The following is a 56,234-nucleotide window of genomic DNA, read 5'->3' as shown; positions in this document are numbered from 1 at the left end:
GGTTCGAGCACCGTGCCGCGCACGCCGACCGCCGCCCCGTTCTCGACGACCAGCCCGTCGACGCGGTGACGGTGGCGGAACGTGACCAGCCCGCGCGCGGCCGCCGCGAGCACGGGCTCGCGGAACACCCGGACCACCTCGGGGCCGGTGCCCCAGGTGATGTGGAACCGCGGCACCGAGTTGCCGTGCCCGGTCGCCGCGCCGGCGCCGCGCTCGGCCCAGCCGACCGTCGGCATCACATGCAGCCCCAGGCGCTGCAGATAGTCCCGCTTCTCACCGGCGGCGAAGTTCACGTACGCCTCGGCCCACCGGCGCGGCCAGTGGTCCTCGCGCTCCCGGTCGAAACCGGCCGAGCCCAGCCAGTCGGACAGGGCCAGTTCGACGGAGTCCTCGATGCCCATCCGCCGCTGCTCGGGGCTGTCGACGAGGAACAGCCCGCCGAGCGACCAGAACGCCTGGCCGCCGAGATTGGCCTCGTTCTCCTGGTCGACGACCACCACCCGCCGCCCGGCGCGGGTGAGTTCGTACGTCGCGACGAGACCGGCCAGTCCCGCGCCCACGACGATGACGTCGGCGTCCTCGCTCACGCTGCCTCCTCGGTGGCAGGCGTGCTGTACGCCTGCAGAACGACTCTGAACAGCTCCTCGCGGCGCCGGTGCGGCACCTCGCTGCCCGGTTCGAGCAGCACCTGTACGGCGGTGCCGTCGTGCACGGCGACCAGGGCCTGCCCGAGGGCCACCACATCGGGGACCCGCCGCCCGGTCCGCCCGAGCGCGTCGACGACGACCGGCAGGATCGTGTCGAGGATTGCCTGCTCGCGGGCCGCCATCACCCGCCGCAGCGGCGGATTGCGCAGCGCGTGCGCCGTGAACTCGGCCGTCACCCTGTACCAGGCGTCGTCCACGGGAATCGCGCGGAGCGCGGCCCGCAGCGCCTCGTCGGGCGCCGCGCCGGAGACCTCGGTCAGGGCCTCGCGCAGGTCGGCGAGCATGCGCTGCGAGCGCTCCTCCCACATGGCCAGGAACAGCTCGTCGAGGGAGGAGAAGTTCGAGTAGAAGGCGCCGCGCGTGTAGCCGGCCCGCTCGCAGATGCGCTCCACGGTCGAGCGGCCGAAGCCCTCGTCCGCGAACACCTGGAGGGCGGCGTCGAGCATGCGCCGCCGCGTCCGCGCGCGGCGGGCGGTGACACGTCTGGGTGCGGATGCGGTGGTGGTCGTCATGGCCGGTCCCCTTGTTCGATGCGCGAACGTATCGGATGCGTTCGTGTATCGACAAGGGTGCGGACGCGGCGGGGCGGGTGTCCAGGACGGCCGGGTCCGGCGGATGGGGGCCGCCAGGCAGTCGGACGGGCGGCTGGCAGGCGGGCGCGTGCCTGGGGAGGCGGGGCCTGGCAGGCGGGCGGGCCTGGGGAGGCGGGGCCTGGCAGGCGGATGCCTGGCGCTTATGACCTGGTCGGTTCGACGGCGTACCGGACGAGCACGAGCCCCGAGCCGTCCCAGGTGCGGGTGCCGAGGAGCCGCAGGGAGACCGGCGGCCGGCTCTCGAAGGCCCGGGTGCCCTCTCCCAGCACGCCGGCGCCGATCATCAGATGCAGCTCGTCGACGAGGCCGTGGGCCAGCAGGTCGTTCCACAGGGTGTGGCTGCCGAAACGACGATGTCGCGCCCCGGGCCGTTCTTGAGCTCGGCGATCCGGTCGTGCGCCTCGGCACGGCCGATGATGCGGGTGTTCTGCCACGGGGCCGCGGGGTCCGGCTCCAGGGTGTCAGAGACGACCACTTTGTCGATGTCGTTGTTGCGGCGGGAGATCTCCCGCTCCAGCGGTGGGGCGTCGGGATCGTCGGCGATCGCCGGCCAGTAGCGCCGGAACCCTTCGTACGACGTGCGGCCGAGCAGCAGGGTGTCGGCGGCCCGCAGCCGCTCGGCGTTGTACTCGGAGAACCCGTGGTCGAACGGCATGGCCATGACGTCTCCGCCCGGGCCCTCGAAGTAGCCGTCGAGCGAGACGATGTTGCAGACGATCAGCTTGCGCATCGGGCACCTCTTCCGGGCGGGCGTGGTGGTGTTCGGTCCTGTAAAGGCAGACGGCATCCGCGCCCTGAATTCATCGGACACGGCACTTTTGCATCACCTGTGCCCCGAACCGGCGAAGAAACAGACATCTGGCGACATTCGCCCCCGCTTTCCCCCTGGTCTGGTTCGTCACGAATAGGCGGACAGACGTGCAGGTCAGTTGTCGTAGTCGTGAAGAAGTATTCACCGTCAAAACCGGAACGTTAGTTGCTAGTTGGTCTCCACGCGTGATCTCATCCTGGGGTGCGGGAGTCGTGATCATTGACGCCCGTTCCGGGCGTCGGGCGAGAATTTCCGCCGGCCTGTTTCCATTGATGCCCATTCCATCGGCATCGGTTCCGGAATTCCCCCCAGCATGGAAAGGGAGAGAAAGTGCGTAACGACTTCACCCCTGTTGAGACCGCCGAGATTTCCGACAGCGAGCTGGACAACATCTCCGGCGGTATCGCCAGCGCCCACGCCGGTGTCAACGGCTACGGCGCTGCCGTGAACGTCGGTGACGTCGTCGGGACCGCCCAGTCCCTCGCGTCCGTCGTGCCGGCCTCCACGGTCACGGGCCTCGTGTCGGTGCACACCACCGGCGTCTGAGAACGCCCTGCCGCACGGCCTTCCCGGCCACGCGCACTCCCGGCCCCGCCCCGCGCATCGTCATGCCGCGAGGGCCGGTCAGGACCCCGGAATTTCCAGTTCCGGGGTCCTGCGCATGTGCGGAGCCTGAAGGGACGCGCCCCTTTTCCCACGCCGCTCGACGGCGACGAAGGTGACCTCGGCGGGCGCCCGGTGTGGCGAGTGACCCGGTGACCCCGGCGTGCGCGTGACCCCAGTGTGCGTGGCGCGCTCCAGGCCGAGGACGAGCAGCACGATGGCGGCGGTCACGGTGAGGGCACCGGTGACTGAACGGTCCGCGCCTTCGTCCGCACGGCACACGAAGCAGCGGGAGCCGCGGTCTGAGCGGTGCTCAGCCCGGAAGCTCCGTGCGCTCCCACCACTCGTAGACGGGCAGCGCCCCCTCGGCGGTCTCCTGCTGCCGTGAGGTGGCCTTGAAGTGCTCGTAGCCGCCCCGGAACGGAATCTTGAGATCGCCCCCGGGCGTGGACAGGTCGACGATCCGCTCCGGGAGATCGTCGGGTCCGCCTTCGAGGACTGCTTTCGTGTTGTCGTTCATGGCGGAAGTCTCCCCAAAGCCCGTTATCCACTCCCCGATGACGCGCCGGTGGCCCGCCGCCACATGAGAGGCAGCCGGCGTCCGGTTACGTCGAAGGGCCCCACCGCGAACGGTGGGGCCTTTCGGTTGATCCCGACTCGCGCGGTCGTGCGCTTTCGGTTGTGCTCAAATACCGAAGGGTGCCGGGGTAGGCATTGCCGAACCAGGCGAGACAACGGGTGAGTTCGTCGGCGATGCCGGCGAGTGTGCGACTCACGTCGTCGTGCTGATCGAGGGCGGCCATGCGGGCCTCTGGTGGTCGGGTGTTGTGGGCGGCGTGCGCCGCTACGGGTCGCTGCCCTGCGTGGTCCGTTGAGCGGAGTGCTGCTCGCGGCGCCTGCGCAGAAGTAACTGTGGTGTGGGCGCGCACCGGTGCCGATGCGCGCCCACACCACGGTGCAGGTGACCCGCCGTCAGAAGGACGTGAGTCCGAGCAGACGCTCCTTGGTGCTGTCGCCGTCCTCGGAGGGCCAGGTCCAGTCGACGCCTCCGGCGTCCTGCAGGGCCGTCTTGACGTTCTGGGGCAGTGCGTCGGGGTGGGTGGCCCGGTACAGCGCTGCGCCGCCTGCGACGTGGGGCGCGGCCATCGAGGTGCCGGACAGCGTGGTGTAGCCGCCACTGCCGGAGGTGGAGCGGATGCACACGCCGGGCGCGATGAGGTCAATATCCGCGCCGTAGTTGGAGAAGTCGGCGAAGGTGTCGTCCTTGTCGCTGCGGCACGTCGGTTGGCCGAGACCCCCCGGCTTGCCGTCGAAGTCGGCCAGGGCGCTGACCGTGATCACTTCGTCGTACGCGGCGGGGATCATGTTCTTGGCGTCGCCGTGGTCGTTGCCGGCCGCCACGGTGTAGGTGACGCCCTTCGCGACGGAGTTGCAGATCGCCCGGTGCATGGCGTCGTTGTTGCTCTTGCCGCAGTTGCCGTCGTCGGTGCCCGAGCCGCCCAGACTCATGTTGGCGACCTCGATCTCGTCGGCGTGCTGGGTGACGTGGTCGATGCCGCAGATGACCGCCGCGGTGGTGCCGCTGCCCAAGGGGTCGAGCACCTGCACCGGCCAGAGCCGGGCACCCGGTGCCGTACCGACCACACCGGTGTCGTTGTCCAGGGCGCCGATGGTTCCGGCGACGTGCGTGCCGTGACCGTGCCAGTCGGTGGGGGGCAGGAAGGGCAGCCAGCAGTTCTTGCCGCCGGCCCGGTACACATTGAGGTCGCGGTGGCTCGCGTTGATCCCGGTGTCGATGACGGCGACATCGGCGTCCACGCGGGTGTCGGTGCCGTCGATGGCCGCTGTGGGGCTCTTGTCGGCCTCTACCCGGTCCACACCGGTCGGGACCGACTGAGCGGTGGCCTGTACACGCCGGTTGGGCTCCACCGAACGCACCCGCGGGTCGTCGGCGAGCTCGGCCGCGACGCTCGGGCTCATGGACGCGGCGTAGCCGTGGACGGCGTAGCGGTACACGTGCTGCACATCGGCACCCAGGGTGGTGGCCTGCTCGACAGCCGCTTCCACAGCCGCGTCCATGCCGCCACCCTCGGGAGCGGCTGTGTCCTTGAGGGTCACGATGTACCCGCCGGGGATCAGGTCGGACTGCGGAGGCGCCTCGGCCGCCGCCGGGGTCAGTGGTGCGGCGGCAAGAACGAGCGCGAGGAGAGCGACAGGGAAGATTTTGCGCATCCCGGACCTTTCTTGAGGACACTGGAAACGGAGAGTCAACGAGGTGTTTTCGGATAATTTTTCGTAGCGTGTACGCTTCGCTACCGCGCTCACAGCTAGCAGGTTCGCGGCGGTGGCGGCGGGCCGACATCCGGCGTTCACCGGATTCCCTGACCATCTGTCAACCATGTGGTCCTGTGCGGCCCACGCTCCCGGTCGCAGCCCGCCCCCTCGGCCTCGTTGCGAGGATGCGCCGCCCACCGCGGCGCCGACACCGCATGTGATGCCTCTGCGAGCCGACAAGACGTGGAGCGGCGTAGGGCCGGCGCCGGCCGCACCGGGCCGGCACCTCTGATCTCGCGTCGGACGGGATCGCCGTTCACGGGACCGCGAACGCGGCCGCGGACGCCCGAGCGTTGCCGGTCATCGGGATGGAGCGAGCTGGGATGCGCCGGGGTGGGGCAGCGTACTGCTCGGGGCGGTTGTTGATCAGGAGCGATCTCAGCTCCTGTCGCTGCTTGCCGCTGCGCCCAGGGGTCTCGGGCACACAGGCCTTGATAGGCAAGTAGATGCTGGCAAGTAGATGCTTGCCTATCGTTGGGGAGTGGCAGACGAGGTCTTCAAGGCAATGGCGGATCCCACCCGGAGAAAGATCCTCGACGAGCTGACCGAGCGGAACGGGCAGACGCTGTTCGAGATCTGCGCGCGGCTCACCACGAAGCACGGGCTCGGGTCGTCCCGCCAGGCGATCTCGCAGCATCTGGCCGTGCTCGAGGCCGCGGGCCTGATCGAGACCCGACGGGAAGGCCGCTGCAAATTCCACGACCTCAGGACAGAGCCGCTCGAGCGCATCGCTACCCGGTGGCTCAGGCGCGACCGACCGGAGAGCTGATATGCGGATCAACCTGTGCAGCGTCCTTGTCGACGATCAGGACAAGGCCCTGCGCTTCTACACAGAGGTGCTGGGTTTTGTGAAGAAGACGGAAGTCCCACTCGGCGAAGATCGGTGGCTGACCGTGGTCTCGCCCGACGACCCCGACGGCACAGAACTCGTCCTGGAACCGGATGGGCACCCCGCCGCCAAGCCCTTCAAACAGGCGCTGGTCGACGACGGGATCCCGTACACGTCCTTCGCCGTCGACGACGTCCGCGCGGAGTTCAAGCGGCTACGCGAGCTCGGTGTGCGGTTCACGCAGGAGCCGGTCGAGATGGGGAGGGTGACCGTGGCCGTCTTCGACGACACATGCGGCAACCTGATCCAGATCGCGCACCAGGGATAGCGAGCCAGACTGCTCATGAGGGCGGTGCAGCGGGTATGGCCGGTGGCCTGCCGGGGCTGAGGTCGAGCATGACCAGGCGGCCGTAGGCTGGTTCGCACAGTCCGGCACCACCTTGGCACGGAACGGCACGGAACGCCTGGACCGGTCTGGACCGGTCTGGACCGGTCTGGGCCGACGGAGTCCGGAGTCTGCCATCGCGGTGCTCCGTCACCACCTGGACCGGATCTTCGCGACCACCCAGACGTCGGCGGCTGGGTAGGGCCCGATCCGGCTGTTCAGTTTCCGCGCCAGGCGGTGACCAGTTCTTCCGGGCCGTACGTTGCCTGGAGCCCGGCGCAGCTGACGCCGCTGCGGGAAACCGCGATCAGCGGCACGGGGTCATTGGTGACCGCTGCCCGGTGTTTGTGCAGTGCGGCGAGATCGTGGCTGTCGAAGGCCGATTTCTCCAGCCACTTGACCGATCCGAGGAACAACAGCTGTCTCGCCACCGGCTGACGGTCGGCTCCGACCAGGTCGATCTCGACGTCATTGCTGCGGGTCCAGTATCCGCCGATGGCCGGGGCGGCGGGCAGGTCGCCGTCGGGCAGGAGGCGCGCAAGGGATTCGCGTACGAGCGGCTCGACGGCCCGGCCGCGCCAGCTTGTCCATCGTTCTTTGATCCGGCTCAGGGTCAGGTCGCCGCGCATGCGCTCGATCTCCGCCATGTGCGGATCGAGGAACGCCAGCCAGAAGCGCAAGTACGGGTCGGCCACCCGGTAGCGGCGCTCCTTGGACGGCCGGAGGGAGACGGGCAGTTCGGCCGCGACCACTCGCTTCTCCGTCAGGACGTCCGTGGCCCGGGTGAGGGTCGTGTGGGCGATTCCGCCGGCTGCCCGGGCGATGTTGGTGAACGTGCGCTCGCCGCTTCCGATCGCACGCAGCACTTCCCGGCTCATCGCCTGGGGAGGGAACTCGGCGGCCAGTGACCGTTCGGCGGAGACCAGGAGTGCGGAGATGGGATTGTCGAGCGCGGTCCGGAGGAACTCCCACAGCGTGGCCCCCTGCGGCCACTCGGCGCAGATGAGAGGCAGACCGCCGGTGACCAGTGCCGCGTCGAAGGCGGCCGCCGGTTCCAGGCCGAGCATGTCGCTGATGTCTGCGGGATTGAGCGACCCGAGGACCATCTCGCGCCCGCGCTGGTGGAAGGGACGGTCGTAGCTGTTCAGCGCCTCCATCATCGACAGATCGGAGCCGACCAGCAGCAGGAGTACCGGCTTGCGGCTGAGCAGCCGGTCCCACGCCCGCTGCAGCATGCCTTCGAAGGCGTCGATCCGGTCCATGAGGTACGGGACCTCGTCGATCACGACCACGCTCGGGCTGTCGTCGGGCAGGATCTCCGCCAGCAGCCGGAACGCGGCGTTCCACTGGGTCGGAGCCTCTTCGGCGAAGAGAGACCGCTCCGGCAGGGTGGAGGAAGCGACGGCGTCGAGCAGTTCCGTCAGCTCGTCCTCCGCTGATCCGCCCGCTGCGGTGAAGAAGAGATACGGGACGTCGGCCCGGCTGAGGAACTCCTCGACCAGGCTCGACTTTCCCACCCGTCGCCGCCCGCGCAGCAGGACGCACTCGCCGGGCTTCTGGGAACCGCTCCCCTCGCGGACCTTGTCGAAGGCCGCGCCCAAAACCCGCAGCTCCCGCTCCCGCCCGATGAATCGACGCACGGCCACTACTCCCAACAAAGATAGTATCGACAGCAATACTATCGTGTCTGGCAGTATCTGATCCGGGCATTTCGCTCGACCCGTGGCCCCGTGGCCCCGTGGCCCCGTGGCCCCGTGGCCCCGTGTCGCCCCGGATGCCGGCAAATTGATCGCTTGACCGAACTCACTGCGGTGATCAGCCACGTATGACAGCCGGAAGGTGCGGGGACCTCTGGAAGGTCTGGATGATGAAGCGGGCGCAGGTGGCTGACCTGGGCCTTTCTTTCGAGAGTGAGTGACGGGCATCGAACCCGCGCTCTGAGCTCGGGAATCGTGGGTCACGGCACCGGTGGCCGTTCAGGGGCGCGCGGACCGTTGAATCCATCCCCACGACGTCACCACGCGTGACGTAAGGTGCCGTTAGGGGTAACGTGCGCCGTACACTTTTCAGCCTGCTGGCCGATACGCAACCAGGGACTGTGATGCAGGAACGTCTGATGTTGCCCGCTCATGCCCACCAGGAGAGGGTGCCCGCCGACTTTCAGGCGTGGCATGTTCCTGACATTCTGGGCGGACGTGGCAAGGCGGTTGAGCGCCACATGGTGCTTCTGGCGGTGTTGCCGGCCGTGCTGGTCGCGATCATCGGAGCCGCAGGCGCTGCGCTCCTGTTCACCGCAGGAGTGGGCCATGTCGACAAGAGCGCCTTCTGGGGTCTGCTCAATGGCACGCTGCTGCTCGTCTGCGTGATCCTCTCGGGCGCAGCGTTCATCGCCGCCGGGAAGGCGCGGGCCGTGGCACGCAGCCACATCGAGCTGAGCTCGTTCGCGGCACGGAGCCAGGCCGAACTGGCCGAGCTGCGACGGCAGATGGAGCCTGGCCAACAGCTGGCAGAAGATCAGCGGCATCGGACCAGCCCCTTGCCCACGGGTGATGCGCTGGATCCGCCGGGGCAAGAGATCGCATCCGCCCAGCGCGTTGCCGAGACGACTGTGGTGGAGCTCGGGGCACGGGAGCGTGGCGGCGAGCACTTCGAGGTCTTCGCCAATCTGGCCCGAAGGCTGGAGTCTCTCGTGCACCGCGAGATCGGGCTGCTGGACGACCTGGAGAACGAGGTCGAGAACCCGGACCTGCTCAAAGGCTTGTTCCATGTGGACCACCTGGCCACCCGTGTCCGGCGATACGCCGAGAATCTGGCCGTGCTCGGCGGCGACGCCTCCTACCGCCAGTGGACCCGACCGGTCAGCATGGCTGATGTGATGCGTTCCGCGGCTGCCGAGATCGAGCAGTACTCGCGGGTCAAGATGGTGCCTCCGGTGGATGGGACGGTGAGCGGGCACGCGGTCGTCGACGTGGTCCACCTGCTGGCGGAGCTGGTGGAGAACGCCACGGTGTTCTCCCGTCCCCAGACCCAGGTGCTGCTGCGTGCCGAGCACGTCACCGCCGGGCTGGCGATCGAGGTCGAGGACCGAGGTCTGGGCATGACCTCCACCGAGCGGGACCAGATGAACGCCCTGCTCGCCTCCCCTGAGAGGATCGCCTTGGGCGAGCTGCTCCAGGACGGTCGCATCGGCCTGTACGTGGTCTCTGTGCTGGCCCGGCGGCACGGCATCGTCGTGCAACTCCAGAGCAATGTCTACGGCGGTACACAAGCGGTGGTGGTGCTGCCGCACGAGCTGCTGGGCCGGGGCCCGGACGTCGTGGAGTCACAGCGACAACAGCAGCCGGACCTCACTCCTGCCGCCCCTCATGGACACGCCGTCGACGCGACGGAGCAGGCACTTGAGCCGGACACGTCTGTCGCTCTGGATCCGGTACCCGCACCGGCGGCCCAACCACTACACGCCCCCGTCGCGGCCCCCAAGCAGGGAGATGCTCCCCCCGTGCTGCCCCAGCGGCGCCGTCAGGAACACCTCGCCCCGGAATTGCGGCAGTCTCCCCAGGCTGCCGTGGCGCCCAAGGAAGACGATCACGATCCCGGCCTGATGGCCGCGTTTCAGAGCGGCGTCCGCCTGGCTGAGGACTCCGAGGAAACTGACACCTCCCCGTCCCTCGGCGGGGAGATCCGACCGGACCCGGCCCCCTAGCAGTTTCACGTCATTGAGGAGAAGTGGGCAGTTGTGGTGAGTGAAGATCTCTCTTGGCTGTTGAGCGGCCTTGTGCAGCGCGTACCGCACACGCGCAGTGCACTGCTGTTGTCCTCGGACGGTCTGGTGATGGCCTCGGACGGACTGGACAAAGACGCGGCGGATCATCTGGCGGCCCTCGCCAGCGGGCTCCACTCTCTGGCGCGCAGTGCCGGCAAGCGATTCGATGACGGCGGTGATGTGCGACAGGTCGTGACCGAACTCAGCAGCTCGATGCTTTTTGTCTCCGCGGCCGGGCAGGGCGCCCTGTTGGCAGTGCTGGCCGGACGCGAGGCGGATGTGCCGGTGCTGGGCTACGAGATGACCATGATGGTGAAGAGCGTCCGCAGCCACCTGGGGGCCGCTCCCCGTCAGCCGGCGGGGCAGTGAGAGATGCCGGATGATCCGGACGATCCGCATAGGCCGTTGCTCGATGATGCCCTGGGGCGGCTGGTTCGGCCCTACACCTTCAGTGACGGACGCACCAGACCCACCTGCCAATTCGACTTGATGACCATGGTGGTGGCCACGGGTACCGTGCTGCGGACCAACCTCGGACTGGATCACGGACATGTGCTCGACCTGTGCCGGACGCCGGTCACGGTGGCTGAGATCGCGGGACACACGCGGATGCCGGCAACGGTGATCAAGGTGTTGCTGTCCGACTTGATGGAGCGTGGGGCGGTCGTCACACGGCGCTTCGACACGGGAACACCGGGGTCATATTCTCCCCCCGATCGAGATCTATTGGAGGCGTTGCGGGATGGGCTCCTCAAACGGCTCTGAGACACCCGGCGCCGACTCCCTTCCGATGGGGATCAAGGTTTTGGTCGCCGGGGGTTTCGGGGTGGGCAAGACCACCTTTGTGGCAGCAGTGAGCGAGATTGAGCCGCTGAGCACGGAAGAACTGCTGACCGAGGTCAGTGCTGCCACGGACAGGTTGGAGGGGGTGGAGAACAAGGCCACCACCACGGTCGCGATGGACTTCGGCCGGATCACCCTCAGCCCCCACCACGTGCTTTATCTGTTCGGCACGCCCGGTCAGGAGCGTTTTTGGTTCATGTGGGACGAGATGTCCGCCGGTGCGCTCGGTGCGATAGTGCTCGCCGACACCCGTCGGCTTGACCACAGTTTCGCGGCGGTCGACTTCTTCGAAGCGCGAGGCATCAACTTCGTCGTCGCGGTCAATGAGTTCGACGGAGCGCACCGCTATGAGCCGGAAAAGGTGCGGGCGGCGCTGGACCTCAAGCCCGAGGTCCCAGTGGTCCTTTGTGATGCCCGCCTGTCCAGCTCGGGTATTCGGGTTCTGCTTTCCCTCGTGGAGCATCTGATCACTTCAAGGAGTTCGCATGGCTGAGATGGTGTACAAGTCTCCCTTCGGAGGGGAGATAGCGATCGCCGTGCGTCATCTGCTTCTCCCTCCGGAGGACCCTGAGGCAGAGGCGCGGACACGCCGGCTTCGGGAACTGGGGATCGAGGACAAGCCCGTTCCGGAGTTCGATGACTTCGCGCGTGAACTCGCGCAGCGCACCGGGGGGTGTTACGCGGGGGTCAACTTCCTTGTCGACCAGAGCCGTCAGTACTACGCGGGCTTGTACAGCGCGGCAGCCGACACGACCGTGAACCTGGAGTCCCCCCTTCTCGACGATCCCGTGCCCGGCCGGGTGATGCCTCGTTCCTTCGACATCGGTTTCTGCCCGCATGTGGTCAAGCGGCGCAAGGCTCTGGTGCTGGAGGATGTCCGCGACTACCCACGCTTCGCCGGGAACCACGTGGTCGATGCCATTGGGATCCACTCCTACCTGGGCGCTCCGCTCATCGACAACACGGGCATGGTGCTGGGCACGATCTGCGTGGTGGACCAGGATCCGCATCCCTGGGGTCAACAGGGGCTGGAGACCATCAAGACGATGGCTGCCGACCTGGTGGAGCGCATCCAGCGGCGGGCGCACGGCTCGTGAGGAAGCCTGTTCGAGAGAGGATCTTCGGCCGCCGGCAGGAGCGGGCACGTCTTGTCAGCGGCTGTGCCCGGCCGATTCACCCGCAGCGCTGACAAGACCAGGTGGACGCGTGCGCGGGGGACGTGTGGACCATGGCCGGCCGCGATCCGCCGCCCGATCTGGTGCGCACCGGGTGCAGAACTTGTGGAGTGCTTGCCGTACTGACGGTGCGGACGGTGCCCTGCGCGTCGCACACCTGCGGATACGATGTGAACGCTGCCCTGTCTGGTGTGTATCTGGTGCGCTCGCCGTGCAGGCGCGTCCTGCGTCATTGCTGAGCTGGTGGCGCTTCCCCCGGGCCCGTCGTCTTCGCTTTTCCCTTGGACGGCGGAAGTTGGCACCCGGCTCTGACATCTGACGTCAGCCGAGACGCACGGCCAGGGACCACCGTGCGCGCCATGGGCGCCAACCCTGATGGGCAGCCACATGCTTGCGCACGGCCGCCGCCTTTTCCTCACGCCCCTGCCTCTACCCTTGAGGACTTCGGATTGATGGTTCACGAACAACCACGGAACGGAGCGTGCGGTGACCGCGGGGGAAGCGCATGGGGGAGAGCTGACGGGCAAGGTACTCGGCGGGCGTTACCGGGTGACCTCCGTGATCGGGCGCGGCGGCATGGGAGTGGTCGCCCGGGCGGTGGACGAACTCCTGAACCGAGAGGTCGCCGTCAAGGTCCTGCGGGCTTTCACCGACACCTCCGCAGCCGAACTGGCCGGCGTGCGGACCCGGATGCAGCGGGAGGCGCAGGCCGCCGCCCGTATCCGGCACAGCGGCGTGGTCACCGTGCACGACGTGACCGAGGAGCAGGGCCTCCCGGTCATCGTCATGGAACTTGTCGACGGACCCTCGCTCGACGACGTGCTGATGGAGCGCGGCACACTGGAGCCGCACGAAGCCGCCGCGATCGGCGCCAAGCTGATGGACGCGCTCGACGCCGCACACCGGGCCGGCGTACTCCACCGGGACGTCAAGCCGGGAAACGTACTGATCGAGCACGGCGGCAGGGTCGTGCTTACCGATTTCGGCATCGCCAGCATGGAAGCCTCCGGCGACGACGCCATGGCCAAGCTGACCCAGAGCGGGCAACTCGTCGGTTCCCTCGACTATTTGCCGCCGGAGCGCGCGCAGGGCAGGGAGCCCGGTCCCGCGTCGGACATCTGGTCGCTCGGCATGACGCTCTACGCGGCCGTGGAGGGCACTTCGCCGTTCCGCCGCACGTCCGCGTGGTCCACCCTTTCGGCGATCGTCACCGAGCCCCTGCCGGAGCCCCGCCGGGCGGGACCACTCACGCCGGTGCTCCAGGCGCTGATGGCGAAGGAGCCGGAGAACCGGCCCACCGCGGAACAGGCGCGCGGCATGCTCGAGCGCGTCGCCTCGGGCGTAACGGTGCGCCTCGCATCCGCCGCTCCGACGCCGACACCCGCTCCCGCTCCCACGGTGGGTCCCGGGGCTGCGGCCGCCGCCGCACCGGCCCCCGGGTTCGGTCCCCCGCTGTTCCCCCAGCCCGCCCCGCAGTCTGAGCCTCCGCACGATGGCTACGCGCAGCCCGACCTGCCGCAGCACGGCGCGCCGGTCGCCGGCCACGCCGGAGTCCCCGCTCCCGAGACGAGCCGGACGGCAGCCCGTCGCACACGGCGCCGCAGCAACCGCACCGTCGTCGCGGCAGCGGCCGCCGTCGTGCTCCTCGCCACAGGCGCCGGCATCACCTACGCCCTGACGTCCCAACAGGGCGGCACGACCACGGACCGCGCACAGGCGACGCCGCCCGGCGTCGGCTCCCCGACGGACAGCCCATGGTCGCCCGGGGGCAGCACCCCGTCGTCCGCCGGTTCTCCCGGCACGCCCTCGAAGTCGTCGACCTCGGAGGAGCCGGACGGTCACGAGGGCGAGGAGCCGGGCCCCACGAAGAAGCCCGGCGTCGAAGGCGACAAGCCGACCGAGAGCCCGTCGGCGTCCCCAGAGACCAAGCCCAGCCCGACGGTGAAGGAGCCCACCCCGGTGTCGACGGCCTGCACCGGCTGGGGCCACGAGAACCGCAGCAACGGCTACGGCTACCTGGCCGAGACGTCCCACCTCTACACCGGGCCGTACGCGGAATGCCAGTACGTGACCGTGGTCAAGACCGGTGTGAAGCTTTACTACCACTGCTACATCACCAACGCCCACGGCAACAAGTGGATCTACGCCCGTATCGATGGGACGAACACCGAAGGCTGGGCCCACAGCACCAAACTCACCAAGGAGAGCGGCACCCTGCCCCGCTGCTAGGCGTTCCCAACCAGTGCTGTATGGGGGCGCAAGCCGCCACCGTGGTAACCCCGCGACGGCCCGGGACCGCTTCAGAGGCGGTCTTTGGCGGCCCGCACCAGCCGGCTCGACGGGGACGGTTGTCCGCAGTTGCGGTACTGCGCTGCTGCAGCCGCGTGCTCAGTGCAGTCGCTCCGCCTGGTCGCCCTCGTAGGGCCCCGAGACTGCCCGACGATGCCGCATTTGTTACTCAGGCCGGGGCTCGCAGTGCTCTGCTGGTTTGCTGGAACTGATCTGGCGGCCTTGATCGGCAGCCCTCGCCAGCGCCGCGGCAACCTTCGCGGCGTCTTCGGGTGAAAGCAGGATCTCCTGCGTCCACAGAATCGAGAGCCGTACGGCTCCGGTCAGCAGATTCGTGGCTACGTCGACCTCGGTGCCGTTGCCTGTGGTGTCCCGCACGTCATCGAGTGCTGCGTCGCTCGCGAAGGCGCTCATCGGTCGTCGACCTGCTGTCAGCTCTCGTGACCGGCGATGCGCCAGAGTGGGGCTGCGTACTGGTCCGGACGGCTGCTGATCAGGAGGGCCCTCAGGTCCTCGCGCTGCTTGCCGCTGAGTCCAAGCGCCTCCGTGATCCGGCGGAACGTCGTGTGGCTGACTCCGCGGGAGCGGGCTTCGGCCTCGAACTGGTCGAGCCGGCGGAGCGTGGCTTCCGGGTCGAGCTCTTGCTCGGGCTGGCTGCCGAGCCAACTGACCTTGTTGCGCTCGTAGTCGATCTCCGAGTACCCGCAGATCTCGCGGCTGTGCTGCTCGGCCTCGTCGAGCGTTTCCGTCGGCAGAAGGGCTCGTGCGAGCTCGTTCCGCTGGAGGGCGTCGTCCAGGTCCGCTTCGTGGACAGTGGGGCCCTCGTCGGTGAGAGGTACTGGCAGGCCGGCGTCCCTGACTTCGCACAGACCACGGATGCCTCGGGCCGTCGCCGCGAGCATCGCTGTTGCTTCGGACGGATGCCACTCCAGTACGGTGCTGACCGGCTGGACGTGCTCGGCGTGGAGCGTCAGGACTGATGCGCCCAGGCGGTCCCGCAGGTCCTCGGCTGGGACTTCACCGTCCAGTCCGGGGCCGGCGACCAGGAGCCGTACCGGCGCATTGAGTTGGCAGCATGCGGCGAGCGTGAGCGCGTCCGCGAGTGGGCTGCGGAGTGTGGGCTCGTCGCCCTTGGCGAGAATGTCTCCGCCGACGTCCAGAAGGTCGATGGACTCGGGGGCCAGGTGCTGGACGAGCTCTTCGAGCTGGCGCGTGATGCCCTCGGCGCCATGGTGCGGATCGATCAAGGCGAGGGTCTGCGGTAGCTCTGCGGCGAGACGAGGAAGCGTAGATCCTGCGGGGGCGATTGGCTTCGCGTCGGAGGGCACGGCCTGGACGCTTCGGGTGATGGGGCGAAGGCCCGTGAAGCCGGCCGAGCCTCGTGGACCTGGCACGGGGTCGATCAGCAGTCTGTCCCACGCGTAGGTGAGAACGAGCGCCGGACTCTCGTCGCCGTAGAGGGCGGCGTCCAGCATTGCGGCGGCGACAGCGTCGCCTCCTCCACCTGCAGCCACGATCAAGCGCGTCACCCGCGTCAGGGTACGGGTTCCGGGCGTAGCTGCGGCCGGCGGTGACTGGGAGGACAAGGGGTACGTGTTCGCTTCACCCACAGGCGGGCCGCTGAGCCCGAACACCGACTACCACGTGCGGAAGCGGCTCCTGCGGGACGCCGGCGTACGGGACGGGCGGCTGCATGACGCTCGCCACACCGCGGCGACGGTGCTTCTCCTCCTCGGCGTCCCGGACGTCGTGGTCGACTCGATCATGGGCTGGGAGCCCGGGGGAGCGGCCAGGATGTGCGCCCGGTACATGCACATCACCGGGCCCATGCTGCGGAAGGTCGCCCAGCAAGTCGGCGACATGCTCTGGGAGTCGCCGAAGGACAACTGAGACGGAAAAATGAGATGGACGATGTCGAAGGGCCCCACCGCGAGCGGTGGGGCCCTTCGACATCGTGCCCGGTGAGGCACTGGCGGAGGATACGAGATTCGAACTCGTGAGGGGTTGCCCCCAACACGCTTTCCAAGCGTGCGCCCTAGGCCACTAGGCGAATCCTCCGCCGCAAACAATACAAGACGTTGAGGAGTGCTCGCGAACCCGTTGCCCTCGCCTCGGAACCGGGGTCCGATCATCCCCGTCCATCGGGTAACCTGGGCGCAGCCCCTCACGTGGCGCTATCTGACTGAACTCCCCCAGGGCCGGAAGGCAGCAAGGGTAGGTCGGCTCTGGCGGGTGCGTGGGGGGCGCTTGCGTGTGCGGGCGGCGGTGCGTGGTCGCCCCGGAGAGCAGGCGGTCGCGGTATCTCGGGGCGGCTTCGATTGTCGGTGCGTCCCGATAACCTCGTAAGCGTGTCGTCCCTTGCGCTGTACCGCCGCTATCGCCCCGAGTCGTTCGCCGAGGTCATCGGGCAGGAGCATGTCACCGACCCGTTGCAGCAGGCCCTGCGGAACAACCGGGTCAATCACGCGTACCTGTTCAGCGGACCGCGCGGCTGCGGCAAGACGACCAGCGCCCGCATCCTCGCCCGCTGTCTGAACTGCGCGAAGGGCCCGACGCCGACGCCCTGCGGCGAGTGCCAGTCCTGCCTCGACCTCGCACGCAACGGCCCCGGTTCGATCGACGTCATCGAGATCGACGCCGCATCCCACGGAGGCGTGGACGACGCCCGTGACCTGCGCGAGAAGGCGTTCTTCGGGCCGGCGAGCAGCCGCTACAAGATCTACATCATCGACGAGGCCCACATGGTCACCTCGGCGGGCTTCAATGCTCTGCTCAAGGTGGTCGAGGAGCCCCCGGAGCATCTGAAGTTCATCTTCGCGACGACCGAGCCCGAGAAGGTCATCGGGACCATCCGGTCCAGGACGCATCACTACCCGTTCCGCCTGGTGCCGCCCGGCACGCTCCGGGAGTACCTCGCGGAGGTGTGCGGCCGCGAGGGCATCCCCGTCGAGGATGGCGTGCTGCCGCTCGTCGTGCGTGCCGGAGGCGGGTCGGTGCGTGACTCCATGTCCGTGATGGACCAGCTGCTGGCGGGCGCGGCGGAGGACGGTGTGACATATGCCATGGCGACCGCCCTCCTCGGCTACACGGACGGGTCGCTGCTCGACTCGATCGTGGACGCCTTCGCCTCGGGCGACGGCGCCGCGGCCTTCGAGGTCGTCGACCGCGTCATCGAGGGCGGGAACGACCCGCGCAGGTTCGTCGCCGACCTGCTGGAGCGGCTGCGGGACCTGGTGATCCTGGCGGCCGTGCCGGACGCGGGGACGAAGGGCCTGATCGACGCGCCCGCCGACGTGGTGGAGCGCATGCAGGCGCAGGCGTCGGTCTTCGGCGCGGCCGAGCTCAGCCGCGCCGCCGACCTGGTGAACACCGGTCTGACCGAGATGCGGGGCGCCACGTCGCCGCGGCTCCAGCTGGAGCTGATCTGCGCCCGCGTGCTGCTGCCCGCCGCTTTCGACGACGAGCGGTCCGTGCAGGCCCGGCTGGACCGGCTGGAGCGCGGCGCGACGTTCTCGGCGGGCGGCCAGGGGCCGGCGATGGGGTACGTCCCCGGGCCCGAGGCGCAAGCGCATGTGCCCGCCCCGTCCGCCGGCGGCCCGGCCGCGGCACGCGCCGCCGTACGGCCGGAGGCAGTCCCAGCCGCCCCGGCACCGACTCCCGCACCTACCACGGCACCGGCGCCCGCCGCCCAGGCCTCCGTACCCGAGCCCGCCGCCCAGCAGGCCCCGCAGCCGCCCGTACCGACCTCTTCCGCGCCCGCCCGTCCCGGCGCTTGGCCGGGCTCGGCCGGTGCCGGCGGAGGACAGGAGACCCCGCGGCGGCCCGGCGGCTGGCCCACGACTTCGGCTCCCGGCCAGGGCCAGGGCGCGCCGCCCGCCGCGGCGTCCCAGGCCTCGGCCCCGCAGCCCGCGCCCGCCGCGGCTCCCGCCGCTGCCGTGCCCGCGCCGGGACCGGTCATGTCCCAAGGCGCCGGCCAAGTGCGGAACATGTGGCCGGACATCCTGGAGGCCGTCAAGAACCGCCGCCGCTTCACCTGGATCCTGCTGAGCCAGAACGCGCAGGTGGCGGGCTTCGACGGCACGACCCTCCAGCTCGGCTTCATCAACGCCGGAGCCCGGGACAACTTCGCGAGCAGCGGCAGCGAGGACGTCCTGAAACAGGCGCTCGCCGAGCAGTTCAACGTGCAGTGGAAGGTCGAGGCGATCGTCGACCCGTCCGGCGGCGCGGGCGGAGGCCCGGGCGGCGCCCAGCCCGCCGGCGGCTCCGGAGGTTACGGCGGCCAGTCCGGTCCCGGCGGCTACGGCGGTCCGGGCGGCAGCGGCCAGGGCGGCTACGGTCAGGGCAGGCCGCCTGCCGCCGCACCGGCCGCACCCTCCCCGGCAGCTTCCGCACCCCGGCCCGCCGAGTCGGACCGGCCCGGGCAGGCACCCGCCCAGGCGGCCACGGCACCGCACCCCGCCTCCGAGCCCGCGCGCCCGGAGGAGACGTACAGCCCGCCTCCGCCCCCGCCGGTCTCCCTGGAGGACGACGTCCCGGAGGAGGACGATCCGGACCTCGTCGACTCGGCGCTCTCCGGGCACGACCTGATCGTGCGCGAGCTCGGCGCCACGGTCGTGGAGGAATATACGAACGAGTAGCGGGCCTGCCCTCGGAGGCCCGTACGACGACTTCGGGCGGACGGCGGTTAGGCTGGCGCCCGTGAAGGTCCTCGTCATCGGCGGCGGCGCCCGCGAACATGCCCTGTGCCGCTCTCTGTCCCTCGATCCCGACGTCACCGCTCTGCACTGCGCGCCCGGAAACGCCGGTATCGCCGAGGTCGCCGAGCTGCACCCGGTCGACCCGCTGGACGGCCCGGCCGTCGCGCGGCTCGCCGCCGTTCTCGGTGCCGATCTCGTCGTGGTCGGCCCCGAGGCGCCGCTGGTCGCCGGTGTCGCCGACCACGTCCGTGCCGCGGGGATCCCGTGCTTCGGCCCGTCTGCGGCTGCGGCGCAGCTGGAGGGCTCGAAGGCCTTCGCCAAGGACGTGATGGCCGGGGCCGGAGTGCCCACGGCCCGCAGCTACGTCTGCACGACCCCGGAGGAGATCGACGAGGCGCTCGACGCCTTCGGTGCCCCGTACGTGGTCAAGGACGACGGGCTCGCCGCGGGCAAGGGAGTCGTCGTCACCGGCGATCTGGCGCAGGCCCGCGAGCACGCGCTCGCGTGTGGCCGGGTCGTCATCGAGGAGTACCTCGACGGACCCGAGGTCTCCCTCTTCGCCGTCACCGACGGCGAGACGGTCGTTCCCCTGCGGCCCGCCCAGGACTTCAAGCGCGCTCTCGACGGCGACGAGGGCCCGAACACCGGTGGCATGGGCGCGTACTCCCCGCTGCCGTGGGCCGACCCCAAGCTGGTCGACGAGGTCATGGCGACCGTTCTCCAGCCGACGGTCGACGAACTGCGCCGCCGCGGCACGCCCTTCTCCGGGCTGCTGTACGCGGGCCTCGCGATCACGTCGCGCGGTGTGCGGGTCATCGAGTTCAACGCCCGCTTCGGCGACCCGGAGACCCAGGTCGTGCTCGCCCGGCTGAAGACTCCGCTGGCCGGGGTCCTGCTCGCCGCGGCGAACGGCACGCTCGACACCCTTCCGCCGCTGCAGTGGCGCGAGGACGCGGCCGTGACCGTCGTCATCGCCTCCCACAACTACCCGGACACACCGCGTACCGGTGACCCGATCGAGGGCCTGGACGAGGTCGCCGCCGAGGACGCGCCGCACGCGTACGTGCTGCACGCCGGTACGAAGCGGGACGGCGACGCGATCGTGAGCGCGGGCGGCCGCGTGCTCTCAGTGACCGCTACGGGCAAGGACCTGGCCGAGGCCCGTGAGCGCGCCTACCGGGCGGTGTCGCGCATCCGCCTGTCCGGCTCCCAGCACCGGACGGACATCGCCCGCGCGGCAGCGGAGGGCTGACGACCACAGCCGGCGGGCCGGCCGGTCCTCCCGGCGCCCGAACGCGCCGCACCTTCCTTCCGGACGGGGCCCGGGGCACACGGCGCCGGGCCCCGTCCGCGGCCGTACGCCCGGACCCGTTCTGTCGGGCTTCTCAGCGCCGCCTCAGACGTTCCGTCCGCGGCCGTACGCCCGGACCTGCCCGTGGCCGTACGCCCGGACCCGTAGGCCCGGGAACCGGCCGGGTCGGCTCGCCGGCAGGGCTCGTCCACATGCCCGGACCCGTACGCCCCGTCCGCGTCCATACGCCCCCGGAAACCGGCCGATCCTTTGCCCAAAGCCATTCCATCGAGTGATGGCTGAGCCATCCGGATGACGGTCGCCAAAGCCCCAACTAGGGTGCGGCGCAAGGGTTCCGGCACTTGGCCCACCGGCATTGCGATGTCAGTGGGCGGTGCCACAGTGGGGGAGTGACCAACACCGTCGCAGGGCAGAGGGGGTGACGTCCGGTCGTGTCCGGTACCGCTATCGGGGAGTCGGTGGGCGCTCGGGGCGCCCGTTCCAAGGCCCTCGCCGTGCTGCGCGTCCGCGGTTGGGCGACCGCCGTGGCGCTGCTCCCCGCCGCCTCGGCCGTGGTCCTGCTCGCCGGCGGTGCCATGGGGCGGATGACCGGTGGCGGCTGGGACGTCGCGCGCTGGACCGTGACGGTGTGCGCCGTGGTCGTGCTGCTCGCCACCACGGCGGTCGCCGCAGTCATCACCCGGGCGACTCCCGCGCTCAGCCCCACGGTGGAGCTTCCGGAGCGCTCGGCCCCCGATCTCTACCGGCTGGTCCATGACCTCGCCGAGCGTCTCGACGTGCCCGCGCCCTCCGCCCTCGCCCTCACCCCGGACTGCGACAGCTGGCTGGAGGACCGTACGCACCCGGCGCACTCCATATCCGGTGCCCGGCGGCGTTCGGGCAAGGCGCCGGTCCTGGTCATCGGCTCACCGTTCCTGTGGTGGATGCGGGTCGCCGAGCTGCGGGCCGTACTCGCCCCGGTCGTCGCGGGCACCGGCCTCGCCGCCGATCCCGACATAGCCGCCGCCCGCCGCTTCGTGCGCGGCCTGGACGCCGCGGTCGCCGACGCCGCCGACACAGGGCAGCGGCCCATACGCAGGCCGCTGTCGCTGCTGACCGGCCGGATGGCCCGGGCCCTGCTGCGCGCCTGTCAGATGCCTGCGGCCGAGATGGAGCGCTGGGTCGCGGCCGCCGCGTCCGAGCGTGCACAGGATGTGGACTACGGCCTGCGGATCGTCGCCCAGGAGCAGGTGGGCCTGGCCTATGCGGGCTGGGACCGGCTGCTGACCAGGGTCGCGCTGCCCGCCTGGCGCATGGGCCGCTGGCCCTCGCGGCTGGACGCGGGCGTCGTGTCGGCGCTGACCGAGCTGTCCCGGCGCGACCGTCTGGCCGAGGGGTTCACTTCGAGGCTGGGCGAGCGTCCGGCCTGTGACCTGCTGGAGGAGCCGGGGGCGGTGGACGAGGCGGCGTCGCTGCTCGCGGCGAGGCTGTTCCACGGCGGCCCGGCCGGGAGCGGCCCCAATTGGTCCCCGGTGGACTGGCAGCAGTATCCGGACGAGGTGGTGGACCGTAAGTGGCGTACGGAGGCCGCTCGTATCCACCAGGTCCTCGACGAACTGGGGGTTCCGCCGTCGGCCGGGCCAGACGGGCCGACGCTCACCCGCGTGATGGAGCACCTGTCGCAGCGGCCCGGCGGTGCTGCGAGCGAGGACTTGGCCGCCGCGCTCACCGCCCGTGCGGCCCGGGAGGAGGCCGGCCGTGAGGCCGGCGCCGCCGGGCAGTCACATGCCGCGCGGGAGGGGGTGGGTGACGCTCTGGCCCTGTGGGGCGGCGATCCGCTGCCCCTGTGCCCGCTCCAGCCCCCGCGCACCGGCCGTGAGCTGCTCGCGGACCATGTCGTCGCGATGGTGTGCTGCACCGCGGTCGACACCGTGGGTGCTGCGCCGGGCCTGGACTGGCTGGACGGGCCGGCGCTGCTGATCGACGGCGAGCGGCGTGGCGATCTCATGGCACCGGTGCTGAGCCTCGTCGAGGACGGTGACGCGCAGCCTCTGCGGGTGTGGCTCGGCTCCCTCGGCGTACGGCCGGAGAAGCCCGTCCGCCTCGCCTGAGCCGCACCACGCACCCCCGCTCGCCGCGCGCCCGCGACGACGCATCTCCCGGCCGGAGCCGTAGCTGCCCGCCACGACCGCGTCTCCCGGCCCGAGACGAGCCGTATCCCCCGCGGCAACCGCATCTCCCCGCCCCCAGGACTCGCTGCCCACGCCCCATCCGGAACGATCCCTTCCCCTTCGCGTCAATTCGCGACGAACGGTGACGGAGTGAGTGCGTTATGTGATGTGCTGGAGACCGGCGCTGAACAGGTCGGCGCGCAACCGTGGACCGGGGGCACCGAGGGAGGGCGAAGCATGGGGGCGGAGCAGATCCGGCGATGGGAATCGGGAGCCCTCGCACACGCCGTCAGCGACCCCTTCGGGCAGGGCCCGCTCCCCTGGCTGCGCGGTGGTGAGCACTACTTCGGCGACACCGGCCAGGTCGTCCCCTGGTACGCCGACCCGGCCCTTGCCCGTGGCGGATCCTGCGGTTCCGGCGGCCCGCGTACGGCGGACGACGTGCACCGCCAGATCAAGGGGTTCGTGTCGCCGGGGGCGGCTGCGCCCGGCGAGGCGATCGATTTCCACGTCACCGTGGACCCGCCGCAGCAGTTTTCGGTCGACATCTATCGCATCGGGCACTACGGCGGCGACGGCGCCGCGAAGATCACCACGAGTCCGCGGCTGTCCGGCATCGTCCAGCCGCCCCCGCTCACCGCCGACCGCACGGTCTCCTGTCACCACTGGTGGCTCTCGTGGCGGCTCCAGATCCCTTCGTACTGGTCGATCGGCGCGTACGTCGCCGTGCTGACCACGCTCGACGGCTACCGGTCCCACATCCCCTTCACGGTCCGCGACGACCATCCGGCCGACCTGCTGCTGCTCTTGCCCGACGTCACCTGGCAGGCGTACAACCTCTATCCGGAGGACGGTCGCACCGGCGCGAGCCTGTACCACGCGTGGGACGAGACCGGCCGGCTCCTCGGCGAGGAGGACGCCGCCGTCACGGTCTCCTACGACCGCCCCTATGCGGGTGCCGGCCTGCCCCTGCACGTCGGCCATGCCTACGACTTCATCCGCTGGGCCGAGCGCTACGGCTACGACCTGGCCTATGCCGACACCCGCGATCTCCACGCGGGCCGCGTCGATCCCTCCCGTTACCGCGGCCTGGTCTTCCCCGGCCACGACGAGTACTGGTCGGCGCCCATGCGCCACGCCGTCGAGGCCGCCCGCGACCGGGGCACCTCGCTGGTCTTCCTCTCCGCCAACACCATGTACTGGCGGGGCGAACTCGGTCCGTCCCCGTCCGGGAGGCCCGAGCGCCTGCTGACCTGTCGCAAGCGCCGCGGCCCCGGCAAACCGGCCCTGTGGCGCGAGGTGGACCGGGCCGAGCAACTGCTGCTGGGCATCCAGTACGCGGGCCGTGTTCCCGAGCCCTCGCCCCTCGTCGTGCGCAACGCGGACCACTGGCTGTGGGAGGCGACCGGCGCGGGCGAGGGCGACGAGCTGCCCGGCCTGGTCGCGGGCGAGGCCGACCGCTACTTCCCGCGCACCGCGCTGCCCGAGCACGTCGGCCGCATCCTGCTCGCGCACTCGCCCTACGAGGACGGCGACGGGGTACTGCGCCACCAGGAGACGTCGCTGTACCGGGCGCCGTCGGGCGCCCTGGTGTTCGCCTCCGGCACCTTCGCATGGTCACCCGCCCTGGACCGGCCCGGTCATGTGGACCCGCGCATCCAGCGGGCGACGGCCAACCTCCTGGACCGCATCTGCAAACGCGACTAGGCCGCCCGGTCCGCCGCGTCCGGCACCCTGCCCGGGAGAGTCCCGCCCGGATACGGGACAATCGGATCCGTTGTACGTAACCACGCGGAGGAACCGTGTCCGGATTCGTCGAAAAGCCCGAGCCGACCCAGGTGCCCGGCCTGGTGCATCTGCACACCGGCAAGGTGCGCGACCTGTACCGGAACGAGGCGGGCGACCTTGTGATGGTGGCCAGCGACCGCATCTCCGCCTTCGACTGGGTGCTGCCCACCGAGATCCCCGACAAGGGCCGGGTCCTGACCCGACTGTCCCTGTGGTGGTTCGAGCGGCTGGAGGACCTCGTCCCGAACCATGTGCTGTCCACCGAGCTGCCCGCCGGTGCCCCGGCCGACTGGGAAGGCCGCACCCTGGTCTGCAGGTCGCTGAACATGGTCCCGGTCGAGTGCGTCGCCCGCGGCTATCTGACCGGCTCCGGCCTGGTCGAGTACGAGCAGACCCGTACGGTCTGCGGCCTGGCGCTCCCCGAGGGGCTGCGCGACGGCTCCGAGCTGCCCGCCCCCATCTTCACGCCGGCCACCAAGGCGGCCGTCGGCGACCACGACGAGAACGTCAGCTACGAGGAGGTCGCCCGCCAGGTCGGCGCGGAGACCGCCGCCCATCTGCGCCGCACGACGCTCGACGTGTACGCGCGTGCCCGCGACATCGCCCGGGAGCGCGGCATCATCCTGGCCGACACCAAGTTCGAGTTCGGCTTCGACGGGGACACCCTGGTCCTCGCGGACGAGGTGCTGACCCCGGACTCGTCCCGCTTCTGGCCCGCCGCCTCCTGGGAGCCGGGCCGCGCCCAGCCGTCGTACGACAAGCAGTACGTACGCGACTGGCTGACGTCGCCGGCCTCCGGCTGGGACCGCAGGAGCGAGCAGCCGCCGCCCGCGCTGCCGCAGGACGTCGTGGACGCGACCCGGGCGAAGTACCTGGAGGCGTACGAGCTGCTGACGGGGACGACCTGGAGCTAGTGCCTCCCGGCAGGCTTCGGCCTGCCGCGCCGCACGCCCTCTCACGGCCTCCCGCAGGCCTCCACCCCCGCAGGCCCCCCGTCGTAGCCCTTCGGCCACGGGGGCCCGGCGCTGTGTTGGTCAAAGGCCAGTGGCTCCGCCACGAGGGCTTCCAGCCGCTCGCCGGTCTCCACCGTGGCCCTTCGGTACGGGAGGAGCCCCAGCCACCGGACGATGCTCCTCGGCGGGCACACACGGCCTGTCGCGGCACAGGAAGCGCACGAGAAAGCCCCCGGCGAGATCGCCGGGGGCTTTGTGTCGAGCGGACGACGAGATTCGAACTCGCGACCCTCACCTTGGCAAGGTGATGCTCTACCAACTGAGCCACGTCCGCATGCGCCGTAGCGCGGGGACCACTATACCCAAACTCGGAGGTGGATGAGACATACGGCCGTACAGATCTCCGGGACGGTCTCCGCCAGGCCGCCAGGCCGCCCGGACCGCCCGGAGCGTGGGACCCGCCGCCGAGGTTCGGGATACGCGGCGAGCGGCATCGGGAGCAGCACCCTGTATGCGGGGATTCCTGTGGCAATCGTCACAGGGCCGGATATCCGGTACCGGAGAACGGCGAAGGCCCCGGTCATATCGACCAGGGCCTTCGCTCTCTGAGCGGACGACGAGATTCGAACTCGCGACCCTCACCTTGGCAAGGTGATGCTCTACCAACTGAGCCACGTCCGCATTGCTGCCGCTCGGCTCTCACCGGGCGGTGCGTTGACCACTGTACCTGATCCACATCGGTGGACGGTAATGATGGTGCAGAGCGGGTGACAGGAATTGCACACTGCGCCTTCCCCCTGGAAGGGGGATGTTCTGCTACTGAACTACACCCGCATGCTCGGTGGGCCGGGCCTTTCGGCCTTGCCCTTCGGCGTGCTCCAGACTCTAGCCGATCACCGGGGGTGCGGTGCAACTCGGTTCGGCCCGGTCCTCGCGCGCGGGCCGGGCCCCGGCCCCGGGGGGCCGGCCGCTCAACTGGCCTCGCGGAACGCCTCGTACACGCGCTTGGGGATACGGCCCCGGGCGGGCACGTCCATCTTGTGCGACTGTGCCCAGGCGCGGACCGCGGCCGGGGAAGGCTCGAGCGAGGTGTGCCGGTACGAGATGCGCGCCTTGTCGCGCTTGGTGACCTTCGTCAGCTTTCGGCCCGCGGCCACGTACGGGGCCAGGGCCTTGCGCAGTTTCTTTGCATTGGATGTATTGAGGTCGATCTCGTACGACTTCCCGTCGAGACCGAACATGACCGTTTCCGCCGCTTCTCCGCCGTCGATGTCATCGGAGAGCGTGACCACTACTCGCTGAGCCACGGATATCGGTCCTTTCCCTGCGGTATCACCGGTTCTGACGTGCGGCGATACCGGCTTTACGGCCGTTGAGGGGCAATGCTGCTTTCCTCTGTATTCCTTTGTACAGCGCGCGACCACGCATTGTGAAGCCCCAGCAATTTTCCGCGCGTCTCCGCCGCAAAGGCGGCAGAGATTCTTTCCGGGGATTTCCGGTGGGTGCGGCGTATATCTACTCGCGTAGATTTTCGAGCCGGGTACGCTGAGGGAACCGCCCTCGCAACACACCACCGGGAGTGCCCGTGGCTCGCGTCGTAGTCGACGTCATGCTCAAGCCCGAGATCCTCGACCCCCAGGGGCAGGCGGTGCAGCGTGCACTGCCGCGTCTGGGATTCGCCGGGATCGCGGACGTCCGTCAGGGAAAGCGCTTCGAGCTGGAGGTGGAGGGGCCGGTCGACGACGCCGCCCTCGCCCGCATCCATGAGATGGCCGAAACGTTCCTCGCCAACACCGTCATCGAGGACTTCATCGTGAAGGTGGAGTCGTGACCTCTCGTATCGGAGTCGTCACTTTCCCCGGAACGCTCGACGACCGGGACGCTCTGCGTGCCGCCCGCCTCGCGGGCGCCGAGGCCGTTCCGCTGTGGCACCGCGACAAGGACCTCAAGCAGGTCGACGCGGTCGTCCTCGCCGGCGGCTTCTCGTACGGCGACTACCTGCGTGCCGGTGCCATCTCCCGCTTCTCGCCGGTGATGGGCACGATCATCGAGCAGGCGAAGGCCGGTATGCCGGTCCTCGGCATCTGCAACGGTTTCCAGATCCTCACCGAGGCCCATCTGCTGCCGGGCGCGATGCTGCAGAACAACCACCTGCACTTCATCTGCCGCGACCAGAAGCTGCGCGTCGAGAACGCGGACACCGCCTGGACCTCGGACTACGAGGCGGGCCAGGAGATCTCCGTCCCGCTGAAGAACATGGACGGCCGTTACGTCGCCGATGAGCGGGTGCTCGACGAGCTGGAGGCGGAGGGCCGCGTCGCCTTCCGCTACCTCGACGTCAACCCCAACGGTTCACTGCGCGACATCGCCGGCATCACCAACGCCGCGGGCAATGTGGTCGGTCTGATGCCGCACCCGGAGCACGCCGTGGAGCCGTTGATCGGTACGGGTCGTACCGACGGGCTCGGATTCTTCACCTCGATCCTGAAGAAGTTGGTCGCAGCATGACTCTGGACACCGTCAAGCACGCGGGCGAGACCCCGGATGCCGAGCAGCCCTGGAAGGAGCTCGGCCTCAAGGAGGACGAGTACGCGCGGATCCGCGAGATCCTCGGCCGCCGTCCCACCGGCGCCGAGCTCGCGATGTACAGCGTGATGTGGTCGGAGCACTGCTCGTACAAGAGCAGCAAGGTCCACCTGAAGCAGTTCGGCGAGAAGGTCCCCGAGAACGACGCGATGCTCGTCGGCATCGGCGAGAACGCGGGTGTCGTCGACGTCGGCCAGGGGTACGCGGTGACCTTCAAGGTCGAGTCGCACAACCACCCGTCGTACATCGAGCCCTACCAGGGCGCGGCGACCGGCGTGGGCGGCATCGTCCGCGACATCCTCGCGATGGGGGCGCGTCCGGTCGCGGTCGTGGACCCGCTGCGCTTCGGTGCGGCCGACCACCCCGACACCAAGCGCGTCCTGCCGGGCGTGGTCGCGGGCATCGGTGGCTACGGCAACTGCCTGGGCCTGCCTAACATCGGCGGCGAGGTCGTCTTCGACGCGTGCTACCAGGGAAACCCGCTGGTCAACGCCGGGTGCATCGGTGTGATGAAGCACGAGGACATCCACCTCGCCAAGGCGTCGGGCCCGGGCAACAAGGTCATCCTGTACGGAGCCCGGACCGGCGGCGACGGTATCGGTGGCGTCTCCGTGCTGGCCTCGGAGACCTTCGAGTCGACCGGTCCGGCCAAGCGGCCGGCGGTCCAGGTCGGTGACCCGTTCCAGGAGAAGCTGCTGATCGAGTGCACCCTTGAGATCTTCAAGGAGAAGCTCGTCGCCGGTATCCAGGACCTCGGCGGCGCCGGTCTGTCGTGTGCCACCTCCGAGCTGGCGAGCGCCGGCAGCGGCGGTATGCGGGTCGAGCTGGACACCGTGCCGCTGCGCGATGCGACGCTCTCGCCGGAGGAGATCCTCATGAGCGAGTCGCAGGAGCGCATGTGCGCGATCGTCGAGCCGCAGCACGTCGAGCGCTTCATGGAGATCTGCGAGAAGTGGGACGTCACCGCCACCGTGATCGGTGAGGTGACGGAAGGCGACCACCTGGAGATCTTCTGGCACGGCGAGCTGATCGTGGACGTGCCGCCCGGCACGGTCGCCCACGAGGGCCCGACGTACCACCGTCCCTTCGCGCGTCCGTCGTGGCAGGACGCCCTCCAGGCCGACGACGCGGGCAAGCTGCCGCGTCCGCGGACCTCCGAGGAGCTGCGCGAGCAGGTCCTGAAGCTGGTCGCCTCCCCGAACCAGGCCTCCAAGGCGTGGATCACGGATCAGTACGACCGGTTCGTGCAGGGCAACACCGTGCTCGCCCAGCCCGAGGACGCGGGCATGGTCCGCATCGACGAGGAGACCAACCTCGGCGTGGCCATGGCGACCGACGGCAACGGCCGGTACGCCAAGCTCGACCCGTACACGGGTGCGCAGCTCGCGCTCGCGGAGGCGTACCGCAACGTCGCCGCCTCCGGCGCGAAGCCGCTCGCGATCTCGGACTGCCTGAACTTCGGCTCCCCCGAGGACCCGGACGTGATGTGGCAGTTCGCCGAGGCCACCCGCGGTCTCGCGGACGGCTGCCTGAAGCTTGGCACGCCGGTCACCGGCGGCAACGTCTCGCTCTACAACCAGACCGGTGAGACGGCGATCCACCCGACGCCGGTCGTGGCCGTGCTCGGTGTGATCGACGACGTCAACCGCCGTACGCCGATCGCGTTCGCCGAGGAGGGGCAGCTGCTCTACCTGCTCGGTGACACCCACGAGGAGTTCGGCGGCTCGGCCTGGTCCCAGGTCGTCCACGACCACCTCGGCGGTCTGCCGCCGAAGGTCGACCTCGACCGGGAGAAGCTGCTGGCCGAGATCCTGATCTCCGCCTCGCGCGACGGCATGGTCGACGCCGCGCACGACCTCTCGGACGGCGGCCTGATCCAGGCCGTGGTCGAGTCCTGCCTGCGCGGCGGCAAGGGCGCACGCCTGGTCGTCCCGGACGGCCTCGACGCGTTCACCTTCCTGCTGAGCGAGTCGGCCGGCCGTGCGGTCGTCGCTGTCCCGCGAAGCGAGGAGCTCCGCTTCACCGACATGTGCGGTGCGCGTGGCCTGCCCGCCACCCGCATCGGCGTGGTCGACGGCGACGCGGTGGAGGTCCAGGGCGAGTTCGGCATCCCACTGAGCGAGCTGCGTACGGCGCACGAGGAGACCATCCCGGGTCTGCTGGTCTGACGCACGCCTCGTCCGACACACGCCATGTCGGACAGACGCGCTTCGAAGCCCCCGTCCGGACCGACCGGACGGGGGCTTCGGCGTTTCCCGGTTGAACGATATTACGTAGTTACGTAATATCGCTTCCATGGATCTGGAAGAACGGGTCACCGCGCTCGAGCGGCGGCTGGCGGCACTGGAGCACACCCCGTCCGCAGCCACGAGCCCGGCCGAGGGCGACTTCTGGGCGCTGGAGGGGCTGAAGCAGCAGCTCGCATCGGCCGGCGAAGCGGCGGCGGACGGCGGCGTGCTGTTCACCGGAGCCGTACGCCTGCCGACCGGGGAACGGTACGAGTGGCAGTACGGTGCGCTCACCGCGGGGCTCCTCGGGGAGGACGCCGGCGGCCCGGGGCGGACCGCCGAGTCGCTGGCGGCTCTCGGCCACGCCGTCCGCCTGCGCCTGCTGCGCGAGATCCTCGGCGGCCGCCGCACCGCCGCCGAGCTGGCCGAGCTCGAAGGGCTCGGCACCACCGGCCAGATCTACCACCATTTGCGCCAGCTGACCGGTGCGGGCTGGCTGCACACCACAGGGCGCGGCCGCTACGAGGTGCCGGGGGGCCGTGTGGTTCCGCTGCTCGTGGTGCTGACCGCCGCATGCCCTTGACAGCTCGTGACGCAGCGCCCGTGACAGAGCAAGGGGGAACGACCATGTCCGTCCGTAAAGCACTCCTGATCATCTATCGGTCGAGCTGGGTGGTGTTCTTCGCGCTCGTCGCCCTCGGCGTCTTCGTCGGACTGCCGTTCGCGTGGTTCTGGATCTGGCTCCCTGCGGTGCTCTCCCTCGCGATATTCGTGACCGGTTCCGTCCGCACCGCCCGGCTCGTGCGGCGTCAGCACCCGCGCGAGGCCGTCGAGGTCGATGCACCCGTGCGCGGTCGCTGGTCCGCCCTGAACAGCCCGGCCGACCGGACCCCCAGCCACGGCACCCACGGCTACGGGCAGACGTACGCCATCGACCTCGTGGCCGAGCCCGCCGAGGGTGCCCGGCCCGGCTTCCGGGCCCTGTGGCCGCTCGTCCGCCGCAGCAAGGACTTTCCGGCCTTCGGCGAGCCGCTGTTCGCCGTCGCCGATGCCACCGTCGTCCACGCCGAGGACCGTCAGCGCGACCATCTCAGCCGCAACTCGCTGCCCGCGGTGCTCTACCTGCTGATCGTCGAGGCGTCGTTCCGGGACCTCGGCGGAGTCCGCGGGATCTTCGGCAACCATCTCGTCCTGGACCTCGGTGACGGGGTGTTCGCCGCGTACGCACATCTCCAGCGCGGCTCGCTCGCCGTGCGGCCGGGGGACCGGGTCCGGGCGGGCCAGCTGCTCGCCGGGTGCGGCAACTCGGGCAACTCCTCCGAACCGCACCTCCACTTCCAGCTGATGGACGGCCCGGACGCGGACACCGCGGTCGGGATCCCGTTCCGCTGGCGCGGCCTCGAAGTCCCCAGGAACGGCGAGTTGTTCACTGTCGGTGAGACGGTGCCCGGCAGCCTGCCCACCCCGTAGGGTCGGCCCCATGCCGCCCGCGAAGAAGCGCCTCCGCGCCTACGACCCCGTCCGGACCCGTGCCGCCGTGCTCGCGCAGTTCCAGCAGGTGCGCGAGGTCGTGGGCGGGCTCGGCGAGGAGCAGCTCGCCCTGCCCACCCGGCTCGGGGAGTGGACCGTGCGGGAGCTGGCCGCGCACATCGCCATGGCGGTGGCGGCCGTCCCGCGGTATCTCGCGATGCCCGAGCCGGCGCGCCAGGAGGTCGCGCTGCTCGACTGGCCGTTCGCGACCGTCACGGCCGCCGGGCAGGTGGACGAGGACACCCGGGAGTTCGCCGCGGGCGCCGGTCTCCACGAGCTGTACGCGCGCACGGCCGAGCGCGTCGGGGAGCTGCTGCCCCTGGTGCCGGACGACCGGCTGGTGCCGACCCGGTTCGGTGCCATGAGGCTCGGGGACTTCCTCGTCACACGGACCGTCGAGCTGATCGTCCACACCGACGACCTGGCCGACGCGACCGGTCTGGACATCCCGTACGACCGGCAGGCACTCGCCGCCTGCACCCGGCTGCTCGCCGACGCGCTCGCGGTCAAGGCGCCCGGGGCGTCGACCGAGGTCAGGATTCCGCCGTTCGCCGTCGTTCAGTGCGTGGCCGGCCCCCGGCACACCCGGGGCACGCCGCCCAATGTCGTCGAGACCGATCCGCTGACCTGGATCCGGCTCGCCACCGGGCGCACGGGCTGGCCGGAGGCCGTGGACGCCGCCAAGGTCAGGGCCAGCGGCGAGCGGGCTGACCTGGGAGCGCTGCTGCCGATCCTCGGCTGATCGCGCCGGGCCGGGCGTCGGGGCCCCGGGCCGTACCGGCCTTGGAGACGGGGAACCGCTGTCGGGGCCGTCCCGTCCCAGGGGTATGCGCTACCAGCTGAGCATTCCTGTCACCGCCGTGGCCCTCCTGGCCCTGTCCGCCTGCGGCACGGAGCCGGGAGGCGGCTCCGGGAACTCCGTGGCGCCGGACGTCCCTCTCACCGGCGTGCGCTGGTCCGTGGACAGCGTGAGTGTGGACGGCAAGAAGACCGCGGCGCCCACCGACGCGTATGTCGAGATCACCGACAAGGGCCGGGCCATGGGCAACTACGGATGCAACCACTTCGGCGCCGACATCACGATCAAGGGCGACACCGTCACGGTCGGTCCCGGCGAGATGACCGAGATGGGCTGTGACAAGAAGGTCCAGGGCTTCGAGGACACCCTGCGCGCCGCGTTCTCCGGCAAGCTCAAGGCGAAGGTCACCGACGGCAGGCTCACCCTCACCACCGAGAAGGGCGACGCCATCGCGATGACCGCCGAGCAGCCCGCCCCGCTGATCGGCACCAGGTGGACCGTGGACTCCCTGGTGTCCGGTGAGACCGCCACCTCCCTGCCCGCCGGCACGGAGGGCAAGGCTCACTTGACCATCGCCGAGGACGGAACCGTCGGCGGCAGCCTCGGCTGCAACCGTTTCTCCAGCACCGCGAAGGTCTCCGGCGACTCGATCACCCTCGGCCGTCTCGCCTCCACCAGGAAGCTGTGCCCGGGGCCGGAGATGGATCTGGAGCGTGAGCTGGTCAAGGTCCTCGGCCAGGGGACGGTGAAGTACGAGGTGAAGCACCGCACGCTGACCCTCACCGCGTCGAACGGCAAGGGTCTGGCGGCGTTCGCGGACATGCGCTGATCAGGCGTGGGCACACCCCTCTGAATCGGGTGCGGCGAGGGGCCTGAGAGGCGTTGCGGCATGCCCGGAATGCCCCGTAAAGGAACCGGACGCCGACAGCACCGGATGTGAACTGGCGCACGCGGCCGCAGGCGGCGCTCGCCCCGCCGACCAGGGCGGCAGGGCGGCGCTTCCACGCACGTGACAGCACGGTCGCCGCAGGGACTGCCCACCGGGAGCTCGGCCGGTCCCGGCCAGGTGGGTCGACGTTCGTCTCAGGATGCGGACGTGCCGACGGACACGCTGCCGATCTCCGTGCAGCGCACGGACGGCCGCCGGAGCCACGAGAATTCCTGCCCTCGGCGTGTCATGAGCACCGCCCGCCGGGCTCCCGGAAACCGGTTGCGTGGCATCCCCAATTCGGACCAGTGGTCGATCTCGCCTACACTCGGTGGCGTGCCACGTGGTGACGGACGACTCAACCACGACCTGCTCCCCGGCGAGAAGGGCCCCCAGGACGCTTGCGGCGTCTTCGGTGTCTGGGCTCCGGGTGAAGAGGTCGCGAAGCTCACTTACTTCGGGCTCTACGCCCTCCAACATCGAGGCCAGGAATCCGCGGGAATCGCGGTCAGCAATGGCTCTCAGATCCTCGTCTTCAAGGACATGGGCCTGGTGTCCCAGGTCTTCGACGAGACCTCTCTCGGCTCCCTGACCGGTCACATCGCGGTCGGTCACGCCCGCTACTCGACCACGGGCGCCTCCGTGTGGGAGAACGCGCAGCCGACGTTCCGGGCCACGGCCCACGGCTCGATCGCGCTCGGCCACAACGGCAACCTGGTCAACACGGCGCAGCTGGCCGAGATGGTCGCCGAGCTCCCCAAGGAGAACGGCCGGTCCACCCAGGTCGCCGCGACCAACGACACCGATCTGGTCACCGCTCTGCTCGCCGGACAGGTCGACGACGACGGCAAGCCGCTGACGATCGAGGAGGCGGCCGCCAAGGTCCTTCCCGAAGTCCGGGGCGCCTTCTCGCTCGTCTTCATGGACGAGGGCACCCTCTACGCGGCCCGCGACCCGCAGGGCATCCGCCCGCTGGTCCTCGGCCGTCTCGACCGGGGCTGGGTCGTCGCCTCCGAGAGCGCCGCGCTCGACATCTGCGGCGCCAGCTTCGTCCGCGAGATCGAGCCCGGTGAGCTCATCGCCATCGACGAGAACGGCATCCGCACCTCTCGCTTCGCAGAAGCGAAGCCCAAGGGTTGTGTCTTCGAGTACGTCTACCTGGCGCGTCCCGACACCGACATCGCCGGCCGGAACGTCTACCTCTCCCGGGTCGAGATGGGCCGGAAACTGGCCAAGGAAGCCCCGGTCGAGGCCGACCTCGTCATAGCGACGCCGGAGTCCGGAACGCCCGCCGCGATCGGCTACGCCGAGGCGAGCGGCATCCCGTACGGCTCCGGCCTGGTGAAGAACGCCTACGTGGGCCGCACCTTCATCCAGCCCTCGCAGACCATCCGCCAGCTGGGCATCCGCCTGAAGCTGAACCCGCTCAAGGAAGTCATCCGCGGCAAGCGGCTGGTCGTCGTCGACGACTCGATCGTCCGCGGCAACACCCAGCGGGCCCTTGTGAAGATGCTCCGCGAGGCCGGTGCCGCCGAGGTCCACATCCGGATCTCGTCCCCGCCGGTCAAGTGGCCGTGCTTCTTCGGCATCGACTTCGCGACGCGCGCCGAGCTCATCGCCAACGGCATGTCGATCGAAGAGATCGGCAAGTCCCTGGGCGCCGACTCCCTCGCGTACATCTCCATCGACGGCATGATCGAGGCGACCACCATCGCCAAGCCGAACCTCTGCCGCGCCTGCTTCGACGGCGAGTACCCGATGGAGCTGCCCGACCCCGAGCTGCTGGGCAAGCAGCTTCTGGAGACCGAGCTGGCGGGCGGCGCCGATGCCGCCGACGCGCTCCGTCGCCCGTGATCCCTGCAGTACGACACGAAAGCTCTCAACCTCATGAGTGAGACTCCCAGTGCCGAGGGCGGCGCCAGCTACGCAGCCGCTGGTGTCGACATCGAAGCGGGTGACCGCGCCGTCGAGCTGATGAAGGAGTGGGTGAAGAAGACGCAGCGCGCCGAAGTCGCGGGCCTCGGCGGCCTCGGTGGATTCGCCGGCCTCTTCGACGCCTCCGCCCTCAAGCGCTACGAGCGACCGCTGCTCGCCTCCGCGACCGACGGCGTCGGCACGAAGGTCGACATCGCCCGCCGGATGGGCGTGTACGACACCATCGGCCACGACCTGGTCGCCATGGTCATGGACGACATCGTCGTCTGCGGCGCCGAGCCGCTGTTCATGACCGACTACATCTGCGTCGGCAAGGTGCACCCCGAGCGGGTCGCCGGCATCGTCAAGGGCATCGCCGAGGGCTGTGTCCTCGCCGGTACGGCGCTGGTGGGCGGCGAGACCGCCGAGCACCCCGGCCTGCTGGGCCCGGACGACTTCGACGTCGCCGGGGCGGGCACGGGCGTGGTCGAGGCCGACCGGCTGCTGGGCGCTGATCGCATCCGTACGGGTGACGTGGTCCTCGCGATGGCGTCGTCGGGGCTTCACTCCAACGGGTACTCGCTGGTGCGCCACGTCCTCTTCGATCGGGCGAAGATGTCGCTGGAGACGCAGGTCGAGGAGCTCGGCCGGACGCTCGGCGAGGAGCTGCTGGAGCCCACCAAGATCTATTCGCTGGACTGTCTCGCGCTCACCCGGACCACCGAGGTGCACGCGTTCAGCCACATCACCGGCGGCGGGCTCGCCAACAACCTGGCCCGGGTCGTCCCGGACCACCTGCACGCGACGGTCGACCGCTCCACCTGGGCCCCCGGCGCCGTGTTCGATCTCGTCGGCACGGCCGGCCGGGTCGAGCGGCTGGAGCTGGAGAAGACGCTCAACATGGGCGTCGGCATGATGGCCGTCGTCCCGGCGGCCTCCGTCGACGTGGCGCTGACCACGCTCGCGGACCGCGGTGTGGACGCCTGGGTCGCGGGCGAGATCATCGAGCGCGGAGACCACGGCACGGGCGCCGCGCTGACGGGTGACTACGCGATCTGAACAGCACAGAACCCGGTCCGGGGCCTGCCCCGGACCGGGTCGGTGAGTACTGCGTCAAGCGCCGCGGCGCTGTGACGACGGACCGGACTCGTCGTCCTCGTCCTCGTCGTCGTTGTACATGTCCGCGTACCGCGCGTACGGGTCGTCTTCCTCGTCGTCGTCCTCGAACGGCTCGCCGTTCGGCGGCTGGCTCGAAATCGGACTCGAAGTCGATGCGCCCAGCTCGTTGGCCAGACGCGACAGGTCAGTCCCGCCGCTGTTGTACTTCAGCTGGCGGGCGACCTTTGTCTGCTTGGCCTTGGCCCGGCCGCGCCCCATGGCTCGACCCCCTCGGTGACGGGGCTCGACGGCCCCAGAGTCTTGACACGCGTTCATGAGTCGGAACGGGCTCTCCGTGAAGAGCTCGGTCCGTAGGGCTTCAACGGTACCTGCTTCCGCGGCCATACGGTACGCCGCCCGCATCAGGTGCCGCTTCACACAACCCGCGAGGAGCCCTGTCCTCGCTGGTCAACTGCGATTTTAACCTCTTCCAGGCGTCCGACCCGCCGACCGGGGTGAGTCTTGTCTCCCCGGTCGGGGCGGGCCGGACGGGCGCGCGGGTCAGCGACGGCGGGCGTCCGCCATGCGCTGCTCGGCGATCCGGTCGGCGGCGGCGGCCGGCGGAATACCGTCTTCCTTCGCACGTGCGAATATCGCCAGCGTGGTGTCGAAGATCTTCGACGCCTTCGCCCTGCACCGGTCGAAGTCGAAGCCGTGCAGCTCGTCGGCGACCTGGATGACGCCGCCGGCGTTCACCACGTAGTCGGGGGCGTAGAGGATCCCGCGGTCCGCGAGGTCCTTCTCGACGCCCGGGTGCGCGAGCTGGTTGTTGGCCGCACCGCAGACGATCTTCGCTGTCAGCACCGGCACGCTGTCGTCGTTGAGGGCGCCGCCGAGCGCGCAGGGGGCGTAGACGTCCAGGCCTTCCGTGCGGATCAGGGCGTCGGTGTCCGTTACCGCGATGACCTCGGGGTGCTTGTCGAGGATCCGGCGCACGGACTCCTGGCGCACATCGGTGATCACGACCTGGGCGCCGTCGGAGAGCAGGTGCTCGACCAGATGGTGGCCGACCTTGCCGACACCGGCGATGCCGATCTTGCGGCCGCGCAGCGTCGGGTCGCCCCACAGGTGCTGGGCGGAGGCGCGCATGCCCTGGAAGACGCCGTAGGCGGTGAGCACGGACGAGTCGCCCGCGCCACCGTTCTCGGGGGAGCGGCCGGTGACCCAGCGGCTCTCGCGCGCGACGACGTCCATGTCGGCGACGTAGGTGCCGACGTCGCAGGCGGTCACGTAACGGCCGCCGAGGGAGTCCACGAACCGGCCGTAGGCCAGCAGCAGCTCCTCGGACTTGATCTGCTCGGGATCGCCGATGATCACGGCCTTGCCGCCGCCGTGGTCGAGACCGGCCATGGCGTTCTTGTACGACATGCCCCGGGAGAGGTTCAGCGCGTCGGCGACGGCCTCTTCCTCGGAGGCGTACGGGTAGAAGCGGGTGCCGCCGAGGGCCGGGCCCAGGGCGGTGGAGTGGATGGCGATGACGGCCTTCAGGCCGGACGCGCGGTCCTGGCAGAGCACGACCTGCTCGTGCCCTCCCTGCTCCGATCGGAACAGGGTGTGCAGGACGCCGTCTGTCACATCGGTCACGGTGGTGACTCCCAAGTACGAAGCGGCGGATGCGGGCCTTCCTGCGGGTGGGGAAGGTCCGTCTGGGCAAGAGAGTAAGTCCTACGCGTGCGTAGATCCGACCTGGTGCCGGAGATCACCCCCCGGCGGAGTACGGGCATGGAAGGATTTGCGGCATGCCAGCGCTGTCTTCGGTCCTTGTCCCGTACGCGGCCTATCTGCGGATCTACGAGCCGCTGGCGGCCTTCCCCGAGCCCGAGCGCAGCCACTGGGCGCGCTACGCCCACAGGGATGACACCCCGACCGCGCAGGACGAGCTGCGACGGTCGCTGGCCGACCTGCTGCCCACGCCCCCCGTCCCGGTCCCCGTCCACGAGAGCGCGGACGCCTTCGTGACCGACATCGACGGCGTGGTGTGCGTGTGCCCGTGGCGGACGCGGCTGCGGGGCTGGCTGGCGCTGGAGGAGCTGCCCGACCAGTTGCCGGCGCCGCTGCTGGACGCGGTGCTGCCGCCGGTGGTGCGGGGACAGGCCGCCGCCGACTTCGAGCAGTGGCGCGAGCGGAATCCCGACGCCCGCCCGTGGATCAGGACGGCGGTGTGGGGCGTGCCCGTGGGATGGTTCGTGCTCTTCGCCGACGAGGAGCGCGAGTACACCGCGACGGCTCCCTCGCTGCGCTACCGGACGCCGATGGTCCAGGCCCGCCGACGGCTCGCCCGGGCGCTGCGAACGCTGCGGGAGACGATCGACGAGGGGCCGCTGACCGAGAGCCTGGTGGATGTGGGGCGCTGGCTGGAGGAGTTCCATCCGCGCTCGCTGGTCGAGCTGGACTACGGCGGTCTGGTGCACGCCCTGCCCGGCGATCTTCTGGCCGGGGACCGGTCGGCGGCCGACGCGGCGCAGGGGATCGCGGCGCTGCGGGCCGGGGACGGCAAGGGCGCGGCGGAGGCGTACGGGCGTCTGACGGATCGTTGGAGAGCCGTGAAGGATCGTCAGTTCGCCAATTGACGAAGGTGTGCGGCGGGGGGTGGGGACGAGGAGGGGACGTAGGTTCCGATCCGGGCGATTGCCTCAAGCGTGACGGACAGCACTAACCGCTCTCTTGCGCCCATCACCTACCCTCGTGTCAAAATAGGACAAGGAGTCCGGGGAGGGTTCCTTCCGTCCGAGTTCGGGCGGATCGCTCAGCATTGCACGCTATGGGGGGTCTGAGGACTCCTGATCGCTCTGTGACTGATCGTCACTGTGACGTGACTGTCCGTTATGGCATGGTCCATCGGCCTTCCGCCGTTGATGGACACCTGAGAGGGCAATTCCATCGGTTTGGCCGACGTGGCTGGACAGATGGTGTAGTTGTAGTGCCGAGGACAAGCCGTTCGTCCTATAACCGACTCGGCCCGCGTCCGCCATTTCGGGCAACGTGGGTCAAGGTGCAGAATTTAGAGGAAAGAACCGAGAAGGTTCGGTTCTCCCGAGGAGGCCGCTCATGACCGCTCGCACCCCTGATGCCGAGCCGCTGCTGACCCCGGCTGAGGTTGCCACGATGTTCCGCGTGGACCCGAAGACGGTCACCCGCTGGGCGAAGGCGGGCAAGCTCACGTCCATCCGCACGCTCGGGGGGCATCGCCGCTACCGCGAGGCAGAGGTCCGTGCACTGCTTGCGGGTATTCCGCAGCAGCGCAGCGAGGCCTGAACCCCGTCTGACCGGGCATTTCCGGGGCCCCCACCTCGGATGCGTCCACCACTTGCTCCACAGGCGCGCGTCTGCCCCAACAGGCCTTCGTCTTCGATCGCGCTGGACTCCGCCGGGTCCAGCGCGATCTTTTTGTGTCCGGAAACGTGGCTGAGGGGCACCGGGGCCGGCCGTCCGCGGGGTCGGGGGTGACATCGCTGTCGACCTATGGGACTCCTGGGGCGGTGGTGCAATGGCACATATTAAATGGGGGGCTTGTAGGGAGTGGTTAAGTTCAGCCCTTCAGGAAACCCGTTCGGTGACACCCATCACAGTGCGCGCGTCTTGCCAAACGCCGGCCCGTCACTGAAAGGGGCATGATGCGCTGGGTGTTGGTCACTCCTGGGAAAGGCCTTCGTCCCGGCCCGGCGCGGGGATGCCGTCGGCAGGTGGGCTCGGCGGTCCGGCCGGTGGAGTAGGTCCGGCTGGTGGAGTTCCGGCGGCGGGAGCGGCCTGTGGAGTGTCCGCGGCTGGGGTGGCGGGCGGTGCGGCCGGCTCGGCAACTGGTGTTGCCCGCGGTGCCGTCGGCCCGCTCTCGGGGCGCTCCATGGCGAGGCGCAGGAGCCGATGGCAGATGGGGCAGGTCCTCGTCAGATGGCGGTAGCTCGTGGCGGCCGCCAGATGGGCGCGCAGCAGCGCGCGCGTCTCGTACCGTCTCGCCGTCGACGCCGCCATGTACGTCACCCCCTGGACCCTGGGTACCGGTGGCTGATGGCGCCGTCAAGACGGCCTGCGCGCGCATACGACGAAGGCCCGCATCGTGATGATGCGGGCCTTCGTCATCTGGCGCGGTCCTGACGGGATTTGAACCCGCGGCCTCCACCTTGACAGGGTGGCGAGCACTCCAAACTGCTCCACAGGACCAGGTTTCGCAGCCGATGTTTCCTGGCTGCGAGAGAGACTGTACAGCAGGTCTGCCGACCGGGTCGAACTCACCCAGGGCGACCGCGCCGTCACGGTGCCGCCGCGTCGATCGCCTTCACGATCCGCTTGTCAGAGACGGGGTACGCCGTGCCCAGCGCATGCGCGAAGTAGCTGACCCGGAGCTCCTCGATCATCCAGCGGATGTCCAGGACCTCCTGCGGCACCGGCCGGCCCTGGGGCAGCTGCTCCAGCAGCCAGGCGTACTCGTCCTGCATCTCGTGGACCTTCTGCATGCGCGTGGTGTCGCGCTGGACGGCCGTCGGCATCTGCTGGAGCCGGCGGTCCACGGCGATCAGGTAGCGCATCAGATCGGGGAGCCTGCGCAGGCCCGTGCGCGTCACGAAGCCGGCCGGCACGAGGGCCGCCAGCTGCTCGCGCACGTCCTGGACGTTGTTGATCAGGGTCAGGCTGTTCGTGGCCTTCAGGCGCCGCTCACAGGCCTGCCAGGCCGCCAGGATCTGCTGCACCTGATCGATGGTCCGGACGGTCAGCTCCACGAGGTCCGAGCGGACCTTGTCGAACAGCTTCCGGAACGATTCCTCGTCCCACGCCGGGCCGCCGTGGTCGGCGATGAGCCGGTCCGCCGCCGCCATGGCGCAGTCGTCGAACAGCGCCTGGATCGAACCGTGCGGATTGCGGGACAGCGCCAGCTTCTGCTGGTTGGTCAGCCTGTCGGAGGCGAACTTCGCCGGGTTCACGGGGATGTTCAGCATGATCAGACGGCGGGTGCCCTGCCACATCGCCCGCGTCTGCTCGGCCTCGGTGTCGAAGAGCCGTACGGAGACGCTGTCGCCCGCGTCGACGAGCGCCGGGTACGCCTTGACCGGCTGGCCGGCCCATGGGGCATCCCCAGGGCGGAGCCCGAGGGGAGGTGTTTCGAACACCCTCGCCAGCGTGCCGATCGTCCAGTCCTTCAGGCCCGTGCGCTCCAGCGCCTCACCCGACGGGCCGGAGGAGGCGGCGGCCCTGGACAGCGCCTGACGGGCCTTCGGCCGCAGCGCCAGCCGCAGCGCCTCCAGGTCCTTGTCCTCGGCGAGCTTCTTGCGGCGCTCGTCGACGATCCGGAACGTGATCTTGAGGTGGTCGGGGATCCTGGAGAGATCGAAGTCGTTCGCCGTGACGGGAACGCCGACCATACGCTGGAGCTCACGCGCCAGGGCGACGGGCAGCGGCTCCTGCAGCGGGACGGCCTTGTCCAGGAACGCCTTCGCGTAGTTCGGCGCCGGCACGTAATGGCGGCGGATCGGCTTCGGGAGGGAGCGGATCAGTTCGGTGACGACCTCTTCGCGCAGGCCGGGGATCTGCCAGTCGAAGCCCTCGTCGGTGACCTGGTTCAGCACCTGGAGCGGGATGTGGACGGTGACACCGTCGGCGTCCGCGCCCGGCTCGAACTGGTACGTCACCCGGAACTTCAGCCGGCCCTGCCGCCACGAGTCCGGGTAGTCGTCCTTGGTGACCGCCCCGGCCTTCTCGTTGATCAGCATCTCGCGCTCGAAGTCGAGCAGTTCGGGCTGCTCGCGGCGCTTGTGCTTCCACCAGGAGTCGAAGTGGGCACCGGACACGACGTGGTCGGGCACGCGCCGGTCGTAGAAGTCGAAGAGGGTCTCGTCGTCCACGAGGATGTCGCGGCGGCGGGCCCGGTGCTCCAACTCCTCGACCTCGGTCAGAAGTTTGCGGTTGTCCGCGAAGAACTTGTGGTGGGTGCGCCAGTCGCCCTCGACGAGGGCGTTGCGGATGAACAGGTCACGGGAGGTCTCCGGGTCGATGCGCCCGTAGTTCACCTTGCGCTGGGCGACGATCGGCACGCCGTAGAGCGTCACCTTCTCGTACGCCATGACGGCGGCGGCGTCCTTCTCCCAGTGCGGCTCGCTGTACGTACGCTTCAGCAAATGCTGGGCGAGCGGTTCGATCCACTCCGGTTCGATCTTCGCGTTGACGCGAGCCCACAGGCGTGAGGTCTCCACGAGCTCGGCGGACATCACGAAGCGCGGCGGCTTCTTGAAGAGCGCGGATCCGGGGAAGATCGCGAACTTGGCGTTCCGCGCGCCCAGGTACTCGTTCTTCGCGCCCTCCTTCACGTCCTTCATGCCGACGTGCGAGAGCAGGCCCGAGAGCAGGGACACATGGACGGACTGCTCGGGGGCGTCCTCCTCGACCAGGTGGATCCCCATCTGCTTCGCCACCGTGCGCAGCTGGGAGTAGATGTCCTGCCACTCGCGGATGCGCAGGAAGTTGAGGTACTCCTGCTTGCACATGCGGCGGAAGCTGGACGAGCCGCGTTCCCTCTGCTGTTCGCGGATGTAGCGCCACAGGTTGAGGAAGGCGAGGAAGTCGCTGGTCTCGTCCTTGAAGCGGGCGTGCTGCTGGTCGGCCTGCGCCTGCTTCTCGGCCGGGCGTTCGCGCGGGTCCTGGATGGACAGCGCGGCCGCGATGACCATGACCTCGCGCACGCAGCCGTTCTTGTCGGCCTCGATGACCATCCGGGCGAGCCGGGGGTCGACCGGGAGCTGGGAGAGCTTGCGGCCGAGCTGGGTCAGCTGCTTGCGGGGGTCCTTCTGCGCCGGGTCGAAGGCGCCCAGCTCCTGGAGCAGCTGTACGCCGTCGCGGATGTTGCGGTGGTCCGGCGGGTCGATGAAGGGGAACTTCTCGATGTCGCCGAGCCCGGCCGCGGTCATCTGGAGGATGACGGACGCGAGGTTGGTGCGCAGGATCTCCGCGTCCGTGAACTCCGGGCGGGTGAGGAAATCGTCCTCGGAGTACAGCCGGATGCAGATGCCGTCGGAGGTACGGCCGCAGCGGCCCTTGCGCTGGTTGGCGCTGGCCTGGCTGATCGGCTCGATCGGCAGCCGCTGGACCTTGGTGCGATGGCTGTAGCGCGAGATACGGGCCGTGCCCGGGTCGATCACGTACTTGATGCCGGGCACGGTCAGCGACGTCTCCGCGACGTTCGTCGCGAGGACGATCCGGCGGCCGGTGTGCGGCTGGAAGACGCGGTGCTGCTCGGCGTGCGAAAGGCGCGCGTAGAGGGGGAGCACCTCGGTGAATCTGTACTGCTTCTTGTTGAGCGCGTCCGCGGTGTCGCGGATCTCGCGCTCGCCGGAGAGGAAGACGAGGATGTCGCCCTTGCCCTCGCCCATCAGCTCCTCGACGGCGTCGGTGATCGCGGTGATCTGGTCGCGGTCGGAGTCCTCGGAATCCTCTTCGAGGAGCGGGCGGTAGCGGACCTCGACCGGATACGTCCGGCCGCTGACCTCGACGATCGGGGCGTCGCCGAAGTGGCGGGAGAACCGCTCCGGGTCGATCGTCGCGGAGGTGATGACGACCTTGAGGTCGGGGCGCTTCGGCAGCAGCTGTGCGAGATAGCCGAGCAGGAAGTCGATGTTCAGGGACCGCTCGTGGGCCTCGTCGATGATGATCGTGTCGTAGGCGCGCAGCTCGCGGTCCGTCTGGATCTCGGCGAGCAGGATGCCGTCCGTCATCAGCTTGACGAAGGTGGCGTCCTGGTTCACCTGGTCGGTGAAGCGGACCTTCCAGCCGACCGCCTCGCCGAGCGGGGTCCGCAGCTCCTCCGCGACGCGCTCGGCGACCGTACGGGCCGCGATACGGCGGGGCTGCGTATGGCCGATCATGCCGCGCACGCCCCGGCCGAGCTCCAGGCAGATCTTGGGGATCTGGGTCGTCTTGCCGGACCCGGTCTCGCCCGCGACGATCACGACCTGGTGGTCCCGTATCGCCTGGAGGATCGTGTCCTTCTTCTGACTGACCGGGAGCTGCTCCGGGTACGTGACCTCGGGCACGCGCTCGGCACGCCGCGCGGCACGGGCCGCGGACCTCTCGGCCTCGGCGGCGATCTCGTCCAGCACGGCCTGCCGCGCGTCGGGCTTACGGATGCGGCGGGCGCCCTCCAGACGGCGGCCGAGCCGGTGGGCGTCGCGCAGGGACGCCCCGGCCAGCAGGGTCTGGAGGTCGGCGAAGGAAGTAGACATACGGAGTCCAGGATCGCACCCTCCGCAAACCACTGGCGAACCCATTTCGTCAGCAAGCTGGTGCAGTATGGAGCGAATCGTCTCCGCCGCCCGAGATCCCGAACATCCCGAACGTCCCGAGGGGGAAAGCGCGCCCATGCCGAACGGCGGCGACCGCCGGCACCGTGTCGCGGTGACCACGAGCCTGCTGCTCGGACTGCTCAGCGCGTTGCTGGGATGCGCGACGGGCACACCGGCGGCGGACACCCACCCGGACACCTTGCCGGCCGCGCGTGCGGCTCATGCCGCTGACGGCGCGGATACGGGGACGGGCTTCGGCCGGGGCTTCGGTCGGGGCTTCGGCCGCGGTGAGGCCCTCGCGGGCACCGCCGCTGGGGGCAGCGCCCCGGCCGAGGCCGTCGGCACCGGGGACATGGCACCCGCTGTGGTGGGTCCGGCGCCCCGGTCCAGGTGCGGGCAGCGCACCGGCGGTGAGGACAGCGGAGCGCACCCGGGAGTGCCGCCACGCGGCGGATCCGCGTACGAGCTTCTTCCCGCCCTGTCCCAGGCTCACGGCCCCGCCGGCTCGGCACTCGTCTGCGACCAGGCCGTGCCGGCCGTGACGCCCCTGCGCGGCCCGCCACCACTCGCGCCGCCCTCCGCGGTCGATCTGACCGTCCTGCGCGTATAGGTCCGCCGGTCCCCTCCACCGGTATTCGTTCCGTTCGGCCTTCTCGCTCAGGAGCTCCTCCATGTCTTCCGCCACGTCCCCCTCACGCAAGCCGCTCGCCATCGGAGCGGGTGTGCTCGTCGCCGCGGTGCTGCTCGGCTTCGCCTCGTACACCGCCACCGAGCCCGACCGTGCGCCGTCTGTCGGCTCGTCGTCCGCCGCCGACGTCTCCGCCGAACCGCGGGCGGGCACCTACCCCGAGCTGGAGAGGCTCGCCCGCCGGGACGCCGGGGACCCCCTGGCCATGGGCCGCGTGGACGCGCCCGTCGTGATGGTCGAGTACGCGGACTTCCAGTGCGGCTACTGCGGGAAGTTCGCCCGCGACACCGAGCCGCAGCTGGTGAAGAAGTACGTCGACGCGGGTGTCCTGCGGATCGAGTGGCGCAACTTTCCGATCTTCGGCGAGGCGTCCGAGGCCGCGGCACGCGCCGCCTGGGCGGCAGGGCAGCAGGGCCGCTTCTGGCAGTTCCACGCGGCGGCGTACGCCGACGACGCCAAGGAGAAGGGCTTCGGACCGGACCGCCTCACCGCGCTGGCCCGCGAGGCCGGGGTCGGCGACCTCGACCGCTTCGCGCGTGACCTGCACAGCGATGCCGCGCGCCGGGCGGTCACGAAGGACCAGGAGGAGGGCTACGGTCTGGGCGCCACGTCCACGCCGTCCTTCCTGATCAACGGCCGGCCCATCGCGGGGGCCCAGCCCATGGAGACGTTCACCGAGGCCGTCGAGGCGGCGGCCCGGACCGCGAAGCAGGGCTCGTGACGCAGGACATCGGTTATCTGGCGGCCTTCCTCGGCGGGCTGCTCGCCCTGATCAGTCCGTGCAGCGCGCTGCTGCTCCCCGCGTTCTTCGCGTACTCGATCGACTCCACGGGCCGGCTGCTGGCGCGTACCGGCATCTTCTACGCCGGCCTGGCGACGACCCTGGTCCCGCTCGGCGCGGCCGGGTCCTTCGCGGGGCGGCTCTTCTACGGCCACCGTGACCTGCTGGTCCCGGCCGGTGGCTGGCTGATCGTCGTGCTCGGGGTCGCGCAGATCCTCGGGACGGGCTTCGCCTCGCGCCGTATCGCCGAGGTGTCGGGCCGTATCCGTCCGACGACGGCCCTGTCGGTCTACGCCCTGGGCCTGGTCTACGGGCTGGCGGGCTTCTGCGCGGGCCCGATCCTCGGCAGCGTGCTGACCGTGGCGGCCCTGAGCGGCAGCCCGGTCTACGGCGGTCTGCTGCTCGCGGTCTACGCCCTGGGCATGGCGGTCCCGTTGTTCCTGCTGGCCCTGCTCTGGGACCGCTTCGACCTGGGCGCGCGCCGATGGCTTCGCGGGCGCGAACTGGGCGTAGGCCGGTTCCGGCTGCACACGACGTCGCTGGCGTCGGGGATGTTCTTCGTCCTGCTGGGCGCCCTGTTCCTGGTGTTCGACGGCACGACGGCCCTGCCGGGCCTGCTGTCGGTCGACGACTCGTTCGCGGTGGAGGAGTGGGCGGCGGGCATCGGGAGGGCGATCCCGGACTGGGTGCTGCTCGTCGTGGTCGTCGCGGTGGCGGCGCTGATCCTGGGCGTGCGCGGGTGGCGCCGCGGGGAAGAGCGGGAGAAGGCGTAGCAGGATGCGCACGCCCGCGCTCGCCGCGGGTCTCCGCGGCCGCGCCCAGCTGCCGGGCCGCGACGGTGCGGGCCCCTGTCCGCCGGACGGGGGCCCGCTCGCGCTTTTGGGGGCGCGGCCGGGAAACGGCGAAGGCCCCGATCCGGGGATCGGGGCCTTCGTACGGTGGCTGGGGCCGGGGTCGAACCGGCGACCTATCGCTTTTCAGGCGATCGCTCGTACCAACTGAGCTACCCAGCCGAGAAGCTCTTTCGAGCTTCAGCGGTCCTGACGGGATTTGAACCCGCGGCCTCCACCTTGACAGGGTGGCGAGCACTCCAAACTGCTCCACAGGACCAAGCGTGATGCGAGACAAGTCTCGCACACGGTGATGCGTGCCCCCAACGGGATTCGAACCCGTGCTACCGCCTTGAAAGGGCGGCGTCCTGGGCCACTAGACGATGAGGGCTAAGGGCCCGCCTGGGCGCTTCGCAGCGCGTCGGGGACGTGAGAAGCATATGGGATGCGGGGAGCTATCGCCAAAACGCTTTCGGGGAGCCAGGTCCCGCCCGCCGCAAGCCCCTACGGAGACGGCGTCGGCGAACCCGGTGACACCGAGGGGGAGGGCGAGGGGGAGGGGGCCGGTGGCCGGGCGACATGGCGGCTGACCTCCGCCGTGGTCAGGCCCAGGCCGCCCAGCGTGATCTCGTCCCACGCCTGGAGCTGCCGGTTCGTCCGGTCGAGGTAGAGCACCGAGGCGCGTACCTTCTCCGGCTCCTGGTTCTGCACCGCGCGCAGTCCGCCGCCGCCCGTCGACCCCTCGATCTTGAGGCGGGTGCCGTGCCTCAGCACCTCGGTGTGCCGTTTGTGGACGTGCCCGGCCAGGACCAGCGGCACGGTGCCGTCGGTCTCGCGGGCCGCCACGGGGTTGTGGGCGACCGCGATGTCGACCGGGGTCCCGGCGCTCTTCTGGTCGCGAAGGGCGGACGCGAGGCGGATGCCGGTCATGCGTTCCGCCGGGTCGCCCTGGGCGACGACCGACCGGTCCGGGGTGAACTGCGGGTCGCCGGTGCCCGCGATGCGCAGCCCGGCGACGCTGACGGCCCGCCCTTCGTCGAGGACGTGGACGTTCTTCATCCGGGACAGGTACTCCTGCGTCGTACGCGAGTCGTGGTTGCCGCGGACCCACACATAGGGCGCGCCCAGGTCGCGGATGGGGTCGAGGAATCCGTTCTCGGCGGATGATCCGTGGTCCATGGTGTCGCCGGAGTCGATGATCACGTCGATGCCGTACTGCTTCACGAGGGAGCCGATGATGTGCCAGGCGGCCGGGTTGAGGTGGATGTCGGAGACGTGGAGCACCCGCATCGTGCCCGGGTCCGGCCGGTAGGCCGGGAGCGTCGATGTCGCGTCGTACAGCTTGGTGACGTTGGTGACCAGGCGTGCCAACTCCCTCTGGTAGACATCGAATTCGGTCACGATCGAGCGCGCGTTGCCGACGACGGACGGCGCGGAGGACAGCAGTCCGGAGAACTTGGGCTCCAGCACGGACTTCGGATTCCACGTCGCGGCCGCCGAGACGCCGGACGCGGCGAGGAGCGCGAGCGCGAGCCCGCCGGCGGCGAGGGCGCGACGGGGGCGGCGGTAGACGGCCAGGCCCAGTGCGGTCGCGCCGGAGACGACGGCGACGCAGGAGCGCACCGCGAGCTCCGTGGTGCCGTCCCGCACGTCGGCGGAGATCTCGTCCTGGAGCCCGGACAGCCGCTCGGGGTGTTCGACCAGGGCCCGGGAGCGGTCCGGGTCGAGGCGGTCCACGTCGACGTCGAGGCGGACGGGGGCGACGTGGGAGTCGAGTTCGAGGGCGCCGAGCGGGGAGACGTTGATCTTCGTGCCGCCGCTGAAGGAAGGACGCAGCGTCATGGTGGTGTCCATCGGGCCGACGGGAGTACGGACGTTGCCGACGATGAGCAGGCCGAGCCAGGCTCCGACGAGGACGACGGCCGTCAGGCCGAGCGCGCGGGTCCAGGGCCGCGGGGCGTGCGGAAGCGCGGTGGCCCGCGCAGTCGCGGGGCCGCCGCGCCGCAGCGCGGTACGGATCAGGCGGATCGGACGGGACGACTGGTTCGATTCCGGGGCTTCGCGGGCCATTGGTGCCGTATGCCCCATGCGACCGGCCACCATGCCGGGGCGGCGCGGCGGGCACGGCGTGCGTGACAATGGCCGGGTGCTGGAGATGACGCGCGAGGAGTTCGAGGAACTGGTCGCCGAGGCCCTGGACAGGATCCCGCCCGAACTGACGCGGCTGATGGACAACGTCGCCGTGTTCGTGGAGGACGAACCCACCGTGGACGACCCCGAGCTGCTCGGGCTCTACGAGGGGACTCCGCTGACGGATCGCGGCGAGTGGTACGCGGGTGTGCTGCCGGACCGCATCACCATCTACCGGGGGCCGACGCTGCGGATGTGCGAGACGCGCGAGGACGTCGTCGCCGAGACCGAGATCACCGTGGTGCACGAGATCGCGCACCACTTCGGGATCGACGACGAGCGGCTGCACGCCCTGGGGTACGGGTGAGCTCCGGCCCGGACGGCGTCCCGGAAGCGATCGATCCGGACGTCGACCTCCATGTGCCGGCCCAACGTGCCGAACTGGCGGGTGCACACGGGTTGGCGGTGCTCGCGGCGATCTCGGCGGGTGGCGCGGCGGGCGCGTCGGCCCGGTACGGTGCGCTGTTGCTGTGGCCCGCCCCTCAGGGGGCGTTCCCCTGGGCCGTCTTCTGGGTGAACGTGCTCGGCTGCGCCTTGATCGGCGTACTGATGGTGCTGGTGGGCGAGCGCGGCCGCACCGCGCACCCGCTGGTCCGGCCGTTCCTCGGGGTGGGCGTGCTCGGCGGTTTCACGACGTTCTCGACCTACGCCCTCGACTTCACCGAGCTCCTGGAACGCGAGGAGGCAGGGACCGCCGTGGCGTACGCGGGTGGCACGGCCGCCGGTGCCCTGGCAGCCGTGTGGCTGGCCGCCTCCCTCACCAGGGCGGCCCTGGACCGCGCGGCGCGGGTCGCCCGGGCAGGCGCGCGATGAACTGGCTGCTGGTGATCGCGGGCGGGGCGGCCGGCGCCCCCTTGCGCTATCTGACGGACCGTGCGGTACAGGCGCGGCACGACTCGGTGTTCCCGTGGGGGACGTTCACGGTGAACGCCGTGGGAAGCCTCTTCCTCGGTGCTCTGGCCGGGGCTTCGGTGTCGTCTGGGGCGTACGCGCTGCTGGGCACGGGGCTGTGCGGGGCGCTCACGACGTACTCCACGTTCTCCTACGAGACGCTGCGCCTGGCCGAACGCGGCTGGAAGTTCCTGGCCGTCGCGAACGTGGCCGCCTCCGTGCTGATCGGGCTCGGATCGGTCTTCCTGGGCGTGGAGTTGGCGCGCGGCATCGTGGGCTGACGGGTCGGGGGGCGGCGGAGTCTCGCGCGACGGCTGACGGGTCGGGGGGCGGGTCCGGTGCGCGGCGGCGGGGGTGTCGCGCGACGGCTGCGGGGTGCCTGGGTCCGGTCCGTTCCGGGCGCGGCGGGGTGCGCGGGACGGGTGCGTCGAGGGCGTGTCCCCGGCCGGGCGCCGGGAGTTGGGCAGGGCGACCCGCATGCCCCCTCGTCCCGGAGGTGCCCCCGTGCGCCAGTTGTCAGCCCCCGGCCGGAAGGCCGTCTGGATCGCCGCCTCATGGGCGGTCCTGGCCTCGACAGGCTGTATGAGCGTGAGCGACGACGCGGGCAGGAAGCCCGCGCCCAGCGTCTCGGCGGAGCGCGGGGTGGCCGCGGAGCCCGACGGTGGCCACGGCGCCCCCGGCGGCGCGCGGCGCGGGGCAGCCGAGCACGGTGAGGACGGGCGGGACGGGAAGGACGCCGAGGAGGCCGACGCGGGGAAGGAGAAGGGCAAGCGCGCCGAGGGGGTGCAGAGCACAGGGGCGGACCCGGCACCTGGCGGGAAGCCCCTGAAGCCGGGGACGGAGCCGACGCCGCCCCATGGCGGCGGTTCGCCGTCCTCGACCGAGCAGCCCCCGACCATGCCGCCGTCCGAGCCGACCCCGGAGCCGCCCACGAGCCCCACGCCGCAGCCGAGCGAACCGACCGGTCAGCCGTCGGCCTCCTCGGCGCCCGAGGTGCACGTGGGGGCGAGGCGGGCTGCCGGGCCCCGGCAACGGCGAGCCCGCCGCGTCGCCCCAGGACAGACCGGCGTAGGGCCTCCGGGTCGAGCCGGAGGTGCGGGCGCCGGGGATGTAAGCGGGGTCACTCGGGAGCGGTTTGCCTTTACCGGGGGAGGGTGCGTATGGTGGTAGATCGTTTGATCCCATTGCCCGGCGCCGAAACGGAAGCGCGCCGCGTGGCGCGTATTTCCCTAGCCGTGGCTGACCGCATCGAGGCGGTCGAATTGCGAATCACGGAGTTTGGGCGCGTGCCGAGACTCCGGAAGGTTTCGCATTTCGCATGTCCACTTTCAGTACTGATCACGCCGTCATGCCCGAGAACGACACGTTCGACGAGACGGTCGTAGAGGTCGTCGAGACGGCCGCCGAAGAGCCCCAGGAGCCCCAGGTCACGTTCGCGGACCTCGGTCTGCCCGAGGGCGTCGTCCGCAAGCTGGCGCAGAACGGCGTGACGAGCCCCTTCCCGATCCAGGCCGCGACCATCCCGGACGCCCTGGCCGGCAAGGACATCCTCGGCCGCGGCCGTACCGGCTCCGGCAAGACGCTCTCCTTCGGTCTGCCGACCCTGGCCACGCTGGCCGGCGGTCACACCGAGAAGAAGAAGCCCCGCGCGGTCATCCTCACCCCCACCCGTGAACTCGCGATGCAGGTCGCGGACGCCCTCCAGCCGTACGGCGACGTGCTCGGCCTCAAGATGAAGGTCGTCTGCGGCGGTACGTCCATGGGCAACCAGATCTACGCCCTGGAGCGCGGTGTCGACGTCCTCGTCGCCACCCCGGGCCGCCTGCGCGACGTCATCAACCGCGGCGCCTGCTCCCTCGAGGCCGTCCAGGTCGCCGTCCTCGACGAGGCCGACCAGATGTCCGACCTGGGCTTCCTGCCCGAGGTCACCGAGCTGCTCGACCAGGTCCCGGCCGGCGGCCAGCGGATGCTGTTCTCCGCCACGATGGAGAACGAGATCTCCACCCTGGTCAAGCGCTACCTGACCGACCCGGTCAGCCACGAGGTCGACAGCGCCCAGGGCAACGTCACGACGATGACGCACCACGTGCTCGTCGTGAAGCCCAAGGACAAGGCGCCGGTCACGGCCGCCATCGCCGCCCGCAAGGGCCGCACCATCATCTTCGTCCGCACCCAGCTGGGCGCCGACCGCATCGCGGAGCAGCTGCGCGAGTCGGGTGTGAAGGCGGACGCGCTGCACGGCGGCATGACCCAGGGCGCCCGTACACGCACCCTGGCCGACTTCAAGGACGGCTACGTCAACGCGCTCGTCGCCACCGACGTCGCCGCCCGAGGCATCCACGTCGACGGCATCGACCTGGTCCTGAACGTGGACCCGGCCGGTGACCACAAGGACTACCTGCACCGCTCGGGCCGTACCGCCCGCGCCGGCAAGTCCGGCACGGTCGTGTCCCTGTCGCTGCCGCACCAGCGCCGTCAGATCTTCCGCCTCATGGAGGACGCGGGCGTGGACGCCTCGCGCCACATCGTCGGCGGTGCGGGCGCGTTCGACCCGGAGGTCGCCGAGATCACCGGTGCGCGTTCGCTCACCGAGGTCCAGGCCGACTCCGCGAACAACGCCGCCAAGCAGGCGGAGCGCGAGGTCGTCGAGCTGACCCGCCAGCTGGAGCGCGTGCAGCGCCGCGCGGCCGAGCTCCGCGAGGAGGCCGACCGCCTGGTGGCGCGCGCCGCCCGCGAGCGCGGCGAGGACCCGGAGGCCGCGGTCGCCGAGGTGACCGAGGCCGCGGAGGCCGAGGTCGAGGCAGCGGTCGAGGCAGCGCCCGAGCCGGAGCGCCGCGAGGAGCGCCGGGACGACCGGGGCAACTTCGAGCGCCGGGGCAACGACCGTGGCGACCGTGGCGGCTTCCGTCGTGACGACCGCCGTGACGGCGATCGTGGCGACCGTGGTGGCTTCCGTCGCGACGACCGCCCGTCGGGTGGCTTCCGCTCCGGCGGCAGCGACCGTCCGTTCAACCGTGACCGCCGTGACGACCGTCCGTCGGGCGGTTTCCGCCGGGACAACGACCGCGGTGGGTTCAACCGTGACCGTGACGACCGTGGTGGCCGTTCCTTCGAGCGTCGTGACAACGACCGTGGTGGCTTCCGTCGCGATGACCGTCCGTCGGGCGGTTTCCGCCGGGACAACGACCGTGGCGGGTTCAACCGTGACCGTGACGACCGTGGTGGCCGTTCCTTCGAGCGTCGTGACAACGACCGTGGTGGCTTCCGCCGCGACGACCGTCCGGCCGCCCACCGGGGCAGCGACCGTCCGTTCAACCGCGACCGTCGCGACGACCGCCCCTCGGGCGGCTTCCGCTCCGGCGGCAGCGACCGTCCGTACGGTCGCCGCGACGAGCACCGCGGTGGCGCCGGCTCGAACACCGGCACCAACACCGGCTCGTTCGGCGGCCGCCGTGACGACAAGCCGCGCTGGAAGCGCAACGGCTGACACGCACTGAGTAACTGATCAGGGCCCGTACGACACCTAGGTGTCGTACGGGCCCTGCTGTTGCTCTCGGCGCACCCGAGGCGGCTGTGACATGCGCCCTGGGGGGCTTGAGAGAACGCCGCGCCTGTCTCCGCGGACATCAGGTTTCCTGGGGGGAGGAGACTTGGTGCGCACTGCGCTGGGGAGCCGTCGTGCTCGCAGGGCTGACGCCGCCGGTGTCGTGGCGGCCCCCGCCGTTCCGCTCGCAGCCACGCCGCGTGGTGGCAGCGGAGCCGCCGCTGTCGCGCACGATTCCTGCGCCCGACTCCCATGCGGCCGACGTGCCGGTCGCGGGCGTGCCCGGTTTCCTCCGCGGCGACCATGACGGGGGTTTCCCCGCCGTCTCGTACGCCTCCGTCTCCTACGCCGATGGGTCGCGGAAGCCGTACGACGCCAAGGGCGCTCACTCGCTGCACGGCACGTGGTCGGACACCGTCGCACGCCGGCACAGTTCGCTCCGCACGACGGTGGTCGGCATGGGCGACGTCACCCGTGACGGCGGGCGGACCCGGTGGCGCGTGACACGGCCGGGAAGCTGTGCCGGTTCAGCGGGCCGGGACGGGCATCCTCGTGACCAGGGTGCGGATCGGCAACAGCGGCTGGGCCGCCTTCAAAGGCCTGTACTGACCGTTTCCCGTTCGGCTCGCCCACCCGGCGCGGTGGGTGAGCCGAGCGAGACGGGGCCGGTGTCGGATACCCGATCGGTTCCGGGGATCTCTTTGGTTATGCTCAGGGGTGTTGCGCCGAGGGCCGTTAGCTCAATTGGCAGAGCAGCGGACTTTTAATTCATTGGGTGGACCGGGTGGCCGGATCGCCAGTGCGTCGTCGAGTCGCCTTGAAACCCCCTCTGACCTGCTGCTACGCGGGAATGTCCGGGCGCTGTCCGATCGCGCCGCCGGGCGCCCGAAGGTCAGGGGAGCGCGAGGGGAGCGCATTCGGACAGGGGGCGTCCAGAGGGAGTGCGCGGCCGGGTGACCGGAGCCCTTGCCCCCGGCCGCCGCTCAAGTTGCCCGCTTACGTCTCCGTTGTGGAGCCCCGACAACAGCTGATCGGGGCGAGGCGCGGGACTCGGCCCGCGGCATCGTGGATATGGCTGTGAGAGCGGCCCGACCGTACAGCTATGCTGGGGGCCGCGCGGGCCGCTAGCTCAATTGGTCAGAGCAGCAGACTTTTAATCTGTTGGTTGTGGGTTCGAGTCCCACGCGGCCTACGGGAATGCCCCCCTTCCTCGGTGACGTCACCTTGAGGAAGGGGGGCATTTGCTTCAGGCGGTTCGGCCTCATCACCACCGGACCTGCGACAGGGCCAAATACAGGACACTTCCCAGAGACGGGGCGCCGACGGCGCGTTGACGCCCCTGCGGCCGGTGCGCGACGTCGTCGAGGAGGTCCGGCAGCAGCCCCGGGACGCCGCCACCTAGCAGAACCTCCTGCGACGACGGGCGGCCATCGCGACGCCGGCTGGCGAGAGCGCGGACGAGTGGAACAAAGGCATGGCCCGGATCGGCGAGCTGGCCGCGCTGATGCTCACCGCACCTCCGCCAGTTCGGGCCCAGCGCCCAGGCCGCACGAAAGTGCTCCACCACCCTGCCTCCCTCCCACAGAGAAGAAGGCGTTGGCCTCGACGCAGCGGCCAGCCCAGCACCAAGTCCCCGGCTAGGAGAGCAGTCCAGGACGCAGCCGATAGCAGACACGGCCCAGGCGAACACGCACAGGAACAGCCCTGGGCGGCCTCCCGGGACATCCGTACCGTTCTCACTGGCGCCGACGGGCCCGAGCGCTGACGAACCCGGCTGGCGCAGCCATCCGGCTGGGCTCCCGTCCTGCACACTGATTTCCCCGGCTCCTCAGCCTGACCCCGCTTACCCTCTGGACATGTCCAAGGAAGCCGTCCTCTTCACGCTCTACGTGATCGCGCTCGGCCTGGAAGTGCTCGGCTTCCACTGGACACTCAAGGACATCCATGCCGCGCGGGAAAAGCTGCTCCAGTACTTCCATCGCGACCGCTACGTGTATCCGTCCGGCGCCGGAGCCGCCGTCGAAGCCTTCGGGGTCACCGCCGACACGAGTGGGCCGAAGACGCTCACCGAGCGCGTCGAAGCCCTGGAGCACTGGCGCAAGAGTGTTCCCGAAGAGCTCGACCGTCGCGACCGCAAGATGACGGCTCACTTGGAGACCCGCCTCAGCGGCGACCTCGAAGCCACCCGCCGGTCCGTGGAGACCCAGTTCAGACAGGTCAACGAGTACCTCGAAGGCGGGTTGCAGTCGGCGACGGTGAGTTACCGGGGCCCCATTACGCTGCTCCTCGGCGTGATCTTCGGCTTCTGCGCCAGTCTCGCCGGCCTCACCAGCTGATCCCAGGCCCCAGCCCTCACCACATCGCCTCAACGGCCCAAAGCCCGCACCGCGCCCCCCGGCCCCTCGTTGTCGGTGACGATGTCCTCGCAACACCGAATCGGAGCCCGCCATGCGCGACGCCGCCATTGACATCTCCCCGCTTGACCTCATCGTGCTTCACAGGCCGGTCCTCAGCGCGTCGAGCGAACTCCTCCACGCCCACTGCGGCGACTTGGAAGAACTCCGGCTCTCCATCGCGGAAGGGTTCGGCACCAGCAGCGAGTGGTGTGAAGTCGGCGACGACCTTCACACCGTCACTGCGGGAGATGCCGAGATCCGCCTGCGGCCCCGCG

52 protein-coding genes, 9 tRNA genes and 1 other RNA gene (2 of these 62 running past the window's edge) are annotated in these 56,234 nt (G+C 70.2%); 37 read left to right on the top strand and 25 right to left on the bottom strand.

The window, feature by feature from the left end; all coding sequences use genetic code 11:
* The 4 genes from ACH5AF_RS17095 to ACH5AF_RS17080 form a co-directional block, all read right to left on the bottom strand.
* Positions 1 to 587, bottom strand: partial view of an FAD-binding dehydrogenase gene (locus tag ACH5AF_RS17095; protein ID WP_398902455.1) — the 5' portion only. It extends 1,075 nt beyond the left edge of the window; 587 of the gene's 1,662 nt are visible here — the first part of the coding sequence; its start codon is at positions 585 to 587; the stop codon falls past the left edge of the window.
* Positions 584 to 1,219 carry a TetR/AcrR family transcriptional regulator gene (locus tag ACH5AF_RS17090; RefSeq protein ID WP_398902454.1) on the bottom strand — a complete coding sequence of 212 codons (636 nt, stop codon included), beginning with the start codon at positions 1,217 to 1,219 and terminating at the stop codon, positions 584 to 586. The genes ACH5AF_RS17095 and ACH5AF_RS17090 overlap by 4 nt, the downstream gene beginning before the upstream one ends.
* Before the next feature lie 221 nt (positions 1,220 to 1,440).
* Positions 1,441 to 1,587 (bottom strand): hypothetical protein, encoded by a 147-nt coding sequence (locus ACH5AF_RS17085; protein WP_398902544.1) that lies wholly within the window; start codon positions 1,585 to 1,587, stop codon positions 1,441 to 1,443.
* Positions 1,584 to 2,030: a dihydrofolate reductase family protein gene (locus ACH5AF_RS17080; protein ID WP_398902453.1), complete on the bottom strand. Its 447-nt coding sequence runs from the start codon at positions 2,028 to 2,030 to the stop codon at positions 1,584 to 1,586. The genes ACH5AF_RS17085 and ACH5AF_RS17080 overlap by 4 nt, the downstream gene beginning before the upstream one ends.
* Positions 2,031 to 2,441: 411 nt before the next feature.
* Here ACH5AF_RS17080 and ACH5AF_RS17075 point away from each other — a divergent pair, with 411 nt between their 5' ends.
* On the top strand, positions 2,442 to 2,657 hold the full coding sequence (locus ACH5AF_RS17075; protein ID WP_398902452.1) for a hypothetical protein: 216 nt from the start codon (positions 2,442 to 2,444) through the stop codon (positions 2,655 to 2,657).
* Between the two features lie 78 nt (positions 2,658 to 2,735).
* On the opposite strand, the gene ACH5AF_RS17070 is transcribed toward ACH5AF_RS17075, so the two are convergent.
* From ACH5AF_RS17070 to ACH5AF_RS17055, 4 genes are all read right to left on the bottom strand, one after another.
* A complete protein-coding gene (locus tag ACH5AF_RS17070) occupies positions 2,736 to 2,945 on the bottom strand; it encodes a hypothetical protein (protein ID WP_398902451.1) in 210 nt (69 codons plus the stop codon).
* 82 nt (positions 2,946 to 3,027) lie between these two features.
* Entirely contained in the window at positions 3,028 to 3,234 is a 207-nt protein-coding gene (locus ACH5AF_RS17065) for a DUF5988 family protein (RefSeq protein WP_398902450.1), read from the bottom strand.
* 452 nt (positions 3,235 to 3,686) lie between these two features.
* Positions 3,687 to 4,946 (bottom strand): S8 family peptidase, encoded by a 1,260-nt coding sequence (locus ACH5AF_RS17060; RefSeq protein ID WP_398902449.1) that lies wholly within the window; start codon positions 4,944 to 4,946, stop codon positions 3,687 to 3,689.
* 358 nt (positions 4,947 to 5,304) lie between these two features.
* On the bottom strand, positions 5,305 to 5,472 hold the full coding sequence (locus ACH5AF_RS17055) for a hypothetical protein (protein WP_398902448.1): 168 nt from the start codon (positions 5,470 to 5,472) through the stop codon (positions 5,305 to 5,307).
* 57 nt (positions 5,473 to 5,529) lie between these two features.
* On the opposite strand from ACH5AF_RS17055, the gene ACH5AF_RS17050 reads away from it, so the two are divergent.
* Both ACH5AF_RS17050 and ACH5AF_RS17045 read left to right on the top strand, forming a co-directional pair.
* Positions 5,530 to 5,817, top strand: a complete 288-nt coding sequence (locus ACH5AF_RS17050; protein WP_398902447.1) for an ArsR/SmtB family transcription factor — start codon at positions 5,530 to 5,532, stop codon at positions 5,815 to 5,817.
* 1 nt (position 5,818) lies between these two features.
* Positions 5,819 to 6,205, top strand: coding sequence for a VOC family protein (locus tag ACH5AF_RS17045; protein ID WP_398902446.1), 387 nt, complete (start codon positions 5,819 to 5,821; stop codon positions 6,203 to 6,205).
* Positions 6,206 to 6,480: 275 nt separating this feature from the next.
* On the opposite strand, the gene ACH5AF_RS17040 is transcribed toward ACH5AF_RS17045, so the two are convergent.
* The gene (locus tag ACH5AF_RS17040) at positions 6,481 to 7,902 is read right to left on the bottom strand and encodes an ATP-binding protein (RefSeq protein WP_398902445.1); all 1,422 of its coding nucleotides are present in this window, start codon (positions 7,900 to 7,902) and stop codon (positions 6,481 to 6,483) included.
* Between the two features lie 578 nt (positions 7,903 to 8,480).
* On the opposite strand from ACH5AF_RS17040, the gene ACH5AF_RS17035 reads away from it, so the two are divergent.
* The 6 genes from ACH5AF_RS17035 (at position 8,481) to ACH5AF_RS17010 (ending at position 14,272) form a co-directional block, all read left to right on the top strand.
* A complete protein-coding gene (locus tag ACH5AF_RS17035; RefSeq protein ID WP_398902444.1) occupies positions 8,481 to 9,965 on the top strand; it encodes an ATP-binding protein in 1,485 nt (494 codons plus the stop codon).
* A 33-nt stretch (positions 9,966 to 9,998) separates the two neighbouring features.
* Entirely contained in the window at positions 9,999 to 10,394 is a 396-nt protein-coding gene (locus ACH5AF_RS17030) for a roadblock/LC7 domain-containing protein (protein WP_177153607.1), read from the top strand.
* 3 nt (positions 10,395 to 10,397) lie between these two features.
* Positions 10,398 to 10,790, top strand: a complete 393-nt coding sequence (locus tag ACH5AF_RS17025; protein ID WP_398902443.1) for a DUF742 domain-containing protein — start codon at positions 10,398 to 10,400, stop codon at positions 10,788 to 10,790.
* Entirely contained in the window at positions 10,768 to 11,361 is a 594-nt protein-coding gene (locus tag ACH5AF_RS17020) for a GTP-binding protein (RefSeq protein WP_398902442.1), read from the top strand. Before ACH5AF_RS17025 ends, ACH5AF_RS17020 begins: the two co-directional genes overlap by 23 nt.
* Entirely contained in the window at positions 11,354 to 11,965 is a 612-nt protein-coding gene (locus ACH5AF_RS17015; RefSeq protein WP_398902441.1) for a GAF domain-containing protein, read from the top strand. Before ACH5AF_RS17020 ends, ACH5AF_RS17015 begins: the two co-directional genes overlap by 8 nt.
* 564 nt (positions 11,966 to 12,529) lie before the next feature.
* Entirely contained in the window at positions 12,530 to 14,272 is a 1,743-nt protein-coding gene (locus tag ACH5AF_RS17010) for a protein kinase (protein ID WP_398902440.1), read from the top strand.
* A 225-nt stretch (positions 14,273 to 14,497) separates the two neighbouring features.
* Here ACH5AF_RS17010 and ACH5AF_RS17005 read toward each other — a convergent pair whose 3' ends face one another.
* Positions 14,498 to 14,746, bottom strand: a complete 249-nt coding sequence (locus ACH5AF_RS17005) for a hypothetical protein (protein ID WP_398902439.1) — start codon at positions 14,744 to 14,746, stop codon at positions 14,498 to 14,500.
* Positions 14,747 to 14,763: 17 nt separating this feature from the next.
* Positions 14,764 to 15,807 (bottom strand): DUF1152 domain-containing protein, encoded by a 1,044-nt coding sequence (locus ACH5AF_RS17000; RefSeq protein ID WP_398902543.1) that lies wholly within the window; start codon positions 15,805 to 15,807, stop codon positions 14,764 to 14,766.
* Positions 15,808 to 15,925: 118 nt separating this feature from the next.
* Here ACH5AF_RS17000 and ACH5AF_RS16995 point away from each other — a divergent pair, with 118 nt between their 5' ends.
* A complete protein-coding gene (locus ACH5AF_RS16995; protein WP_398902438.1) occupies positions 15,926 to 16,222 on the top strand; it encodes a tyrosine-type recombinase/integrase in 297 nt (98 codons plus the stop codon).
* Between the two features lie 80 nt (positions 16,223 to 16,302).
* On the opposite strand, the gene ACH5AF_RS16990 is transcribed toward ACH5AF_RS16995, so the two are convergent.
* Positions 16,303 to 16,390, bottom strand: a tRNA-Ser gene (locus ACH5AF_RS16990).
* Positions 16,391 to 16,487: 97 nt separating this feature from the next.
* Between ACH5AF_RS16990 and ffs the strand changes: the two genes are divergently transcribed.
* From ffs to ACH5AF_RS16960, 6 genes are all read left to right on the top strand, one after another.
* An RNA gene (gene ffs / locus ACH5AF_RS16985) (signal recognition particle sRNA small type) lies at positions 16,488 to 16,586 on the top strand.
* A 94-nt stretch (positions 16,587 to 16,680) separates the two neighbouring features.
* Positions 16,681 to 18,969, top strand: coding sequence for a DNA polymerase III subunit gamma and tau (locus tag ACH5AF_RS16980; RefSeq protein ID WP_398902437.1), 2,289 nt, complete (start codon positions 16,681 to 16,683; stop codon positions 18,967 to 18,969).
* 61 nt (positions 18,970 to 19,030) lie between these two features.
* Positions 19,031 to 20,281 carry a phosphoribosylamine--glycine ligase gene (gene purD, locus ACH5AF_RS16975; protein ID WP_398902436.1) on the top strand — a complete coding sequence of 417 codons (1,251 nt, stop codon included), beginning with the start codon at positions 19,031 to 19,033 and terminating at the stop codon, positions 20,279 to 20,281.
* Positions 20,282 to 20,772: 491 nt separating this feature from the next.
* The gene (locus ACH5AF_RS16970; protein ID WP_398902435.1) at positions 20,773 to 22,431 is read left to right on the top strand and encodes a hypothetical protein; all 1,659 of its coding nucleotides are present in this window, start codon (positions 20,773 to 20,775) and stop codon (positions 22,429 to 22,431) included.
* A 297-nt stretch (positions 22,432 to 22,728) separates the two neighbouring features.
* Positions 22,729 to 24,198: a N,N-dimethylformamidase beta subunit family domain-containing protein gene (locus ACH5AF_RS16965; RefSeq protein ID WP_398902434.1), complete on the top strand. Its 1,470-nt coding sequence runs from the start codon at positions 22,729 to 22,731 to the stop codon at positions 24,196 to 24,198.
* A gap of 95 nt (positions 24,199 to 24,293) precedes the next feature.
* The gene (locus ACH5AF_RS16960; RefSeq protein ID WP_398902433.1) at positions 24,294 to 25,193 is read left to right on the top strand and encodes a phosphoribosylaminoimidazolesuccinocarboxamide synthase; all 900 of its coding nucleotides are present in this window, start codon (positions 24,294 to 24,296) and stop codon (positions 25,191 to 25,193) included.
* A 300-nt stretch (positions 25,194 to 25,493) separates the two neighbouring features.
* Here the strand turns inward: ACH5AF_RS16960 and ACH5AF_RS16955 are convergent.
* From ACH5AF_RS16955 to ACH5AF_RS16940, 4 genes are all read right to left on the bottom strand, one after another.
* Positions 25,494 to 25,566: transfer RNA gene (locus tag ACH5AF_RS16955), tRNA-Gly, on the bottom strand.
* A gap of 274 nt (positions 25,567 to 25,840) precedes the next feature.
* A tRNA-Gly gene (locus ACH5AF_RS16950) sits at positions 25,841 to 25,913 on the bottom strand.
* An 81-nt stretch (positions 25,914 to 25,994) separates the two neighbouring features.
* Positions 25,995 to 26,066 (bottom strand) — tRNA-Gly (locus ACH5AF_RS16945).
* 137 nt (positions 26,067 to 26,203) lie between these two features.
* The gene (locus ACH5AF_RS16940) at positions 26,204 to 26,539 is read right to left on the bottom strand and encodes an Lsr2 family protein (protein WP_398902432.1); all 336 of its coding nucleotides are present in this window, start codon (positions 26,537 to 26,539) and stop codon (positions 26,204 to 26,206) included.
* 278 nt (positions 26,540 to 26,817) lie between these two features.
* On the opposite strand from ACH5AF_RS16940, the gene purS reads away from it, so the two are divergent.
* From purS to purM, 9 genes are all read left to right on the top strand, one after another.
* On the top strand, positions 26,818 to 27,063 hold the full coding sequence (purS, locus tag ACH5AF_RS16935) for a phosphoribosylformylglycinamidine synthase subunit PurS (protein ID WP_017240564.1): 246 nt from the start codon (positions 26,818 to 26,820) through the stop codon (positions 27,061 to 27,063).
* Positions 27,060 to 27,740 (top strand): phosphoribosylformylglycinamidine synthase subunit PurQ, encoded by a 681-nt coding sequence (gene purQ / locus ACH5AF_RS16930; protein ID WP_398902431.1) that lies wholly within the window; start codon positions 27,060 to 27,062, stop codon positions 27,738 to 27,740. The genes purS and purQ overlap by 4 nt, the downstream gene beginning before the upstream one ends.
* The gene (purL, locus tag ACH5AF_RS16925; RefSeq protein WP_398902430.1) at positions 27,737 to 29,986 is read left to right on the top strand and encodes a phosphoribosylformylglycinamidine synthase subunit PurL; all 2,250 of its coding nucleotides are present in this window, start codon (positions 27,737 to 27,739) and stop codon (positions 29,984 to 29,986) included. Before purQ ends, purL begins: the two co-directional genes overlap by 4 nt.
* A gap of 127 nt (positions 29,987 to 30,113) precedes the next feature.
* Positions 30,114 to 30,629, top strand: a complete 516-nt coding sequence (locus ACH5AF_RS16920) for an ArsR/SmtB family transcription factor (RefSeq protein ID WP_398902429.1) — start codon at positions 30,114 to 30,116, stop codon at positions 30,627 to 30,629.
* Positions 30,630 to 30,673: 44 nt separating this feature from the next.
* Positions 30,674 to 31,516: a M23 family metallopeptidase gene (locus tag ACH5AF_RS16915; protein WP_398902428.1), complete on the top strand. Its 843-nt coding sequence runs from the start codon at positions 30,674 to 30,676 to the stop codon at positions 31,514 to 31,516.
* 10 nt (positions 31,517 to 31,526) lie between these two features.
* Positions 31,527 to 32,318, top strand: coding sequence for a sterol carrier family protein (locus ACH5AF_RS16910; RefSeq protein ID WP_398902427.1), 792 nt, complete (start codon positions 31,527 to 31,529; stop codon positions 32,316 to 32,318).
* Between the two features lie 85 nt (positions 32,319 to 32,403).
* A complete protein-coding gene (locus ACH5AF_RS16905) occupies positions 32,404 to 33,204 on the top strand; it encodes an META domain-containing protein (RefSeq protein WP_398902426.1) in 801 nt (266 codons plus the stop codon).
* A 435-nt stretch (positions 33,205 to 33,639) separates the two neighbouring features.
* Positions 33,640 to 35,157 (top strand): amidophosphoribosyltransferase, encoded by a 1,518-nt coding sequence (gene purF / locus ACH5AF_RS16900; RefSeq protein WP_398902425.1) that lies wholly within the window; start codon positions 33,640 to 33,642, stop codon positions 35,155 to 35,157.
* Between the two features lie 33 nt (positions 35,158 to 35,190).
* Positions 35,191 to 36,276 (top strand): phosphoribosylformylglycinamidine cyclo-ligase, encoded by a 1,086-nt coding sequence (purM, locus tag ACH5AF_RS16895; protein ID WP_398902424.1) that lies wholly within the window; start codon positions 35,191 to 35,193, stop codon positions 36,274 to 36,276.
* Between the two features lie 54 nt (positions 36,277 to 36,330).
* Here purM and ACH5AF_RS16890 read toward each other — a convergent pair whose 3' ends face one another.
* A complete protein-coding gene (locus ACH5AF_RS16890) occupies positions 36,331 to 36,594 on the bottom strand; it encodes a DUF3073 domain-containing protein (protein ID WP_177153145.1) in 264 nt (87 codons plus the stop codon).
* A gap of 282 nt (positions 36,595 to 36,876) precedes the next feature.
* Positions 36,877 to 37,959 (bottom strand): Leu/Phe/Val dehydrogenase, encoded by a 1,083-nt coding sequence (locus tag ACH5AF_RS16885; protein WP_398902423.1) that lies wholly within the window; start codon positions 37,957 to 37,959, stop codon positions 36,877 to 36,879.
* Positions 37,960 to 38,114: 155 nt separating this feature from the next.
* Between ACH5AF_RS16885 and ACH5AF_RS16880 the strand changes: the two genes are divergently transcribed.
* Complete coding sequence (locus tag ACH5AF_RS16880; protein ID WP_398902422.1) at positions 38,115 to 38,945, top strand: hypothetical protein; 831 nt, start codon at positions 38,115 to 38,117, stop codon at positions 38,943 to 38,945.
* Between the two features lie 478 nt (positions 38,946 to 39,423).
* A complete protein-coding gene (gene bldC / locus ACH5AF_RS16875) occupies positions 39,424 to 39,630 on the top strand; it encodes a developmental transcriptional regulator BldC (RefSeq protein WP_003949541.1) in 207 nt (68 codons plus the stop codon).
* A gap of 375 nt (positions 39,631 to 40,005) precedes the next feature.
* Here bldC and ACH5AF_RS16870 read toward each other — a convergent pair whose 3' ends face one another.
* From ACH5AF_RS16870 to hrpA, 3 genes are all read right to left on the bottom strand, one after another.
* A complete protein-coding gene (locus tag ACH5AF_RS16870; protein ID WP_398902542.1) occupies positions 40,006 to 40,344 on the bottom strand; it encodes a DUF6274 family protein in 339 nt (112 codons plus the stop codon).
* Between the two features lie 114 nt (positions 40,345 to 40,458).
* Positions 40,459 to 40,533: transfer RNA gene (locus ACH5AF_RS16865), tRNA-Asp, on the bottom strand.
* Between the two features lie 89 nt (positions 40,534 to 40,622).
* Positions 40,623 to 44,579 (bottom strand): ATP-dependent RNA helicase HrpA, encoded by a 3,957-nt coding sequence (gene hrpA / locus ACH5AF_RS16860; protein ID WP_398902421.1) that lies wholly within the window; start codon positions 44,577 to 44,579, stop codon positions 40,623 to 40,625.
* A 172-nt stretch (positions 44,580 to 44,751) separates the two neighbouring features.
* Between hrpA and ACH5AF_RS16855 the strand changes: the two genes are divergently transcribed.
* The 3 genes from ACH5AF_RS16855 (at position 44,752) to ACH5AF_RS16845 (ending at position 46,881) form a co-directional block, all read left to right on the top strand.
* On the top strand, positions 44,752 to 45,249 hold the full coding sequence (locus ACH5AF_RS16855) for a hypothetical protein (protein WP_398902420.1): 498 nt from the start codon (positions 44,752 to 44,754) through the stop codon (positions 45,247 to 45,249).
* Positions 45,250 to 45,310: 61 nt separating this feature from the next.
* Positions 45,311 to 46,048, top strand: a complete 738-nt coding sequence (locus ACH5AF_RS16850) for a DsbA family protein (RefSeq protein ID WP_398902419.1) — start codon at positions 45,311 to 45,313, stop codon at positions 46,046 to 46,048.
* Complete coding sequence (locus tag ACH5AF_RS16845; protein WP_398902418.1) at positions 46,045 to 46,881, top strand: cytochrome c biogenesis CcdA family protein; 837 nt, start codon at positions 46,045 to 46,047, stop codon at positions 46,879 to 46,881. Before ACH5AF_RS16850 ends, ACH5AF_RS16845 begins: the two co-directional genes overlap by 4 nt.
* 166 nt (positions 46,882 to 47,047) lie before the next feature.
* Here the strand turns inward: ACH5AF_RS16845 and ACH5AF_RS16840 are convergent.
* From ACH5AF_RS16840 to ACH5AF_RS16825, 4 genes are all read right to left on the bottom strand, one after another.
* Positions 47,048 to 47,121 (bottom strand) — tRNA-Phe (locus ACH5AF_RS16840).
* A 22-nt stretch (positions 47,122 to 47,143) separates the two neighbouring features.
* A tRNA-Asp gene (locus tag ACH5AF_RS16835) sits at positions 47,144 to 47,218 on the bottom strand.
* A gap of 38 nt (positions 47,219 to 47,256) precedes the next feature.
* A tRNA-Glu gene (locus ACH5AF_RS16830) sits at positions 47,257 to 47,329 on the bottom strand.
* Positions 47,330 to 47,442: 113 nt separating this feature from the next.
* Positions 47,443 to 49,008 (bottom strand): metallophosphoesterase, encoded by a 1,566-nt coding sequence (locus ACH5AF_RS16825; RefSeq protein WP_398902417.1) that lies wholly within the window; start codon positions 49,006 to 49,008, stop codon positions 47,443 to 47,445.
* A 76-nt stretch (positions 49,009 to 49,084) separates the two neighbouring features.
* Between ACH5AF_RS16825 and ACH5AF_RS16820 the strand changes: the two genes are divergently transcribed.
* The 7 genes from ACH5AF_RS16820 to ACH5AF_RS16790 all read left to right on the top strand — a co-directional run.
* Complete coding sequence (locus ACH5AF_RS16820; RefSeq protein ID WP_398902541.1) at positions 49,085 to 49,435, top strand: metallopeptidase family protein; 351 nt, start codon at positions 49,085 to 49,087, stop codon at positions 49,433 to 49,435.
* Positions 49,432 to 49,941, top strand: coding sequence for a CrcB family protein (locus ACH5AF_RS16815; RefSeq protein ID WP_398902416.1), 510 nt, complete (start codon positions 49,432 to 49,434; stop codon positions 49,939 to 49,941). Before ACH5AF_RS16820 ends, ACH5AF_RS16815 begins: the two co-directional genes overlap by 4 nt.
* Positions 49,938 to 50,300, top strand: a complete 363-nt coding sequence (locus ACH5AF_RS16810; protein ID WP_398902415.1) for a fluoride efflux transporter FluC — start codon at positions 49,938 to 49,940, stop codon at positions 50,298 to 50,300. The genes ACH5AF_RS16815 and ACH5AF_RS16810 overlap by 4 nt, the downstream gene beginning before the upstream one ends.
* A gap of 1,037 nt (positions 50,301 to 51,337) precedes the next feature.
* On the top strand, positions 51,338 to 53,506 hold the full coding sequence (locus tag ACH5AF_RS16805) for a DEAD/DEAH box helicase (RefSeq protein ID WP_398902414.1): 2,169 nt from the start codon (positions 51,338 to 51,340) through the stop codon (positions 53,504 to 53,506).
* A gap of 1,175 nt (positions 53,507 to 54,681) precedes the next feature.
* A tRNA-Lys gene (locus tag ACH5AF_RS16800) sits at positions 54,682 to 54,755 on the top strand.
* Positions 54,756 to 55,419: 664 nt separating this feature from the next.
* Positions 55,420 to 55,899 (top strand): hypothetical protein, encoded by a 480-nt coding sequence (locus tag ACH5AF_RS16795; RefSeq protein ID WP_398902413.1) that lies wholly within the window; start codon positions 55,420 to 55,422, stop codon positions 55,897 to 55,899.
* A gap of 112 nt (positions 55,900 to 56,011) precedes the next feature.
* On the top strand, positions 56,012 to 56,234 hold the 5' portion of the coding sequence (locus tag ACH5AF_RS16790) for a hypothetical protein (RefSeq protein ID WP_398902412.1). It continues 461 nt past the right edge of the window; 223 of the gene's 684 nt are visible here — the first part of the coding sequence; the start codon lies at positions 56,012 to 56,014; the stop codon falls past the right edge of the window.

Source organism: Streptomyces sp. NPDC018833, from assembly GCF_044390825.1.
Lineage (GTDB): Bacteria > Actinomycetota > Actinomycetes > Streptomycetales > Streptomycetaceae > Streptomyces.
This window is presented reverse-complemented; position numbering and strand designations above follow the sequence as displayed.

Bases quoted from the DNA above. Each gene is read 5' to 3' on its own strand.
- ACH5AF_RS17090 (WP_398902454.1), bottom strand. From the start codon at position 1,219: ATGACGACCACCACCGCATCCGCACCCAGACGTGTCACCGCCCGCCGC.
- ACH5AF_RS17080 (WP_398902453.1), bottom strand. From the start codon at position 2,030: ATGCGCAAGCTGATCGTCTGCAACATCGTCTCGCTCGACGGCTACTTC.
- ACH5AF_RS17065 (WP_398902450.1), bottom strand. From the start codon at position 3,234: ATGAACGACAACACGAAAGCAGTCCTCGAAGGCGGACCCGACGATCTC.
- ACH5AF_RS17060 (WP_398902449.1), bottom strand. From the start codon at position 4,946: ATGCGCAAAATCTTCCCTGTCGCTCTCCTCGCGCTCGTTCTTGCCGCC.
- ACH5AF_RS17045 (WP_398902446.1), top strand. From the start codon at position 5,819: ATGCGGATCAACCTGTGCAGCGTCCTTGTCGACGATCAGGACAAGGCC.
- ACH5AF_RS17035 (WP_398902444.1), top strand. From the start codon at position 8,481: ATGGTGCTTCTGGCGGTGTTGCCGGCCGTGCTGGTCGCGATCATCGGA.
- ACH5AF_RS17025 (WP_398902443.1), top strand. From the start codon at position 10,398: ATGCCGGATGATCCGGACGATCCGCATAGGCCGTTGCTCGATGATGCC.
- ACH5AF_RS17020 (WP_398902442.1), top strand. From the start codon at position 10,768: ATGGGCTCCTCAAACGGCTCTGAGACACCCGGCGCCGACTCCCTTCCG.
- ACH5AF_RS17015 (WP_398902441.1), top strand. From the start codon at position 11,354: ATGGCTGAGATGGTGTACAAGTCTCCCTTCGGAGGGGAGATAGCGATC.
- ACH5AF_RS17005 (WP_398902439.1), bottom strand. From the start codon at position 14,746: ATGAGCGCCTTCGCGAGCGACGCAGCACTCGATGACGTGCGGGACACC.
- ACH5AF_RS17000 (WP_398902543.1), bottom strand. From the start codon at position 15,807: ATGCTGGACGCCGCCCTCTACGGCGACGAGAGTCCGGCGCTCGTTCTC.
- ACH5AF_RS16965 (WP_398902434.1), top strand. From the start codon at position 22,729: ATGGGGGCGGAGCAGATCCGGCGATGGGAATCGGGAGCCCTCGCACAC.
- purL (WP_398902430.1), top strand. From the start codon at position 27,737: ATGACTCTGGACACCGTCAAGCACGCGGGCGAGACCCCGGATGCCGAG.
- ACH5AF_RS16920 (WP_398902429.1), top strand. From the start codon at position 30,114: ATGGATCTGGAAGAACGGGTCACCGCGCTCGAGCGGCGGCTGGCGGCA.
- ACH5AF_RS16915 (WP_398902428.1), top strand. From the start codon at position 30,674: ATGTCCGTCCGTAAAGCACTCCTGATCATCTATCGGTCGAGCTGGGTG.
- ACH5AF_RS16910 (WP_398902427.1), top strand. From the start codon at position 31,527: ATGCCGCCCGCGAAGAAGCGCCTCCGCGCCTACGACCCCGTCCGGACC.
- ACH5AF_RS16905 (WP_398902426.1), top strand. From the start codon at position 32,404: ATGCGCTACCAGCTGAGCATTCCTGTCACCGCCGTGGCCCTCCTGGCC.
- purM (WP_398902424.1), top strand. From the start codon at position 35,191: ATGAGTGAGACTCCCAGTGCCGAGGGCGGCGCCAGCTACGCAGCCGCT.
- ACH5AF_RS16890 (WP_177153145.1), bottom strand. From the start codon at position 36,594: ATGGGGCGCGGCCGGGCCAAGGCCAAGCAGACAAAGGTCGCCCGCCAG.
- ACH5AF_RS16880 (WP_398902422.1), top strand. From the start codon at position 38,115: ATGCCAGCGCTGTCTTCGGTCCTTGTCCCGTACGCGGCCTATCTGCGG.
- bldC (WP_003949541.1), top strand. From the start codon at position 39,424: ATGACCGCTCGCACCCCTGATGCCGAGCCGCTGCTGACCCCGGCTGAG.
- ACH5AF_RS16870 (WP_398902542.1), bottom strand. From the start codon at position 40,344: ATGGCGGCGTCGACGGCGAGACGGTACGAGACGCGCGCGCTGCTGCGC.
- hrpA (WP_398902421.1), bottom strand. From the start codon at position 44,579: ATGTCTACTTCCTTCGCCGACCTCCAGACCCTGCTGGCCGGGGCGTCC.
- ACH5AF_RS16850 (WP_398902419.1), top strand. From the start codon at position 45,311: ATGTCTTCCGCCACGTCCCCCTCACGCAAGCCGCTCGCCATCGGAGCG.
- ACH5AF_RS16825 (WP_398902417.1), bottom strand. From the start codon at position 49,008: ATGGCCCGCGAAGCCCCGGAATCGAACCAGTCGTCCCGTCCGATCCGC.
- ACH5AF_RS16810 (WP_398902415.1), top strand. From the start codon at position 49,938: ATGAACTGGCTGCTGGTGATCGCGGGCGGGGCGGCCGGCGCCCCCTTG.
- ACH5AF_RS16805 (WP_398902414.1), top strand. From the start codon at position 51,338: ATGTCCACTTTCAGTACTGATCACGCCGTCATGCCCGAGAACGACACG.
- ACH5AF_RS16795 (WP_398902413.1), top strand. From the start codon at position 55,420: ATGTCCAAGGAAGCCGTCCTCTTCACGCTCTACGTGATCGCGCTCGGC.